Genomic DNA, 53,675 nt, shown 5'->3' on the forward strand with positions numbered 1-53,675 from the left:
CAGGGGGACAAGGGGCGAGCACGGCCCCGTTGGGTTGTCGCGAACAGAAGGACGGTCCGGCACAGCCGACGGGTCCGGCCGTGCGCGCGGAACCCTTTCCGCGTCTCGGCCATGCAGGACCCGGCGCCTGTAGAGTCGCGGGCAGAAGCACAGCAGGACGGGGACACAGCGGGGCGATCGAAAGGCTGACGTGGGAACTGTCGATCCGGCACACGGACACACGAGAGCAGCATCGGGGCAGGAGCCGGTCACGGCCGGTACCGGGCCCTACGGCACCGCGCCTGCCCCCCGGGCGGAACTGACCGCCACCGCCGCCTCCGGAGCCGTGGTGTGCGCCCTCACGGGCGACCTGGACCTCGACGGCCTGGAAAGCGTACGGCCGACCGTCGAAGCGGCCCTGCACACGGCGACCACGCTCCTGGTCCTCGACCTGGAGCAGCTCGGCTTCTGCGACTCCTCCGGACTGAACCTGCTGCTCGGCCTGCGCCTGCGGGCCCAGGAGGCGGGTGTCGCACTGAGGCTGGCAGCGCCCCCTGCACAACTGCAGCGGCTGCTGGAGCTGACCGGGGCCGTCGAGGTCCTCGCCGTCCGCGCGACCCTCGCCGACGCCCTCGCAGCGCCGTGAGGCACGCACCGTCCGGGCCGCCCCGGACGGGTTGCCCGGACGGGTTGCCCGGACGGGGCGTTCCTACGGCCACGACGGGTACAAGCGCACCAGGACACGACGAGCCCAGGACGGGGTGAGGCCGCAGTGCAGACCATCGGACAGGACACCGGTGAGCCCGCACCGGATGCCCGGGGGCCCGCCCTCCGCCAGCGCCGCCGGCTCGCCCTGCGCGGCACCCGCGGACAGGTGGCCCGGGGCCGGGAGTTCGCCCGCGAGGCGCTGACGGACTGGGGCTGGGACGGGCACGCCACCTTCGAGGACGCACTGCTCCTCGTGTCCGAACTCGTCACCAACGCCAACCTGCACGCCGACGGCTGCCACGAACTCCTGCTCAGCGCCGGTGACGTGTTCCGCGTCGAGGTGTACGACGGCGTCACCGAACTGCCGCAGCTGCTGCCCGCCCCGCGCCGCGGCACCCCGGGCGGCCACGGCCTGCACATCGTGCGCCGGCTGTCCGACCGCTGGGGCTCCGAGGCGCACGAGCACGGCAAGGTGGTCTGGGCCGAGATCGACGCCGAGCGGCTGCGCACCGGCGAGCCGCACGCCCTCTGAACTCCCGCCGCCGCGGGCGCATCAGGCCGCCGCCGCCGGGCACACGCGCCGTATGACACCTGTTCAGAGCACGGACGTGTCCGGGTACTTCGCGTTGCCGACCGGCAGTCCGGCCGGCCCGGCGTGGCTGCACCTGCTGGTCATGGCCGTCGCCGTCGCCGTACTCGTCCGCAGCCTGACCCGGCACCGCTGACCTGCGGGGCGGGCGCGGTCCGTTCCCCGGAGCGCCCTGCCCGGTCGCGTGCGTCCGGAAGTCCGATCAGACAAGGAGACACACTCATGGCCGGCATAGGCGGTTGCATCGCCCTGATCGTGGTGGGGGCCGTCCTCACCTTCGCGAGCGACTGGAAGATGGAGAGCGTCAACCTCGACGTCGTCGGCCTGATCATGATGGTCGCCGGCCTCCTGGGCCTCTCCGTGTACGCGAGCGTCCTGCGCAAGCGCCGCGTCTCGGCCCTCCCCGTGGTCGACGAGACCCGCCACCACACCTGAGCCACCCCCGGGCAGGCCGGCCGGGCCCCACCGGAACCGCCGGAACCGCCGGAACCGCCCCCGAGGTGGCCCCTCACCCCTCCACACCGGTGGACGTGTGGGAAGCGCCGACCGGCTTGGACTCGGGCGAGCCGCGCTGGCGCAGGTAGACGGAGAGGATGGCCATCGCCGCCACGGCCAGGAGTTCGGACTGCCAGTTCTGCAGCGTCCGGCTCCAGAAGTCCGCCGAGGCGACGTAACCGCCCCATCCGACGGGGTCCTGGAGCTCCCTCAACAGCTGCTCGTTGTACGCGGCCGTGCCCGAGACGGACTGCGCGAGCCACGACACGAGAAAGAGCGTTCCCATCACCAGGCCGAGCGAGCGCGAGTAGAGCCGCTGCCGCCAGTCCCGGGTACCGGCCCACCGCGGCGAGTCGTGCCGGGCGTGCCTGCCCACGCGCTGCTCGCGGTCCGACTCGGTACCGGTCTTGTGGACCTCTTTGGACTCCGGCGATCCGCGCTGCACGAGCCATACCGTGCCGAAGACGAAGAGGAAGAACTGCAGGAACTCCGACTGCCAGTTCTCGGTGACGTCCACGGCGAAGTCCGAGGAGGTCACGTATTCGCCGAAGTTGACCTGCTGGAGGCCCTCCACCGACAGCTGTTCGTTGAACTCCGCCTGCCCGGCCACGGCTTGTGCCGCCACGACGACGAGGAAGGCCGCACCGAAGGCCAGGGTGAGGCTGTTGTCGCGCCAGAACCCGCGGGGGCGGTGCCCTTCGTCCTCGCCGCTCACCGCTGCATCGCGCCGATCGCGATGAAGTAGCCGAGACCACCGACGACCACGACCAGGCAGGCCACGAAGAGGAACTTCACGGTCAACCTCCCTTCAGGGTGCAGTTGTACGGCTTGTCCTGCTGCGGGGTGCACCCGGCCGCCACGACCTTCCAGCCGCCGGTGAACTGCGACAGGAAGAGGGTCTGGCCGCCGGGCCGCACCATGGCCTGCCGTCCGTACACCCGGACGTCGGGCCGGCCCGGCGCGGTCACCGGCAGGTCCTGGCCGGCCAGCGCGGCGCGGCACTCCTGCTCCGCGTTCTGCTCCAGTTCCCGGCGGGACTCCGGGGCGAGCAGGGCGCACGCGGCCCGGTAGTCCCGCCCGGCGAGGGCCCGCTCGAAGCTCCCGGCGGCCTCGCGGGCTCCGTCCAGCCGGACGGCGGACGCGCCGCACCCGCACAGCAGGCCGGCCAGGCCCAGCGCGGCTGCGGCCCGCAGCACGATCGCATCCAACGGCACACACCCTCACCAGGCACGGGAAAGGAACCGAACCCACCCTGCCCCGCCCCCTGCCGTGCGGCCGGCGGCGACGCGGCCGGGCCCGGCGATACCGCCCGGCCGGACCATCCGCCGCGGGCGTCCGACGGGCAGGTCGGCGGCTCGCTCTCGTTCTAGGAGTCGGTTCCGGGGCGGTGCGGGTGCCCCTGGTCGGGGTCGTCGTCCGGGGTCTGCCAGGAGCCGCCGCGCGGGCGGGGACCGCCGGGGGCGGCGGACTGCTGCCGGCGGCGGGCGGTACGGCGGCTCCCCCACCAGAACGCCGCCGCGAGCAGGGCGGTGACGGCCACCCCGATCACGATCATCAGCAGCGAGGACGTGGCCTGGGCAGCGAGGTCGTGGGAAGTCATCATGGCGTCCGTCTGCCCGGGATCGGCCCGATCATGGGCGGGCGTCGTCCTGGATTCGGGCATGGAGGTGCTCGTCGTGCCAGCCGTCGGCGTGCAGGAGTGCGCTGCGCATCGTGCCTTCCAGGGCGAAGCCCGCCTTGACGGCGATCCGGCAGGAGGCGGGATTCGCCACGGAGTGGGTGATGCGCAGCCTGTGGAGTCCGAGGTCCTCGAAGGCCCACCGGCTGATCCTGACGGTGGCGTCGACCATGAGCCCCGCACCCCGGCCGGCGGGCAGCAGCCAGTACAGGATTTCCCCGCTGCCGCCGCGCAGGTCGAGGTCGGCCAGTCCGATCAGTCCGACGGCCGGGCCGCCGCGGGCGGGCGCTACGGCCCAGATCGCCGCCTCCTCGTCGTCCCAGCGGCGCCGCCAGCGGGCGATCTTCTGCCGTGCGCCGTCGACGGTCAGCTCTTCCGGACGGTTCCAGTGCCGGATGTCCGGGTCGAGGCACGACTGCGCCAGGGCCTCGGCATCGCTCTCCGCCCAGGGACGCAGGTGCGTGCCGCCGCCCGGGAGCGGGAGGACGGGCTGCCGGGCCCGGCTCATCGCGCCGGCGGGCACCACGGGAGGTATCGCGTTGTCGATCATCAATGCATCATGCCAACCCGGGTGGCGGCCTGCGAGCAGGACCCGGCCCGCCCGGCCCGCCCGGTCAGGTGCCGTCGGACGGGCCGGGTGCCGTCAGCCGGGCCAGGTGCCGGTGACGTGGCGCACGCCGGTCGCACCCGCGCGGTCGACGGCGGCCTTGACCGCCGCGAAGACCGCGCCCTGGATCGCAGCGGCGATCAGCACTTCGCGCCATGAGCGGTGCTCGTCCATCGCATTCGGTGCGTCGTCCTCGTGCCCGAGGACCTTCCACACCTTCTTGAAGGCCAGACCGGCGGCGAGACCCGAGGCGGCGCCCAGAGCGAGCCCGACGGGCCGGTAGGCCAGTTTCGCGGTGTTCACAGCGACTCCTTCCCCTCGACTCCACTGCTTCTGCCCACGGGGCCGGATGCTATGACACGCCGGAAACGGAAGGACCACGATGGGCACAGTGGTGGGGGCACGGTGGTGGGAGCACGGAGGCTCTTGCGCGATCCGCGGGCGGAATCCCGCAAGAGCCTCCGAAGGAGCGGTCCGCTAGATCTTGACGACGTTCTCCGCCTGGGGGCCCTTGGGGCCCTGCGTGACGTCGTACTCCACGGCGTCCTCCTCGAAGAGCTCTTTGAAGCCCGTGCCCGCGATCGCGGAGAAGTGGACGAACACGTCCGGGCCGCCGTCATCCTGTGCGATGAAGCCGAAGCCCTTCTCCGCGTTGAACCACTTCACCTTGCCTGTTGCCATCTTGCTCACCTTCGGGGTCGGAACAGCACGTACGCCGCAGAGTATGGCTCCCCGACCCCCCTCGCCCGCGCAACCGCTGCGCCGCGCCCCCGCGCGCTCCCCCACCGGGGTGGATCGCGCGGGTCCAGTGGGCGCAGTACGGCCTGTCCGCGCGCGGCGCGCGGCGGTCAGCCGATCCAGGCGCCGGTCATGCCCTGCACCGCCGATCCGTCCAGGTCGGCGAGCTTGGTGCCGGTGAAGGCACGGGCCCACTCCGACGTCTGGATGCGGAACGCCGGGCGCTCGGCGGTGAGCGCCTCCATGATGGAGGCGGCGGCCTCGGCCGGCGTCTGGGCCCCGTCGAGGAACTGGGACACGGTGCGGTCGATGTAGGCCTTGAGCGGCGCGGCGTAGCCACCCGCGGCGGCGATCTCACCCTCCAGGTCGAGGCCTATGTTGTTGACGAACTCGGTGGCGACGGCACCCGGTTCGACGACGCTGACGGCCACGCCGAGCCTGGCCGCGACCGGCGCGAGGCTCTCCATGTACCCCTCGACGGCGAACTTCGCCGCGCAGTAGGCCTCGTTGAAGGGCTGGCCGATGACGCCGCCGACGCTGGTGACGGTGATCAGACGGCCACCGGTGGCGCGCAGGTGCGGCAGGGCGGCCTTGGAGACGTGGAGCACTCCGAAGAAGTTGACCTCCATCACCTGGCGCACCTCGGCGACGGTCTCGTTCTCCAGCGTGCCCAGGTGTCCGGCGCCCGCGTTGTTGACGACCGCGTCGAGGCGGCCGTGGTCGGCGATCACTCCGTCGATCGCGGCCGCGACGGAGGCCTCGTCGGTGACGTCGAGCTGCCGGATGTCGAGCTCGACACCCGCGTCGACGGCGGCCTTGCGCAGCGCGTCGGCACGGCTGGGGTCACGCAGGGTGGCCACGGTGCGCCAGCCGGCCCGGGCGGCGGCGACGGCGGCCGCGAGGCCGATGCCGGAGGAGGTGCCGGTGATCAGAACAACCTTGGAAGACATGGTTCGGCCTTTCGGCAGGAAGGGGGGTCGGAAACGGCACCGATTAAGTGCGTGTACACACACTCTAGCAATTATGTGTGTGCGCACACAAGCCGGTAGGCTCGGATCATGACGAAGAGGAAGCTCACCCAGGCGGAGATGCCCGTCGCCGACCACGCCTTCTACGGCCTGGTCTGGGCAGGCACCGTCCTCACCGAACGCGTCGACCGGGCACTGACCAAGGCCCACGACCTGCCCGTTTCATGGTTCGAGGTCATGCTGTGGCTCGCCGCCAGCCCCGACCCGGTCCCGGCCTCCGTCCTCGGGAACAGCACCATGCTCAGCCGCAGCCAGGTCTCGCGCGTCGTGGACGCGCTCCAGGGCCGCGGTCTGGTGACCCGTACCCCCTCCGCGCGCGACGCCCGCTCCGTCGAGGTGTCGCTCACCGCCGAGGGCCACCGGCTCTTCGCCGAGGCGGACGCCACCCGCCGGGAGTGCCTGGCTCCGGTCTTCACCGACCTGCTCGACGGGCAGGACCTGGAGGCGCTCAGCGCCGTGTGGCACAAGCTCAAGGCCGACAAGGACCACCCCCGGTGAGGAGCGCGGGCCCCGGTCCGGCCGGCGCCGTCACGCGGACGGAGGTACGGCGCTTGCGGCGGCCGCGCCTGCGCGGTGGGCCGAGGGGCTGACGCCCCGGGTGCGCTTGAACGCCGCACTGAAGGCGAAACCGTCCGTGTACCCGACCTCGCGGGCCACGGCGGCGATGGTGGCCCCCGGCTCGCGCAGCCGGTCGGCGGCCAGGGCCATCCGCCAGTGGGTGAGGTAGGCCAGGGGCGGCCGGCCCACCTGCGCCGTGAAGCGGCGGGCGAACGCGGTACGGGAGAGCCCCGCCTCCGCGGCGAGCGGGGCGAGCAGGTCCTCGGCCGGGCCCCGCGCACGTTCGAGGACTACGTCAAGTCCGTGGCCGCACAAGGGATCTGGACGCCCTGAGCGCGGGCCCACGGGGGCGGGCGGACACGTGCGGCAGCCGATCGCCTAGGGTCGGCCGTGCAGGTGACGATCCATCACGGCGAGGAAGGCACGGCGCATGACGACCGAACAGAGGGACCGCGGGGACGGCTGGCACGGGGACCTGCTGGACCTCGACGCCTACCTCGGACGCCTCGGCCACACCGGGGAACGGGCACCGACCCTGGCCTGCCTGCGCGCGCTGCACCGCGCGCACACGACCTCGATCCCGTTCGAGAACGTCAGCGCCGTCCTCGGCATCCCGCTGCCCCTCGACGTCGAGTCCGTGCAGGACAAGCTCGTCCGGCGAGCGCGGGGCGGCTACTGCTACGAGCACGTGACCCTCTTCGCCGCGGCCCTCGAAAGGCTGGGCTTCCGCTTCACGGCGCTGAGCGGTCGCATCTCGCTCGGCGCGGACAAGATCCTGCCCGCGACGCACGCCCTGCTGGCCGTCACCGCCTCCGACGACGACCGGACGTGGCTGTGCGACGTCGGTTTCGGGGCCGGTCCGCTGGAGCCCGTCGAACTCGCCGACGGCGCCGCGGCGGAGGTGGACGGGTGGCGGTTCCGGATGGAACGGCGGGCGGACCCGGGCGGGTTCGACCAGTGGTCGCTGCACCAGTACGGGCCGGAGGGGTGGGTCGACCGCCACACGTTCACCCTGAACCCGCAGTACCGGATCGACTACGTGGTGGGCAGCCACTTCGTGGGCTCGCACCCGCGCTCGCCGTTCGTGACCCGGCTCTTCGCCCAGCGGTTCACCGGCGCCCTGCACCACCAGATCGACGGACTGACCTGGAGCACCACGCTCCCGGACGGCACCCGCACGGAGCAGAAGATCGAAGCGGACGACCTTCAACGCGTGCTGCGGGAGGAGTTCGGCATCGCGTTGGACGACGAGGTGGTCGCCCGCCTGACCTCCGGGTCCGACTCCCGCTGACCGCCGCAACGGCCGCGGCGTCGCAGGGAGAGCGCACGCTGCGACGCACCGGAGCCCGGCCGGGGCGCAGCTGCTCCCCGGCCGGGCTCCGTCTGCGGTGCGGAGCTACTCGCCGCGCCGGTCCTCCTCGCGCAGCAGGTCTTCCTCGCGGCGCCGCGTCATCTCCTCGGGGCTCTTCCCGCGGACGGGCGGGCCGGGCTTGGGGTGCACCGGATCCTGGCCGGGGGTCGGCCGGCTCTGCTCTTCTCGGCCCTTGCCGGGCTCCTGGCGCTTGTCCTTCATACCGCCCATGGCGGGGACTCCTCCGGGGTGCGGGGGTGGGGGGTTCCTCGCGACCACGCTGACACGGCAAGGGGCAACCTGCACCATTTCCCAGTGGCCGAAAACCGACGTTTGGAGGGCGCGTTCCGGAACAGGCGCGGCGTCACACCCACCACGAACCGAGGAGCAGACATGCCGAACATGTCGCGGCCGCGGCTGCCGGAGCACCAGGAGAGCCACTGGCGATGGCAGGCCGATGCAGCGTGCAGGGACCTCGGGTCGCAGCGCTTCTTCCACCCGGAAGGAGAGCGCGGCGAGGACCGCGCCGCCCGTGACGAGGCGGCCAAGCGGGTCTGCGCGCAGTGCCCGGTGCGTACGCAGTGCCTGCGCCACGCGTTGCGCGCGAAGGAGCCCTACGGCGTGTGGGGCGGCCTCACGGAGGAGGAGCGCGAGGCCCTCACCCCGTCCCTGCGGGCCACGGCCTGAACCGCCACCGGGACTCCGGCGGCGCTCCGCCCCGCTCACCCCCCTCCGGCCCTTCGCCCCCTTCGGCCCTTCGGCTCATCGGCCCTTCGGCTCATCGGCAGGGCCGCTTGGCCCAGCCCGGCCGTCCCCGGGATGCCGTGGGTCCGCGCATCGCGCACCGTGGACCCGTGCCCGATCACGCGCAAATCGTCGTCCACCCGCCCAGCCCGTCCGGCGGGCGGCGGGTCGTGGCGCACATCCACGGTGAGGACTCGGTGCTGGGCGTCGCGTTCCAGCCGAGCGACCTGGTGGAGTTCCTCCGGCGGGTCGGGGTCGAGGACCCCGAGGCCGCCATCGGCGGCGACGTCCCGCTGATCGACTGGCGCGGCGGCGGCGCCGCCACCTGGGCCGAGTCCCCGCCGTAGGGTCCCGCAGGCCGGAGTCCCGGGATCAGCCGGCGAGCGGGTACATCGACCCACGACGCCCCTCCGGCGAGGTCAGCCACTCCAGCTTCTGCGCGGTCTGCGTATCGGGCAGCGGGGTGTGGAGCACGATCGACAGGTCGGGGCGGGCCGGCACGCGCAGCTGCGTGGATTCGAAGAACAGCCCTCCGACGACCGGGTGGTCCATCTGCTTCTCGAGCTGCCCGCCCGGCTGGACGTCCCGCCGCTCCCACAGCTCGGCGAACTCCGCGCTCAGCCCGCGCGCCTCCTCGACCACGGCCCGGAACCCCTCGTCGTCGGGGTGGTCCGAGCAGGCCGCCCGGTACTGCGCCACCACTTGGCGGGCGACCGTCTCCCAGTGCGGGGAGCGGGCCCGGTAGAGGGGGTCGGTGAAGAAGGCGATCAGGCAGTTCTGCACGATCTCCGGGCGCATCCCGAACACGAGCGCGGCTGCGTCGTTGTACATCACGGTGTTCCAGTACGCGTCCATGATGTGCGCGGGGAACGGCATCCACGCCTCGATGAGCCGCTTCAGGCCGTCGCACATGCCCCGGTCGGCCGCGGCGACTTCGAGGGCGGGCGGATTGAGCCCGGCCAGGACGTACAGGTGCCGGCGCTCGGCGCTGGAGAGCTTCAGCACCCGGCCCACCGCGTCCAGGACCTGCGAAGACACCGTGATGTCGCGGCCCTGCTCCAGCCACTGGTACCACGAGACGCCGACTCCGGCGAGCACGGCGACCTCCTCGCGGCGCAGCCCGGGCGTGCGGCGGCGGGCGCCGCCGTCCGGCAGTCCGGCCTCCGCCGGCGAGACCCTGGCCCGCCTGCTCATCAGGAACTCGCGCAGTTCCGTCCGGCGGTGCCTGTCGATCGGCGTGGCCACAAAATCCCCCTGTCGGCTGCCTGGTGGTGCCAGCAACAGGATAAGTTCCCACTCTTCACGGGCATTCCCGGGCCGTGAAGGTGGTGGGCATGTCACTCGATACCCACACCACGACCACCGCGCCGCACCCGGCGGCTCCCGGGGACGGCCGGCTGTCCGGCCGGGCCGGGCTCGTCCTCTTCGTGCTCTGCGCCGCCCAGTTCATGGTGGCGCTGGACTTCTCCGTACTGAACGTGGCCCTGCCGGCACTCGGCAGGGACCTGGGGCTGAGCCAGTCGGCACTCCAGTGGGCGGTGACCGCGTTCGCGCTGCCGTCCGGCGGCTTCCTGCTCCTCTTCGGCCGGATCGCCGACCTGTACGGCCGCAAGAAGCTCTTCCTCACCGGCCTCGCGGTCTTCGGGGCGGCCTCCGTGCTCGCCACCCTCGCCTGGGACCCGGTGTCCTTCCTGACCGGTCGGGCCCTGCAGGGCCTGGGGGCGGCGGTCATCGTGCCGACCGGCATGTCCCTGCTGACCACGACCTTCCCCGAGGGCCCGCTGCGCGACAGGGCGCTCGGCATCTCCGGCACGCTGCTGTCCCTCGGCTTCACCATCGGCATGGTGCTCGGCGGTGTCATGACCGACACCCTGGGCTGGCGCTCCACGATGGGGCTGCTCGCGGTCGCTGCGGTCGTCGTCCTGCTCCTCGCACCGGGGCTGCTGCCCGAGTCGCGTACCCCGCAGCGGCCGCGCCTGGACGTGCCGGGTGCCGTCACCGTCACCGGCGGTCTGCTGGCGCTGATCTACGCGCTGTCGACGGCGGCCCAGCGCGGCTTCGGCGACATCGACGTCCGGGGCACGCTGGTGGCGGGCCTCGTCCTGCTCGTCGCGTTCGTGAGGGTGGAGTCGAAGGCCGTGTCCCCGCTGGTGTCGCTGCCGATGCTGAAGCGGCGCACGGTCGGCTGGGGCAATGCAGCCGGTCTGGTGACGTTCTCGATGATGTCGACGGTCGTGTTCGTGCTGACGCTCTACCTCCAGGAGACGCTGGGGCTGTCGTCGTTCCGGACGGGCCTGGTGTTCGGCGTGCAGGGCATCGCGTCCGTCGTGGCCGGTGCGTACGCCCCGAAGGTGATCGGCCGCTTCGGCGCCCGCCGTACCCTGGTCGGCTCGCTGCTGGGTCAGGGCGTGTTCGTCGCGGCGCTGCTCGGCGTGGGCACGGAGTCGGGCGCACTGCTGGCGACGGTCGCCGTGTCGCTGGCCAGCATGTGCCACCTCGGCGCGATCATCTCGTACGGGCTGGTCGTGACGAGCGGGGTGCCGGACTCGGAACAGGGACTGGCCACCGGCCTGGTCACCACCACCCAGCAGGTGGGCCTGACCGTCGGGATCCCGCTGCTCGGCGTCCTGGCCACCACGCAGGACTCGCTCTTCGACGGCGTACGGACGGTCCTGGCGGTCGACGTGGTGATCGTGATCGCGGCCGCCCTGCTGGTGGGCGTCTTCCTGGGGCGCAAGCGGGTGTAGGTGCCGGGGCGCGGGGGGTCGGTGGCGCGCGTCGTCGGCGGATTCGGCCGGTCGGCGTCGTCTACTGGGCGAGGCAGGACACTGCCGCGAGTCTCGACCGAGGGCAGGGCAGCAGTATGAGGAAGATCGTCGCAGAGCTCTTCGTTTCGCTCGACGGCGTCGTGGAGGCTCCCGACCAGTGGCACTTCCCGTACTTCAACGACGAGATGGGGACGGCCGTGGACGCCACCCTCGGCACGGTCGACACCCTGATCCTCGGCCGGAAGACGTACGACAGCTTCGCCGGGGCGTGGCCGGACCGCGAAGCGGCCGGCGGGGAGGACGCCCCGTTCGCCAAGTCTCTCGGCGATGCGCGGAAGGTGGTCGTGTCGAACCAGGAGCTGGAGTTCACCTGGCGGCACTCCGAGCTGCTCAGGGGCGATCTGGTCGAGGGGGTCAAGGCGCTGAAGAACGAGCCGGGCGCCACCGCCATCGGGATGAGCGGCTCGGTCTCCGTCGTACGGCAGTTGCTGGCCGCGGGCTTGGTGGACGACCTGCACCTGATGGTGCACCCGATCGCCGTCCGCAAGGGCATGCGGCTGTTCGAGGAGGGCGAGGCCCCGCTCCCGCTGAAGCTGCTCTCCGCCGAGACGTTCCGGACCGGTGTGCTGAACCTCCACTACGCACCGGCCGATTCCGTCGGCCAGGGGTCGTACGACGAGGCGAAGACCCACCTGCCGCAACACGAGCGGTAGCGGGCGGCGGTCCCGGGCCGCGCTGCCGCCCGTGCCCGAATGCCCGGGGAGATCTGCCCTTGCAGCGCTCGCCGGGGGTCTGCCGGGCCTGCGGACCAGTCGTGGGACACCGGCCGCGCAGGGGCCGGTCACCGTTTCGGCCCGGGCGGCAGTCGAGGTGCGACGGCCCGGGCGGGACCGCGTGCCAGGGGGAGAACACGCGGCCTCGTCCGGCCTCGGGCCCCTTGCCGGGGTGGGGCCCGTGAACCGCGTATGTCCCCCGTACCGGGCGGCAAACTCCCCTTCCCGGAGCGGCGGAGCGGCGGAGCGGCACGTGAGGGAGGAGCCGGGCCGGCAGCCGGACCGTTGTCGGTGGTGCGTGTCAGGGTGTCCCCATGCTTTCGATCACCGTGAACACCGAAAGCGGGGACCGGCACGTCCGCGCCACCGCAGCGGAACTGGCCGGGCTGGTGCGCCGCATCGGCGCCGGCGAGGACCGCTTCCTCGTCGTCACCCGCATACCGGAACTCCCCGATGTCTTCGTCCAGGTGTGGCACGAGAAGGGCGGCGGCTACGAGCTGGAGCACCGCGACGGCTCCCACGACCGGCACTTCTGCGTGACCCTCGACGGGCCCGGTCCGGTGATCGAGGCCATGACCGGCTGGGCACGCAGGCTGGACGGCTGGGACGCCGGACTGCAGTGGACCGCGATGGACTTCCCGGCGCCCGCGCCCGTCCCGCCGCTCGACCTCGACGACGAACAGCGCCGGCTGTTGGAGGACCGGCTCCGGGAACTGCTCGTCGGCGGCTACGCGGACCGGGCCGAGCTCGCCGAAGTCGCCGAGGACTACCTCGTCTCGGGAGACCACCGGCCGGTCTCCGGCGCGCAGGCTGAGGAGCTGGCCGATCGCATGTGGCGGGAGCGCGTCGAGGAGCAGGCCTCCTGGGAGGGCACCACCGACCCGGAGCGGCTGTCCCTGGTCTTCGAAGCGCTCGGCGCGGCGGGGATCACGGCGCGGGAGAACTTCACCTGCTGCCGCAGCTGCGGCCAGGCCGAGATCGGGGCGGAAGCCGCCCCGGACGCCCGCGGTTTCGTGTACTTCCACACCCAGTGCACCGACAGCGCCGCGGCAGGCCACGGGCTGACCCTGCTGTACGGCGGGTTCGACGACTCCGCGGAGACGACGACCGCCATCGGCGAAGAGGTCGCCGCCGCCCTCCGCGCCGCCGGACTCCAGGTCGACTGGAACGGCCGACCGGACCAGGCCCTCACGGTCACCCCGCTCGACTGGCGCAAGCGGCTCGTCGGCTGAGGCCGCAGCCCTCAGGCAGGCCCGGCGGGCCTGCCAGGCGCGGCCCGACCGTCGGCAGAGGCGGCCATGAGTCCGCTCCGGTAGGCGAGCACGACCGCCTGGGCCCGGTCCCGGGCACCGGCCTTGGCCAGGATCCGCTTCATGTGCGTCTTCACCGTGGACTCGGCCAGCACCAGCAGGCCGGCGATCTCGGCATTGCACAGGCCATCGGCGGCCAGGCACAGCACCTCGCGCTCCCGCGCCGTGAGAGCCGCCAGGCGGGTGCTCTCGTCGTGCGGCCCGGCGCGTGCGGACCAGGACAGCCGCGCCCATGACCGCGAGGGCGGGCGGGGTACGGGCGGGTGCCCGCCCTCGGCACCCGGGGCACTCCCGGGGGTGTCGGCGGGGCGGCGCCCGACGAGCTGGGCCACCAGGTCGCGGGTCACCGCCGGGTCGAGGAGCGCCTCGCCTGCGGCCACCGTGCGGACGGCATCGATGAGCCGCTCGGGCGAGGCCCGTTTGAGGAGGTAGCCCGCGGCTCCCGCATGCAGGGAACCCCACACGTACTCGTCGTGGTGGAAGGTCGTCAGGACGAGGACGCGCGGCGCGGACGGACCGGCGGCCGTGATCCGGCGGGTCGCCTCGACACCGTCGATGCCGGGCATCCGTACGTCCATGAGGATGACGTCGGGGTGCAGCTCCCGGCACAGGGCGACGGCCTCCAGGCCGTCGGCCGCCTGGCCCACCACCTCCAGACCGTCCTCGGTGCCGAGGACGAGCGCCACTCCGGCGCGCAGCAGCGCGTCGTCGTCGGCGACGACCACCCGGACGGTCACGGCAGCGGGAGCACCGCGCGCAGCCGGAATCCGCCCCCGTCACCTCCTCCGTGCTCCACCCGGCCGCCGAGCACCGCGGCCCGCTCCGCTATGCCGAGCAGGCCCCGGCCGGGTGTGTAGGGACCGGCCACGCCGAGCCCGTCGTCACGGACCTCTATCTCCAGGACTTCGGCGCGGCCCGCGCCGTGTGCCCGGCGTCCGACCGAGACGTCCGCGGAGGCGGCCCGGCCGTGCTTCAGTGCGTTGGTCAGGGCCTCCTGCACGATCCGGTACGCCGAGGTGTCGACGGTACGGGGCAGCGGGTGTGCGGCCGGCTCGATGCGGACGGCTACGCGGACTCCGGCGCGGCCCATCCGGTCGGTGAGCCGGGGCAGATCGGCAAGGCCGGGGCCGGACGCGGCACCGGATCCCGCCCTTCCCCCCGGCTCCGTCCCGGGGCCCGGTTCACCGACCCGGGACGGGTCCGCCAGAGGGTCCGCAACGGAGTCTGCGACGGGACCCGGGCCCGGCGCGGGGTCCGGCACGCCGTGCGGCGCGCCCCGGCGCAGCAGGCCGAGGACGTGGTCCAGTTCGTCGAGGGATTCCCGCCCGGCGTTTTCGAGGGTCTCCAGCAGGGCGCGGCTCTGCTGCGGGTCGCGGTCGAGCAGGCGGCGGGCCGCTCCGGCCTGCACGAGCATCACATTGACGGTGTGTCCGACCAGGTCGTGGAGCTCGCGCGCGATCCGTGCGCGCTCCTCAGCGGCGACCCGGTGCAGCAGCAGCAGCCGCGCCGCGTCGCGTTCGTCGTGGCGGCGCGCGGTGCCGTACCCGACCGCCCAGGCAAGCAGCCACAGGAACAGGACCCCGAGCGGGATGACCGGGTAGGTGCGGTCGAGTCCGGCGAAGTAGGCGGCCATGCCGAGCAGCACCAGCGGCGGGCCGAGCAGGGCGCGTCGCCGGGTCGCGTGCAGGCCCAGCGCGTACACGCCGAGCAGGTTCGCGTACGGAGTCGCCGGGCTGGCCAGGACGAACAGGGCCTCCGCCGACAGGGCCGCGGTCCCTGTGACGTAGGCGGCCAGCGGTGCACGGCGGCGCAGCGCGAGGGCGCCGGCGAGGGCGACGGCCAGGGCGAGGGCTTCCGGCAGCCTGCTGCCGATCTCGGCGCGCGCGCCCAGGCGTTCCACCAGCATCACGGCGAGGAAACCGACGGCCGGCAGGCCGTCGGCGGCCAGAGGCCGCAGGCGGCGCACGAGCGCGGCAGCGGCGGGGCCGCGGTCGGCTGGTCTCGGTGGGCTCATGGCTGCTCCGTGGGGGCGCGCGCACCGCGAACACGGTGCCAGGAAACGGACTTTAGCCAGCCGCCGCCCGCCGGCGCATCGCCCTGTGGGGGTATCCGGCCGAGTCCGCCTGCCGGGGTACGGGTACGACGCCGGGCACGGTTCTCCCCCGGGTGGCGTACGGCAGCGGGCCCTCTGGGGAGGACGCCCGCAGCGGGCTCCGCTTCCTAGCCTCACGGCATGAACACATCCGCCCCTGCCCGGGGTTCATCCCCAGCCGCCCGCACACCGAGGTCCGGCGGCGTGCTGCGCCGCGCCGGATGGCTCGCCATGACCGCCCTCGCCTTCCTCACCGCGCTGCTCGCCGCCCGCTACTTCACCCTCGACCCCCACACCTTCCTGCCCGAGCAACGGGCCGTCTACCTCGCACACCTCGCACCGCTGATCCTGCACATCGGCGGCGGAGTGCCCGCCATGGTGCTGGGCCCGTGGCAGTTCCTCCCCCGGCTGCGCCGCAGCCACCCGCGCCTGCACCGGCTGACGGGCCGTCTCTACCTGGTGAGCGTGCTCGCGACGGGCATCGGGGGGCTGCTCCTGGCGCCGCGCGCGCTGGCGGACCCGCTCGCCCCCGTCGGGTTCGCGGCCCTGGGGGTGTTGCTGCTCTGGTCCTCGGCCGCGGCGTACGTGTGGGCCGTGCGACGCCGTCCGGACCTGCACCGCGCCTGGATGATCCGTTCGTACGCCCTGATCCTCTCGGCCGTGACGATCAGGCTGTGGCTGGTGGCGGGGGACGCGGCCGGGTTCCCGTTCGGGCAGGTCTACGCGACCGGAGCATGGACGTCGTGGCTGATCAACCTGCTTGCGGCGGAATGGCTGATCGCGCGCGACCGTTCGCGGCCCCGCCGGGCATAGCCCTCCCGTCCGGGGGTCGATCCGGCCCGCCCGTGCCCGCGGGGCACCGTCGACAGTCCCGTCGTACCCGGCCACACTGGCCGGGGAGGTGGTGCTCATGACCGATGCGGCACACCAGGGGCCCGCAACCGAGGCCCACGACCGCGACGACCCGGGTGCCCGCACCGACGGGATGCGGGACGCGGTGCACGAGACCTACGGGCCGGCCGACCTGAGCTCGGTCCCCGTCTTCGCCGGCGGGTTCATCAACTTCGGCTACTGGCAGCCGTCCGACCTGGCCCGTCCGCTCACCGTCGCCGACCGCGTCCGCAGCCAGCAGGACCTGTACCGGCACGTGCTCGACAGCGCCGGGCCGGTCGACGGCAGCGAAGTGCTCGAAGTGGGCTGCGGACTCGGAGTCGGCTGCGCGCTCGCGCTGGAGGAGTACGGCCCGGCCCGGATCACCGGCATGGACATCCACCCGCGTCAGCTGGAGCGGGCCCGCCTCGCCAACACAGGCCTGCTGGAATCCGACCCGGACCGGCTGCGGCTGGTGCGGGGCGCGGCGGAGCGGATGCCCTTCGGCGAGGCGGAGTTCGACTGCGTGTACAGCGTGGAAGCCGCCCAGCACTTCGACGACCTGGCCGACTTCGCCGGGGAGGCGGCCCGCGTGCTGAGGCCCGGCGGCCGGGTCGTGGTGGCCAGCTTCTTCACCCCGGACCCGGCCCCCGCCCCGGCCCCGGCCCCCGCCCCGGACCCGGACCGGACCCCGGCGGCCGGCTCGTCCGGTGCCGCGGCCGCGGCCGCGGACCGGCTCGCCGCCCTGCTCGACACGTACGCCGACGGCCTGGACATCGCCCGCCCGCCCGGCGAGCTCGTCACCGCCTTCTCCCGCGCCGGGCTCACCGGGGCGCGGGCCGAGTCGATCGGCCCGTCCGTGTGGCCCGGCTGGGACCGCTGGCTGTCGACGCAGTGGGAGCCCGGCACCTGGCCGCGGAACTTCCTGCACGCCTACGAACAGGGCCTCCTGGACTACTACGTGATCACCGCGGCCCGCCCCCGGGAATGACCCGGCGCCAGACGAGGCGGAAGCCGGTGGGCTTCCCGCCGTGGGCGGCGGCTACGGCTTCACCGTCACCGTGGCGGTGAAGCCGCAGCACTCGAAGGTCTGCACCGGTGCGCCCGACGTCCCCTTGATCCGTACGCCGTGGAGCGTGGCGTTCGTGTCGACCGCCGACGCGATGACCGCGACGCCGTGGATCCCGCCTTCGATCCGGTCCTTGCGGGCCGTGAAGGTGCCGTCCCGGAGTGCCATGCCGACGTACGAGCTGTTGCGGATGTCGTTGTGGCCGATGCCGATCCCGCCGCCGGCGACGTAGATGCCGACCTGGTTGCCGACGATCCGGTTGTGCTGCAGGACGGTGCCGGGCGTGTCGGCGACGATGCCCGCGTGCTGGACCTCGTTGAAGAAGTCCGGGCCGCAGCCCGGGTCGGGCTCCCGGCAGGCGTTGTCGCTGATGGTGCTCCGGGTGACGCGTCCGACCGCGCCACCCACGAACTCGATCCCGTCGGTCGACAGCTGCCGGTGCCCGGTGACGGTGGTGCGCTCGATCGTCGCCGTCGACCCCTCGTTGAGGACGACCACTCCGGCGCCCTGGTAGCCCGTGATGCCGGTGTCGCGGATGGTTGCCGATCCCGTACCGCTCGGCAGGTCCCCGACGAAGACTGCGTTCGCACTGCGGAAGCAGGGCGCGACGGGCGTGTCGGTGATGTGGGTGACGGCGGCGTGTACGAGGTCGAGGTGCGCTCCGCCGAGCACGCGGATGCCGGAGCCGAGCGCGCCTTCGGCGCACGTGCCGGAGCCCGGGCCGCTGACGGCGAGCCTGGAGAGGGAGACGGATGCGCCGTTGTGGACCTCGACGATCGAGGTGCCGCCGTCACTGCCGACGGCCAGTGTCCGGGGCGCCTTGATCGTCGTCTTCCCGTGGCCGGCGCCGGTGATCGACACGTTCTTGCCGATCACCACCTGCTCGCGGTAGACACCGGGCCGGACGGTGATCCGGGCGCCGGGCCGGGCGGCGTCGACCGCCGCCTGGATCGTCGGACGGTCCCGGGGGACCACCAGGTCGCGTGACGGGCCGGCCGCCGCCGACGCGGCCGGAACCGCCGGCTCTGCCGACACTGCCGACACCGGCATCAGCTGCCAGGCGACCGCCGTGACGATGCACAGGCCCAGGCGCACGGCCGTCCCGATGGGTGGAGTTGCCATGGTGATTCCGCTCCCGTGTGGTCTTCGCCCCGCACCCGGGCTCCCTGGGCCTCCCCACCGGATGTCCCGGCCGCGCGCTCCACGCCGGCACGGAGTTCCGTACGGGACAGGTCCGGACGTCCGAGCGGAACGCGGACTCACCCTGACGGCCCATCACATCAGGTCCGGCCGGAGGGGCGGGGCCCGGGATCACCCGCGGCGGCGGCCCTGTATCTGCCAGGTGTGGTCCGGGAGGGCGTCCGCGAGGTCGGAGAAGAAGCGCTGGTCGCGCCAGGCTTCCAGGTTGCCGATGACGAAGAGGCGGCGTTTGGCACGGCTGACGGCGACGTTCAGCAGGTTGGGGCGGGACGCGGCCCAGGCGCGGGCGCCCGCGCTGCGCGGGTCCGTGCCCAGGACCAGGATCACGACGTCCGCCTCCTTGCCCTGCGTGGTGTGCACCGTACCCACGCGCTCGGTCGGCATCAGGTCGCGGCAGTGCCGCTTCGCCCCGTCGACGACGGCCCGGAACGGGCTGATGACGTACACGTCGCGGGCGAGGTCGATGCCGCCCTCGTCCCGCAGCCGCTCCAGCACGCGGCGCAGCGCCCGTCCCTCCTCCGGGATCCAGTGCCCGTCCGCGTCCGCCGAGACGACGTTCACCCAGCTGCTCGCCGGCCGGTACGGGTACGGGTCGCGGCCGGCGGTGCCCTGCACCATGAGGCCGTCGTAGGCGATGCGGTTGCTGATGCCGAACATCGGGTCGTCGCACCGCCGGTGCACCCGCAGCGGCGATCCCACCCAGGCCTCGTCGCCGCCGTCGGGCAGCTCGGCCGGGAGCAGCGTGCCGTACCGGTTGGAGCGGTCCGCGAGCTGCTGGACCGACGTGCGGCCGGGCGCCCACTCCTCCGCCGCGCCGAAGTCGTCGCGCAGCGCCCGCTGCGCGGTCCACGGCAGCACCACCACCGGCTCCAGTTGGAGGGGATCGCCGACGACGACAGTGCGCCGGGCCCGCCAGATGCCTCCGACGGCGAGCTGCGGCGCAGCCTGGCCGGCCTCGTCGATGAACAGCCAGCCCAGCGACTGCGCGCCGAGGCCGCCGAAGACCCGGTCCAGTGAGGCGAACGTCGTCGAGACCACCGGGACCAGCAGGAAGAGGCTCTGCCAGGCGGCCCGCAGGTGGGTCTCGGGCACGGTCCCGGGGACCGCGCCGGCCACCGCGTCCATGGCGGCCATCAGGTTCTGGTACATGGTGCGGGCCGTGCAGCGTACGAACGCCTGGTGGAGGTCGAGGGCGGCGAGGAAGAGCGCGCTGCGCGCACGGGTCAGTTCGGCGTCCGCCCACGGCGCGGACAGTTCGCGGACCGTGTCGTCGCCGGACCAGGCGTCGTCCGGCACGTGCCCGTCCCAGCGCGTACGGGCCGCCGCCACTTCGGCCTCCAGCCGCTCGGCGTGCGTACGGGCGGCCGCGTGCGCGTCCCCGGCCTTGCGCAGCTGTGCCTGCGCCTCGCCCGCCGCGTGCCGGACCCGGCCGATCTGCTGCTGGGCGTGGTCGCGCGTGGCGCGCGCGGCCGCCACCCGGTCGGCGAGGTCCGCCTCGGCCGCGTGCCATTCGCGGGCGGCGCGGCCCATGGTGAAGAGGCTGACCGTGAAGCCGGGGCGGCGGGCCAGGTGTGCCTCGTGGCCCTCTTCGGCCGCGGTCAGCGCCGCCAGGAGGGGGAGCAGGCCGGCCTCGGCGCCGGCCAGGCTGTGCTGCACGCGCTCCAGGCGCCGGGCCGCACCGTCCACCGCCCCCTGTGCCTCCTCCAGCGCCCGGTGGGCGTCCGCCCGCGCGGCGAAGGCCGCGGCGACGGCGACGCGCTCCTCGCGCAGCCGCTCCGCCTCGTCCCATGCGGTCTGGAAGCGCTGTTTCGCTTCGCGCCACACGCCGCTCTGCGAGGTGTCGCGCCATTCGCGCAGCAGGTGGGCGAGACCGCTGCCGCTCTCCAGCCAGGTCTCCCGGTTCCGGTCGGCCCCCGTGCCCCAGGTCCCGCCGGTGCCCCGGTCCGTACCCGTGCCCTGGCGGGGGAACCGGCCGGTCGCGGTGTCCCTGGACTGGGCGGGAACGACGGCGGGCCTCGGCGCCCCGGCGTCGGTCCGCCGGTACTTGCCGTGCCAGAAGCGGTTGACGAACTCGATCCGGTTGCGCCTGCTCCCCAGGCGCGCGGCGACCGCGCCCCACGCGGGGGCGCCCTTGAGGAGGCGGGTCGCCTGCTCGGCGTAGTAGTCCGCCTCCTCCCGCCACTCCCCGCCGAGGGCCGCACGGGCCGGGATCTCGGTGGAGATGTTCTCCACCGCACCGTTGTTGGCGGAGGCGACGACCATCTCGAAGCCGGTGAACTCCGGCCGCAGCGCCGTCACCTTGCGGGTGTAGTCCCCGGTCTTCCAGGTGTACGGAGGCTGGTCGGCGAAGGCCTGGGACGGCAGGCGCAGTCCGGACAGCCGGCGGGCCCGCTCGACGACGGCCGCGGCGAAGCAGTCGCGCAGCATGGTGGTCTTGCCGGTGCCGGGCGGGCCGTTGACGGCGAAGATCCCGCCGTCGGATCCCAGGGTCTCCTGGACGGCGTTGACGGCGAACTGCTGGCTCAGCGCGAGCGGGTGGGTCGCGGGGGCCGGCCAGCGGCCGGCGGGCGTACGGCCGGGGGCGACGCCGTCGAGGACGGTTTGCGGGTGTTCGCGCAGGTCGATGCGGCGGGCTTTGTCGAGGGCGGCGTCGGGGGTGAGGAATGCGGCCAGGCCGGGGCCGGGGTCGTGCCGGGCGAGCTCGCGCGCGATGCGTTCGAGGTCGGCGGCGACGAAGCTGTTGAGGAAGTCCTGCTGATCGGCTTCGTCGGCCCGGTCCGCCCGGACGGCGACGCTGCGGACGCGTACGTCGTGCGGGGCGAGGGCGTCCGCGACGCCCCAGGCTCGGGCGAGTTCACCGACGAGCTCCAGCAGGTCCTTCGCGTCGATCACGGGCGCGCCGGGGCCTTCGGCGCTCGTGTGCCGTTCCTCCGGCTCCCCCGGCTCCTTCGGCTCTTCCGGGGGGTCGGAGGAATCGAGGGCTTCAGAGGTGTGGGGGCCGTCAGGGCTGCCGGGTGCCGCGGAGGAGGAGTGGGCGGAGTCGGGGGTGGCGCCCAGTTCTGCGGCGCGGGCGGCCCAGGCCTCGCCCTCCTCCTCGAAGCCGTCGAGCCAGCCGCGCCGCCGGGGACCGGGCGACAGCGCCCGGCCGGTGGCCCAGGCGCAGGAGGAGAACACCGGCGAGTCCGCCAGCAGCAGCCCCTCGTCCGAGACCGTCAGGGCGAACAGCGCGCTCTCGCCGTCCATCCGTCCGTCGTGGTCCTCGCCGCTCTCCCCGAACACGCGCAGCAGGGTGTCCCGTACGGCAGTGAGCGGGTACGCCCCGCCGTAGACGACGTGCTGCCACACGTAGCCGGGCTCCAAGGGGACGGTGCGCAGCGGATGTCCGTCCTGCCAGGGCAGCGGCTGGTCCGGCTCCACGGCGAACACGCGCTCCTTCGGCGCGACGGCCGGGACCTTCTGCGGGCTGAACAGCTCGACCGCCCGCCAGTACCGGACGATCCCGGCCCTCCGCCCCCGCTCGCCACCCATGCCACTCCCCCGCTCCATGGTCCCCCGTCTTCGGCCCGTGCCCGCCACTGGTGATGGGTACCCAGTGATCAGTACCGAGCACCCTACGTGGGCACGCGGACCGGAGGGGCGCAGGCAATCCGCGCTCGGCAGAGTGCAGTTGACGCCGAAGAGTGAAGCGAACGAGGCACTGCGGGGCCGCGGCGGCCCGGAAGGAGGCGGCTCTGCGCGCTGATCCGGGAAGCAGCCGAACCGGGCCCCGGTGGGAATGAGGGGGCGGGGCGGCCGGATTCGAACCGGCGTCCTCCTCCATGCTGTGTAGGCGCACTACCTCTGTGCTACGACCCCGCCTTGGTGTGATCATATCCAGACCGGCGGGCCGTACCGCCACGGGTTTTCGACCGGCCCGCGGCCCCTCCGCGCCCTGGGGCGCGTCCGGCACCTGCCGCTCGGCAATCCGCTCGCGCGCACCGCTGCCGACGGCGATGATGCCGCTTGTCGCCGAGTAGCCGAGGAGCTTCGCCATGGACCGTCCGTACGCACACGCCTCCCTGGACGGGCTCGCCCTGGGCGACGCCTTCGGCGACAGGTGGTTCACCCTCTCCGGCGAGCCGGTCGAGGAGCAGTGGGCTGCGCGGGCGCTGCGGCCCGCGCCGTGGCCGTGGACGGACGATTCCGCCATGGCCTTCGTCCTGTTCGCCCACCTGGTGGCCAACGGCGAAGTCCGCCCAGGGGACTTGGCGCGGGAGTTCGCCGCCGAGTACGCGCGCGACCCGGGGCGCAAGTACGGCCCGTCCATGCACGGCGTGCTCCGGCGCATCGGCGAGGGCGAGGACTGGCGGGCCGTCACCACGGAACAGTTCGGCGGGCAGGGCTCCTACGGCAACGGCGCCGCGATGCGGGTCGCGCCGCTGGGGGCGTGGTTCCGGGACGACCTCGACGCGGCCGCCGAGCAGGCGGAGCTGTCCGCGCTCGCCACCCACGCCCATCCGGAGGCCGCCGCGGGAGCGGTGGCCGTCGCCGTCGCCGCGGCGCTGGCGGCTGCCGGCGCGGGGCAGGACGCACCCGGTCGCGGCGCCTTCCTGCGGGAGGTCGCCTCGTACGTGCCGGACAGCGACGTCCGCTCGGGTCTGCTGGTGGCCGCGGGCTTCACCGGGCGCACCTCGGTGCGCCACGCGGCTTCCGTACTGGGATCGGGGAAGCTGATCTCCGCTCCCGACACGGTGCCGTTCGCCCTGTGGTCGGCCGCAGGGCACCTGGACGACCTGACCGAGGCGCTGTGGCAGACAGTCGGAGGGTGGGGCGACCGCGACACGACCTGCGCGATGGCCGGAGGGGTCGTCGCGGCGCGCGTCGGCACGGGCGGCGTCCCTGCCGCCTGGCGGCACGCGCGCGAGGCCGTCCCCGCCCGGAGCGGCTGGGAGGCCCCGGCCGGCGCGCGTACGCAGTAGCGGCCGGGGCGCATGGCGGCGGGCCGGCGCGGAGTGAACGGCCGGGCCGGCGGGTGCGGACGTCGCCGCCCGCCCGTCCGGCCGAATCTCCCCGGCCGGTGATCACCTGACGTGGGCGGCGATGGCCCGCGCGCACTCCATGGACTCGGCGCGCGCCGTGTCCACCTCGACGTCGTAGGCGACGCCTTCGTGGACCACCTCCGCCTGCGATGCGGCCATCCCGTCGACCCGATCTCCTCGTGCGACCTCGCGGCCGGCGGCGACCGCGCCGTCGCACCGGACGCCGACCCACAGCACGTCGAGTCCGCCCAGGGCCTTCTGCCACCGCTGCTGGGATGCCGCGCCGCCGAGGAAGACTTCGTCGACGATCACTCCGGCGCCCGCGCGGGCCATCGCCGCCACTCCCTCGATCCACGCCGCCTCGAGGGTCCGGAAGCCGGGTCCGACGACGACCGCACCGTCGGGAGCGAAGTCGATCCCCGCACCGGATGCCCGCATGGCCGCGGGCATCGCATCGATCAGGTCGTCGACTCCGAAGGTCAGCCAGGGATCCGGCAGGACCGCCTGCAGACACCGGGCGATGGCGGACTTCCCCGAACTGGAGCCGCCATTGAGGATGATCATCCGAATCGTCATTGCGCCACCCTAGGAGGGGTTCCGCGTGCGCGCGCGGGGTTCTCGGGGTTCTCAGCTGCGACGGCGCCCGGCAGCCTGACGTTCGCCGGCCGGTGATCGCGGCACCGCCTTCCGTCCCGGCACTCGCACCAGGACGGCGGCCGCCCCCTCCCGGCCGCGTCGCGTGCGACGTTCGCGGCGAGCCGCACTCATCCGGACATTCCGGCGCCTGCCGCAAGCCGGACCTTTCGGCGATTCGCCCTGGAAAACCCTCCATTCGACAGCCGAGCGGCCTCGCGCGCTCGCGATCGGGAATCAGCACTTCCATTCCTTTTCGTCCCCTGCGAGCGGCCCGCCAGGGCCGGAGTCCACAGCGCGGCCGGCACGGAACGATCTCGGCCGAGCCCCGTAGCAACCGCCCTGACCTGCAGCAAAAGCCATGTGCAGAAGCCAAGCGACGGAATAGTTGCCCTCCGGATGGGGTGATCCATGTCACCGGCCCGGAGTTTGACATCAGCGGATGCGGAAGCGATTTTTGCTGTTGCGTCTTTGGCAACTAGTTGCAGAAGCCCGTTCCGGAGACGCTCTCGACATCAGGCACGTGCACGACCATCGCCGACACAGCCCCGCCACCGGTGGGGCCGGCCGCGCGCCGGCGGTCGGGAAAGGTGCCGCGCATCCAGACTTCGCAGCCAGGGGGACAGCTGCCACATGACCGATAAGAAACCGACCGGGCCGACGTCGGTGCGCCTGTTCGCACTCGACGGAATCCGGATAGCCGCGGCGCTCGCCGTGCTCTTCTACCACTACATCGGCCTGGGCGCCGCGTGGGGAGCAAAGAGCACCGCCGACATCTTTCCGGCCCTCCGGCCCTTCGCCCTGTACGGGTGGCTGGGTGTCGAGATCTTCTTCATCGTCAGCGGATTCGTCATCTGCATGAGCGTCTGGGGCCGCACGGTCGGCGACTTCGCCGTCTCCCGGATATCCCGGCTCTTCCCCGCGTACTGGGCGGGGGTGGCCCTGGCCGCCTTCACCCTCTGGCTCCTTCCCGAAGTGCAGGCACTCCGGCACATCAAGTACTGGAACGACGCCGCGGTCAATCTGACCATGCTCCAGGGCGGGCTGGGCGTCGGACATGTCGATCATGCGTACTGGACGCTGTTCGTCGAGCTCAAGTTCTACGCACTCTTCACGCTGGTCGTCCTCCGCGGTGTCACGTACCGCAATTGCATCCTGTTCTGCGGAATCTGGACACTGGCGGCCGTGGCCGCTCCGACGACCGACTTCCGGCTCCTGCATTTCTTCGCGATGCCGCAGTACGCGCCGTACTTCATTTCGGGCATTGCGTTCTATCTGATGCGCCGATACCGGCCCAGCATGCTGCTGTGGGGCATCGTCGGGGTGCAGTTCCTGCTCGCCCAGCACTACGTCCGCGGGCGCATGCAGACGAATCTCGGACGGAACCTCGCGGAGCAGCTGCCGACCTGGCCGGCCCGCGCCGTCATCGCCGTCGGCTTCCTCGCCATCGCCGCAGTCGCCCTCGGCCGGCTCGACCGCATCCAGTGGCGGTGGCTGAGCACCGCGGGAGCGATCACGTACCCGCTGTACCTGATCCACATGACGCTGGGCATCACCCTCATCCACCACTTCCGCGACCGGGTCCCCGCCACCGTGCTGGTCTCCTCCGTCACGGTCGGCATGCTGGCCGCCTCCTGGCTGATCCACCGGTACGTGGAACGCCCCCTGTCGAAGAGGCTCCGCTCGGGACTGCGCCGCGGCATCCAGGACATCCGCCTGCACACCCCGGCGCCGCCCACGAGCCCGCCGCCCGCATCCGGGGCCGCGCCCCCGGCCGTCCTGCCGGCGCCCCGGCGCGAGCCCGCAGTCGAGCACGAGCACCCGCCCGCCCGCGTCTGACCGGCCCGCCGCGCGGTGGCGAGTTGATGAACAACCTTTCAGGGAATGGCTGTTTTCCCTGGTGACTGCGTGTTCGGGCGTGTACGGTCTGTGTCAGCTGTCGTGGTTCGAAGTGCCTTCTGCCCGCATCTCCTTGGTGCGGGCAGTTCTGCTGTGCTGTGCCGTTGGACCAGGGCGATCACCTCCGTCTCCCGCACCCCGCGGAAGACGCAACTCGACTGGAAGGCATGAGACATGGCTACGGGAACTGTGAAGTGGTTCAACTCGGAGAAGGGCTTCGGCTTCATCGCCCAGGACGGTGGCGGCCCTGACGTCTTCGCGCACTACTCCGCGATCAACGCGAGCGGCTACCGCGAGCTCCAGGAGGGCCAGGCCGTGACGTTCGACATCACGCAGGGCCAGAAGGGCCCGCAGGCGGAGAACATCACCCCCGCCTGATCCTCCCGCTCGGTCCACCGCGTCCCGACGACGGCACAGCCCGCGCAGAAACGTTTCGCGCAGCGCCACGTCACGGACGCGCCGGTACGGGCGACCAGGGCCGTGCAGCACCCGCTGCACGGCCCTGACCCGTTTCACGGCACCCCTCGACAGCGGCGCACGCGGCACTCCCGCGGCATCCCGAGGCGCGAACGCCGTTTTGGATCGGTCGGTCCAATACGTGGTACCGTGCCGCCATGGCACGACCGCGGATGTTCGACGAGGAGCGCGCCCTCGAAGGGGCCATGCGCCTGTTCTGGGAGAAGGGGTACGAAGCCGCCTCGACCCAGGATCTCTGCGAGGCGACCGGACTGGGCCGCAGCAGCATCTACAACACCTTCACCAGCAAGCACGCCCTGTTCGTGCGGGCGCTGGCGCACTACCTCGACTCGACCGCGGACAGCCAGGCCGAGATCCTCGACGACGCGGCCCGGCCGCCGGCCGACCGGCTGCGGAGCCTGTTCGCCCTTGCCATCGAGGTCGAGGAGGCCAACCGCCTGAACGGGCTGGGCATCGGTTGCCTCGGGGTCAACAGCGTCGCCGCACTGGCGGGACGCGACCCCGAGGTCGCCGCGCTGCTCCAGCGCGACCTGGCGCGACGGCTCGCCGCGATGGGCGACGTCATCGCCGCCGGCCAGCACGCGGGCGAGATCTCCCGCGCACGGGACGCCGCCGCGTACGCCTCCTTCCTCAGCGCCGCCATCGCCGGCCTGCGCATCTCCGCCCAGAACGGCGCCGACCGCGCCACCCTCGAGGCGGTCGCCGCGACCTCGCTGGACGCCCTGACCCGCCGACCCGCTGACCCACTGACCCGCTGACCCGCTGCGCCACTGCGCCACTGCGCCACTGCGCCACTGAACGATCCACCGGCCGCAGGACCGTCCCAGGCTGCCCTGGACCGCCCTTGCGCACGCCCCGGTTTTGTACTGCACGATCCAAAATAAAGGATGTGACCTGCCCGTGCCCCGCGCCGTATACGTACTCGCCCTCGGCATCTTCGCCATGGTGACCAGCGAGTTCGTCGTCGCCGGCCTGATGCCGCAGATGGCGGACGGCCTCGATGTGACCCTCTCGCAGATCGGGTACCTCATCACCGTCTTCGCGCTCGCCATGGCAGTCGGCGGCCCGTTCCTGACCGTCGCCCTGATGCGGCTGCGCCCCAAGACCGCGCTGCTGATCCTGTTCGCGGCCTTCCTCGCCGGCAACGTCCTCGCGGCGACCGCGACGGGCTACGCCGCCATGCTGGCCGCCCGCATCGTCACTGGCGTGGCCTGCCAGGCGTTCTTCGGCGTCGCCATCTCGGTGTGCTCCGCGCTCAGCCGCGAGGAGTCCCGCGGCCGGACCATCGCCGTGGCGATGAACGGCCTCATGCTCGGCACCCTGCTCGGCCTGCCGATGGCCACGCTCATCGGCGGGAGGCTGGGCTGGCGGGCCGCCTTCTGGGCGATCACCGTGCTGACCCTGATCGCCGCCGCGGCCACGGTGTTCGGGGTGCCGCGCCTCGACGGGCCGGGCAGCACCGCGGGGACGTTCCGCGACGAGGTCCGGGTCTTCCGGAACCCCCGCCTGTGGCTGGTCCTGTCCACCAGCACCTTCGTCATCGGCGCGACCTTCGCCGCCTTCAGCTACTTCAATCCGATCCTCACGCAGGTCAGCGGCTTCGCCGAGGACACCGTCCCGGTCCTCCTCATCGCGTACGGAGCCGCCGCACTCGTCGGCAACACCATCGTGGGCCGGATCGCGGACCGGCGGACCGTCGGCGTGCAGGCCGTCGGACTCGGGCTCAACGCCCTGTTCCTGACGGGATTCGCCCTGCTGGCCGACGTGAGCGGTGCGGCCGCGGCCCTCATGATGGGCATCGGCCTGGTCGGCGTGACACTGAACCCCGCGATGACCTTGCGCGTCCAGCGCGCCGGAAACGCCGGACCGCTGGTCAACACCGTGCACTCCTCCTTCATCACCCTCGGCATCATCATCGGATCCTCCGTGGGCGGGGTGCTCCTCGAGCGCGTCGGCCTGCGCGCCCCTCTCTGGCTCGGAGCCGTGCTGGCCGTGCTGGGCCTCGTCTCGCTCCTGCCCGAGCTGGCCGGGCGCCGGCGCCGCTCCCCGGGGGACGGCCCGGCTGCGCGGTCTTCTCGCAAGCCGTTCGCACGCGGGGATTACCCGGCGAAGGCTCCGGCACGCGCCGCCGCGGAGGCGGCACGGGCCGCTCGGGCGGCGTCCGAGGCGCCCGGCGCCTCACCCGTCGTCAGGAGGCGGTAGTAGAGGGGGGCGGAGACGGCGCGGACCACTTCCTCCGCATCGGTCCCCGCGGGCAGTTCCCCGCGGTCCACGGCCTGCCGGACGCAGGGCGCCCATTCGGCCACGCGGATCTCGTAGAAGCGGTTGAGGGACTCCGCCGCCTTGGCGTCGGTGGTGGCCGCGGCGATCAGGGCCGTGAAGAGCGGGCCCTGGCGGGGGTCGGCGAGGACGCGCTGGACCAGCTCGGCGTTGGCGCGGAGGTCTCCGTCGAGGGAGCCCGTCTCGGCGCGGGGGACGGACTGCTCGGCCATGTCCGCGAGCAGGTCGGCGACCAGGCCGGCCGCGCTGCCCCAGCGGCGGTAGACCGTCGTCTTGCCGACGTCGGCCCGCCGGGCGACCTCGGCCAGGTCGAGCCGGTCGAATCCCGCTTCGGCCAGCATGTCGCCCGCCACCGCCAGGACCGCTTCCCGCACCCGCGCCGTCCGGCCTCCCGGCCGTACGGTCCCCGGCTCGGGATCCGGCTGCACAGCATCCATAACGGGACTCCAGTTCCATTAAAAGTCTCGGCCTGCTACCTTGAGGGCAGCTTAAAGGGTCACTGGTTCCATTAACACCCAGCGAAGGGTTCCGTCATGGACACGGACATGGAGTACAGGCAGCTCGGCGCATCCGGACTCAAGGTGCCCGCACTGAGCTTCGGCGCAGGGACCTTCGGCGGGCAGGGCCCGCTCTTCGGCGCCTGGGGCGACACGGACGCCCGGCAGGCGCGCAGGCTGGTCGACATCAGCCTGGATGCGGGCATCACCCTCTTCGACACCGCCGACGTGTACTCCGCGGGGGCGTCGGAGACCGTCCTCGGAGAGGCGGTCAGGGGACGGCGCGACCGGGTGCTGCTGTCGACCAAGGCCGGCCTGCCCGTGGGGGACGGGCCCGCCGACGCCGGCACCTCCCGCTCCCGCCTGATCAGGGCGACGGAGGACGCCCTGCGGCGGCTGGGCACCGACTACATCGACCTCTTCCAGCTGCACGCCTTCGACGCCGCGACCCCGGTCGAGGAGGTGCTCTCCGCGCTCGACCGGCTCGTCAGGGACGGCAAGATCCGCTACATCGGCGTCTCGAACTTCGCCGGCTGGCAGCTGATGAAGTCCCTGGCCGCCGCCGACCGTCACGGCTACCCCCGTTACGTGGCCCACCAGGTCTACTACTCGCTCGTCGGGCGCGACTACGAGTGGGACCTGATGCCCCTCGGGCAGGACCAGGGCGTCGGCGCGCTGGTGTGGAGCCCTCTCGGCTGGGGACGCCTGACCGGCAAGCTGCGCCGCGGCCACCCGCTGCCGCCGGGCAGCCGCCTGCACCGGACGGCGGACTACGGCCCGCCGGTGGAGGACGCGCACCTCTTCGACGTCGTGGACGCGCTCGACGACGTGGCGCAGGAGACCGGCCGTACGATCCCCCAGGTCGCGCTCAACTGGCTGCTCCGGCGCCCGACCGTGGCCTCGGTCATCATCGGCGCGCGCAACGAGCAGCAGCTGCGGGACAACCTCGGGGCGGTCGGCTGGTCCCTGACCCCCGAGCAGACGGCCCGGCTCGACGCCGCGAGCCACCGCCCGGCGCCGTACCCGCACTTCCCCTACGAACGCCAGGAAGGCTTCGCCCGCCTCAACCCGCCGCTGGTCGGCCGGTAATTTTGCCTGAACGGCTTTCAGCCAGAATCTTGCTGACTGGCCGAAAGCAGTGCAATGCTGAGCGCGCGGTGACCTTCTCCCCTCCCCCGCGGAGAGGTCCACGGCCCCGCCCGAGCGCCCCCGCAGGGCGGGGCCGACCGCGCCCGCCAGGGCGACACGCCGTCGGCAGCGCTTGCCCGGCAGCCCCGCGCACAGCATCGTGGCCCCTGCAGCCGTATCCCTCTGCTGACGCCGCCAGGAGGCGAGCATGCCGGTAGACCCCACGTTCCCCGACGGTGTTCACGCCGAGGCCGACCTGTCGGACATCGACTTCGACGCGGCGGCGGTCATCGAAGCCGACCACGCACGCATCGTCGACCTGGACGACGACGACTACCGCTGAACCCCGTCGCCCGAGCCGTGTGCCGTGGCGGAGCAGCGGGATGCCTGAGGGCTGTCCCGTAACCCCTGGCGGATCAGCGCACGGCGTCGGATGCGGCGCATCGCGAGGCGGAGGAGCATCCTCATTGTGGGCGTATTCGGATGTTCCGACAACGCAGCGAGGTGCCGTAGCCAGCGTCGTGCGCCCGCCGGGGGTTGCGGGACGGCCCTTAGACTTCCGGGCATGACATCGGTGGTGCTGGCGCTCTACGACGGGGCCATGCTGTTCGAGGCCGCCGCGGCCTGCGAGGTGTTCGGCGTGGACCGCGAACTGACCGACGGATGGTACGAATTCGGAGTCTGCGCCCCCCGGGACGCCCGGCTGGGCAGCTGGCTCCGGGTCGACACCGCCCACGGCTTCGAGGTCCTCGCGGACGCCGCCACCGTCATCGTCCCGGCCTGCGACGACGTCGAGGCCGACCCGCCTGCCGACCTCGTCGACGCCCTGCGCGCCGCCCACGACCGCGGCGCCCGGCTCGTGTCGCTGTGCACCGGAGCGTTCGTACTGGCCGCCGCGGGGGTGCTGGACGGCCGGCGCGCCACCACGCACTGGGAGCACACCGCCGCGCTCGCGGCCCGCTACCCCCGCGTCCGGGTCGACCCGGACGTCCTCTACATCGACGACCGGAACGTCCTTACGTCGGCGGGCAAGGCAGCCGGAATGGACCTGTGCCTGCACATCGTGACCGCCGACCACGGCGCCGCGGTCGCGAACGAACTGGCCCGCCGGCTGGTGGTCCCGGCCCGCCGGGCCGGCGGCCAGGCGCAGTTCGTCGCCGTACCGCCGGCCGCCGACACCGGTCATGCGTTCTCGGAGCTGCTGCACTGGATGAGCGGACGGCTGCACGAGCCGCTGACCGTACCGGAGCTGGCCCGCCAGGTGAACATGAGCACGCGGAACTTCACCCGCCGCTTCACCGCGGTCACCGGGACCACTCCCCTGCGCTGGCTCCACACCCAGCGCATCCACCGGGCCCAGGAGCTCCTCGAAACGACCGACGACGGCATCGAGCTCATCGCCACCCGCACCGGCATGGGCACCGCGGCCACCCTGCGCCGGCACTTCCACCGCACCCTCGGCGTGCCGCCGGACGTCTACCGGCGCACGTTCCGCAACCACCGCCCGCCCGCCGCGACGGCGAACTGACCCCGTCAGCCCGCCAGTCGGCGCCGCACCTACGCCGCCGTGTACGGGCGGTCGCGGCGGGCGTCGTGCAGGACCGACCCCCACCACAGCAGCCGGTCGAGCATCTGCTTCGCGGCGCCGTTCGGCCCGGCCGGCTCCAGCAGCCGGCCGTCCGGCCCGAACAGCTCGTAGAAGCGCGGGAACCTGGCCGCCGGATCCCGGCGGCGCACCCCCGGCCTGCGGCGCTCCGAACTGGCGACCCTGGCCGGGGTGAGCGTCGAGTACGTGACCCGGTTGGAGCAGGGGCGCGACCGCCACCCGTCGGTCCCGGTACTGTCCGCGCTCGCCGATGCGCTGCGCCTGACCACGAGCCAGCGCGTGCACCTCCACCGCCTCACCAAGGCGGCCGACGGAGGCTTCGCGTGCACCGCCGGCGAGCCCCCCGTCCGTACCGTACGGGCCACCGTCCAGGCCCTGTTGGACCGCCTCGACCCCGCCGCGGCCGTGGTGCTCAACCGGCTCGGCGACGTCATCGCGTACACGTCCGCGTACGGCCTGCTGATGGAGGGCAGCGGACTGCTGGACGGCGGCCGTCCCAGCCTGCCCCGGTACGTCTTCACCGACTCGCGGGCCCGGACGGCCTACCCCGACTGGGAGCGCATCGCGGACGAGCAGGTGGCCCGCCTCAAGGAGGGCCCGGGACGGTCGGACCGTCACATCGCAGCCCTCTTCGACGAGTTGAGCATCTCCGCGGGACAGGAGTTCACCGCGCGTCTGGCTGCCCTGCCCGGCCTTCCGCGCGCCCACGGCACCGGGCGGTTCGCGCACCCTGAAGCGGGCGAACTGCGCCTCGCGTACGAAACCCTCGACCTCCCCGCCGACGATGCACAGCAGCTCGTCGTCCACCTGCCCGCGGACCCGGCCACCGCCGCGGCCCTGGACCGCCTCACCGGCCGCCGGCCGGGCGCTCTCCGCGCCGTCTGACGCCGCCGGACGGCCGTGCGGCGCCTCGTGGCGTACGGGGCCGGGCTCGTCGGGACGTGCGGGCACGGGGCGGGGACCCGCGCGGCGGGCGCGCGGGTCCCCTTCAGCCGGTGCTCAGGTCAGGCGGGGGTGATGTTCTCCGCCTGCGGGCCCTTCTGGCCCTGGGTGACGTCGAAGGTCACGACCTGGCCCTCCTGGAGCTCGCGGAAGCCCGACGCATTGATCGCGGAGTAGTGCGCGAAGACGTCCGGACCGCCACCGTCCTGCGCGATGAAGCCGAAGCCCTTTTCGGCGTTGAACCACTTCACGGTTCCCGTAGCCATGATCATGCCTTCCAGTCGATGAACGCCTTCCGGATGCGGAAGACGGAGGTGATCGCCCTGGTCCCTGCGGCACAGCACAGCAAAACGCCCACACTCAAGGCGTGGGCAAGGGAAATCCGAACCACGACAGCTGGCACAGACGCTACACGTCCGCACACGCCGCCACCACGGGAATCGACCATGCGGGACACGCTGCGTGTCAGGGGCGCAGGGCAGCGCGTGCGCAGCGGTAGGCCGCGGCCGGGTCCGGATCGGCTCCGGGCGCGGGCCGCCAGAGTCCGTAGCGCTCGACGTAGGGGTACCAGCGGCCGTCGGTGCCGTGCCGTAGCTGGACGTGCGCGGCAGCGTCGGTGAGCCGGTTGCCGGCGCGTTCCAGGGGGGCGAGGGCCGCGGGGCGCAGGGGCTGGATCGCGGCTTCGGCGCGGGCGAGGGCGTCGGGGTCGCCTGGCAGCGGGTGGCGGTGGGTCAGGGCTCCGTGGACACCGCCGTGGAGGTGGGCGGTGGTGAGGTGGCGCATCTGGAGCGTGGTGAGGCCGAGGTGTTGCGCGGCGGTGTCCGCGTACGGGCGGCCGTGGTCGGTGGCGGTGAGGCGGGCGAGGTCCGATGCGGTGTCGGGCGGCAGGTCGGGCGGTGTGCCGTCGAGGCAGGCGGTGGCGCGGTGGGCCGCGTCGGTGACGAGCAGGCCGAGGTGCGTCAGCGCGGGGATGCCCTCGGGCGGCGGATCGGTGAGCGCGGCCAGGACGGGAGTGGCGTCGCGCGTGTCGAGCGTGACCGGCCCGGGGAGGGGGCCACGGGGGGCCGGCGGCGGCACGGGGAGACCTGCCTCCGGTGGTGCGGCCTGGATGGCCGGTGTGGCCCGGGGCGGGGGCAGTTGGCTGCCGGTTCCGGCCCGCAGGAAGGTCCGCAGGTGGTGGTGGGCGCGGCCGCGGAGGGTGAGGAGGCCGACGGGGGCGGTGCGGATGCGTTCGGTCAGCATCAGGCCGATCGCCGCGGTGTGGGGGCAGACGCGGGGGGCGGCCGGGCAGCCGCAGCCGAAGGAGATGTCCCCGGGTCCGGGCACGATCGGTACGCCGCCGGTGCGCGCGGGGTCGCTGAGGAGGTCGCTGATGTTGGACCGGCCGGCGGTGGCGGCGAGTTCGGGGTCGGCGGCGACGGCCCGGTAGACGCGGTCCCACTGTCCGTCGTCCAGTTCGGCCACGACCAGGCGGGGGCGCAGCACGCGCCCGGCTTCGGGGATCTTGGTGGAGGCGAAGCCCTGGTTGACGGCGAGCGCACCGGTCCTGCCTTCGGCGAGCAGGGCACGGGCCCGTGCGAGGGCCTGGGGGTCGCGGGCGGCGGCGGTGAAGGCGGCGTGGAAGGCGTGCGCCCAGCCCGCGGTGGTGTGCTGGTGGGCGGCGGGGACGGTCATCGGGTGCCTCCCAGGCGTACGAGGTCGGCGAGTTCGCGGTCGGTGAGCCGGGTCAGGGCGCGGTCGCCGGTGGCGAGGACGGCGTCCTGGAGGGCGCGTTTGTGGGCGAGGAGCTGGTCGATGCGGTCCTCGACGGTGTGCGCGGTGATCAGCTGGTGGACGGTGACGGTGCGGTGCTGCCCGATGCGGTGGGCGCGGTCGGTCGCCTGGTCCTCGACGGCGGCGTTCCAGCTCCGGTCGTAGTGGATGACGTGTCCGGCGCGGGTGAGGTTCAGGCCGGTTCCGGCGGCTTTGAGCGAGAGCACCAGGACGGGGTGGCGGCCGTGCTGGAAGTCGTCGACGATGCGCTGGCGGGCGCTGCCGGGGAGCCCGCCGTGGAGGAACGCCGGGCGGTGGCCCAGGTGGTCCAGGTGGGCGGACAGGAGGCGGCCCATGGCGACGTAGCTGGTGAAGACCAGGGCTGCTTCGTCACGGTCGCGGATCTGCGCGAGGAGTTCGGTGAGGGCCTGGAGCTTGCCGGACCGGGCGGCGAACGCCGTCGCGTCGCGGGCCGGGGGCGGGGATTCGCCCAGGTAGTGGGCGGGGTGGTTGGCGATCTGCTTGAGCCCGGTGAGCAGTTTGAAGACGAGCCCGTGGCGGGTGATGCCGGAGGCGGCCTGGACCGCGTCCATGGTCTCGCGGACCATGCCCTCGTACAGGGCGGTCTGTTCGGGGGTGAGACGGACGATCCGCTGGGAGTGGATCTTCGAGGGGAGTTCGGGGGCGATCCCCGGGTCGCTCTTGCGGCGGCGCAGGACGAACGGAGCCGTGAGGCGGGCGAGTTCCTGGGCGGCGGTGGAGCCGGTGTCGCGTTCGGCGTCCTTCGCGTAGCGGGCCCGGAAGGCGCTCAGCGGTCCGAACAGGCCGGGGTTCACCCAGTCGAGCAGGGCCCACAGCTCGCTGAGGTTGTTCTCGACCGGGGTGCCCGTGAGGGCGAGCCGGGAACGGGACGGCAGGGCGCGCAGCTGCCGGGCCGTCGCGGAGAGGTGGTTCTTCGCGTACTGGGCCTCGTCGGCGACGACCAGGTCCCAGGTCTGGCCGGCGAGCAGTTCGTGATCGCGCAGCAGGACGCCGTAGCTGGTGACGACGACGCAGGGGCCGGCGGCCTCCTCCAGGGTCCTGGCGGGCCCGTGGTAGCCGATGACGCGGAGGCCGGGGGCGAAGCGGGCCAGTTCGCGTTCCCAGTTGGTGACCAGGGAGGCCGGGCAGGCGACCAGGACCGGCCCGGCGCCCGCTGCGTGGCGGTGGAGGACGTAGGCGATGGCCGTGAGGGTCTTGCCGAGGCCCATGTCGTCGGCGAGGAGCGCGCCGAAGCCGAGGCCGGTGGTGTGGGCCAGCCAGGTCAGTGCCCGCTCCTGGTAGGCGCGCAGGCGGGCGTCGAGCCCTCGCGGTGCGGCCACGGGGTCGGGCTGGTGCTCGCCGCTGCGCAGGATCGTGACGAGGCCGGCGAGGCTTCCGGCCGGGCGGCACTCCACGCTCGCGCCGTCGACGCGGGCGCTGCCGGTCAGGGCCGCGGTGAGGGCTTCCGTGCCGGTCAGCGGTGCCAGGCGGCGGTTCCGGGCGCGCGATGCGGTGACGTGGTCGAGGAGGACCCACCGGCCGCGGATGCGGATCAGGGGGCGGGCGGCGTCGGTGAGGGCGTCCATCTCGGCGTCGGTGAGCTCGTCCCCGTCCAGGGCGAGCTGCCAGCGGAAGTCCAGGAGCGCGGTGAGGCTGAAGCGGGGCGCGCCGCCCGGGCCGGCGGCGGTGCCCGTCGCCCGCGGCGTGCCGACCACGGTCCGGGTGGTCAGCGCCGTGCGCAGGCCCTGGGGCCAGCGCACGGCGATTCCGCGCTCCTGCAGGGCGGTTTCGGCGGCGAGGAGGGAGCGGATGGCGGCGGAGTCCAGGGGGAGCCGGTCGGGGGCGGTCTGCCGGGCCAGGGTGTCCAGGGCCGGGCAGTCTGCGGCTGCCCGGCGCAGGGTCCGGCGTACGCGGGCGAGCAGGCGGTGCCGGTCCTCTCCCGCCGCGGGCGCGGCGGCCGACCGCACGTCGGCGCCCGACCACATGTCGGCGGCCGGGAGTTCCGGCGCCGGGGACGCGTCGGCGTCACCGGCGCCGGCTTCTGCGGGGTGGGGTGTGATCAGCAGGCGGGCGGTGAGGCGGCCGGCAGCGGCCTGGTCCTCGTCGGGTGCGGACACGTCGAGGATCAGCGGGGGCAGTGGTCCGCCGTCGGCCAGTTCCTCCACGGTGTCCAACCACGGCCGCAGCGAACGTTGTTGGTGTTCGGGCAGCGGAAGCGGCCGGGGGCCGGTGTAGGGGCCGGGACCGAACAGCGCTGCGGCCGGGGTCCGCAGGAGGGCGTCCGCGACGGCGTCGGTGAACTGCTCCACCGCTTCCCCGGCGTCGGACGTCCGCCCGCCGGCGACGACGCCGTGGGTGTGGCCGGGCAGTACCGCCGCGAGCTCCTCGACGGCCCGTACCGCGTCCGCGGGCAGCGGCCCCGCCCGCCACACCGGTCGCCCCTCCCGGTCGAGGGCCGGGTACACGAGGTGCGCCGCGACCAGCTGGAGGGCGATGCGGGCCGCGCGCTCCCACGCGGACACGGAAGGGTGCGCGCCGCGCACGGCCGCACCGCGGAGCAGGACCGGGACGGCCTCGCGTACCGGCAGCGACCAGCCTCCTGCCTCCACCGTGTCCGGGGCGGCGGGCGGGTACGTCCGGAGCCGGTGGCGTGCGGCGACCCCCGGGGCGGGCATGCCCCCTCCCGGCAGCGGGGTGCCGTCGGTGCGGTAGAGGAACAGGGCCGCCGGCAGGTCCCGGTGGGCGGGGACGAACGACACGGCGCAGCCGTCCGCCACGGCCCGCAGGGCCGCGTCCACGGCGGTCGGCCCTGCGGGCGGCGGTGCGGACGCGCCTGGGCACGCCGGGACGGCGGCGGGCGCAGGGACGGTGACCGGTGCCGGACGCGCTGTGGGCGCGGGCTTCTTCTGCTCCGGGACGCGGTACGGACCTCCGTCCGCGGCCGGGGCCCGGCCGGCCCTCGCCGCCTTGTCGATCCGCCCGAGCCGCTCGAGCAGGAGGCGGGCCGCCTCGCGGCGGGCGTCCTCGCGGTTCCGTCCCGAGGCCGTGGCCTGCGCGGTCTGCCCGCTGGCCCGGTGCTCGCAGGTGTACGAGCAGGTGACCTGCTTGCCGGGCCCCGCGGAGATGCGGGCGGTCGGCTTGCCGATGACCTCCAGCTGGAAGTTCTTGTTGAGGTACCGGACCGGGTCCTGGCCCTCCGACGGGAGCGCGACCGCGATCGTCCCCGAAGCCTTGTCCGTCACCGCCACGTCGGGCTCGGCCAGTTCGCACACGGCGGCCAGCAGGCTGAGCGCGGCGTAGTGCTGCGCGGCCCTGCGCGACTGTGCCGAGCGCGGCCGGCCTGCCGCGATGCGGCCGCCGGCGTCGAGGCGGGCGGTGGAGGTGCGCAGCCCGTGCCCGGCGTCCGGGCCGTCGTCGTAGTACAGCCGGGCGCCGCCGCCCGCCTGCTCCGCCCGCCACTGGAGGAGCGTGGCCGGTGTCGGCGGCATCCTGCCCGCCCGTTCCAGCGCCGCCTCCCGGATCCGGTGCCAGGCCGGACCCTGCGTGTCGAAGAGCAGCCGCTGCATGTCGCGGTGGCGCAGGCGTCCCCCCGCGGCCCGCCGCAGGGTCTCGGCCTCCAGCTCCGGCCCCGGCGGCGCGCCCTCGGCGATCCGGTCCGCCAGCAGCTCCTCGAAGGCCTCGGTCCCCATCCCGGGCAGCCGCAGCCGCCCGTCCCGGACCGGGCCCTCCACGGAATCCCCGGGATCCCCGGGGATTCCGGACTCCCCCGGGTCCGGGGTGCGGGCGCCGGCCAGGGCGGCGAGCAGCGCGAACTCGGCCTTCTGCCGGGCGGTTGCCGCCGTGTCCGCCACTTGCGCGGGTCCGCTCACCTGCAGGCCCGACGGGCCGATCCGCACGGCCGCGCGCTGCATCGCGCGGCCGCCGGCGGTGACCTGTTCGCAGGCGCATGCGGGCGGCGGCCAGACCTCCGCCTGGGTGTGCACCAGCAGGACGTCCCTGACCAGGTCGGGCCGGTCCTCGATGCCCCTGACGATCCGGTGGCGCAGCGGGGCCCACCCCGGCCCGTCGCCGCTCGACACGAGCAGCATCCGCAGATCGTGCGGGCCGAGGCGGCCGGTGTCCGCGCGCCGCACGGCTTCCTCGGAGAGCTCCGGGAGGAGCCGTCCGGAAACCACCGCCGATGTCAGCGCCGCGGTCCACTCGTCGGCGTCCAGCCGCGTGAACTCCCCGTCCACGGCAGGCATTCCACTGCCCAGCGCCACCCTCGCTCCTCACGCCTCGTCCGTACCGTCCCGCGTGCACAACGGGGTCCGGCACGCGTGCGTCACGCCCGGACCGCCGCCGAGGGCCCGGGAGTCCGCGGGCCGCGGCCTCAGTCGGTACGGGCTCCGCGATGGCGTTCCAGCGGGGTGGCGGCGGCGGAGTTGCTCACGCTGAAGGTGACGCTGCCGGGGCGGTAGCGGTCGTCGGTCCATTCGATGGGGCGGCCGCTCTGGTCGCAGGTGACGTGGCGCTGGCGCAGCAGCGGGCTGCCGCGGCGGACGCGGAGCAGCTCGGCGTCCCGGGTGCCGGCGGCCACGGCGTCGATGAGGTGCTCGCCGTACTGGGCGACGATGCCCGCGTCCCGGGCGATGCTGTCCATGATCGACACGCAGTCCTCGGGCAGCGCCTCCACCGCCGGTGCGGCCCAGTCGGCGTAGGCGGTGCGCTCCACCATCGCCGGCTCGCCGTCGAGGGAGCGTACCCGCAGGACGTGGAGTATCCCGGCGCCTTCGGGCAGGGCGAGGCGGCGGGCCTCCTCGGCGGTGGCCGGGCGCCGCTTCCGTACGAGGATGCGGCTGCCGGCTTCCAGGCCCATGCTCCGGGCCCACTGGGCGAAGCTGTTCAGTTCGGCGAAGCTGTGGCGCCGTTCCTGGCGGAGCACGATGCGGCGCGCGCCCTGGCGGGAGCCGATCAGGCCCTCCGAAGTCAGGAGCGCGACGGCCTGGCGGACCGTTCCCCGGGAGGCCGACCAGCGGGCCACGAGCTCGCTCTCCGAGGGGAGCTGCGCCCCCACGGGGTAGTCGCCTTCGAGTACCGCCCGCCGGATGGCGTCGGCGATCTCCAGATAGCGTGCCGTCCCCACGTGCCCGTCTCCCCGTCCGATTCCGTGCGCAGCCGGTCACCCTGGGTGCCGGCAGGCGATCACTGTAACCCGCTCCGGCGCGGTGGTGTGCGTGTGTCCAAAACGCGCCAACCCCACCGCGTTCAACTGGACTTCATCCGCGCCGGGTCTTCGTGCAGCGCTCCACGTCCGGTCATGTCCCGTTCATGTGCGCGTCGGTCGGCGCGGGCGAACTAAGGCTCGACTTGTTCAGACAAGTGAAACCCCTCTCGCTACCCCTCGCTCCAGGAGTCCCCTGTGCCCAGACCTTCCGGTCGCCGTGCCGCCGCCCTGCTCGGCGCCGCCGTACTCGCCTCCCTGACGGCCGCCTGCGGTGCCGCTCCCGAGCCCGCCGACACCGCGGCCGGTGCCGCCGGGGGCACGGCCGACGCGAAGACCGCGGCGTCCGCCGCCGCCTTCGGGGGCCTCGAGGGCCTCGTCGCCGCCGCCGAGAAGGAGGGCGAACTGAACGTGATCGCCCTGCCGGCGGACTGGGCGAACTACGGCGAGCTGATCAAGACGTTCGAGGCCAGGTACAAGGTCAGGGTCAAGAGCGAGAACCCGGACGCGTCCAGCGCCGACGAGATCGCCGCGGTGAAGTCCCGCAAGGGCCAGGACCGCGCCCCGGACGTCCTCGACCTCGGCATCGCCTTCGCCCGCAGCGGTGCCCAAGAGGGCCTGTTCGCCCCGTACAAGGTGGCGGCGTGGGACAAGATCCCGGCAGGCCAGAAGGACGCGGACGGCCGCTGGTACAACGACTACGGCGGCTACGTCTCGATCGGCTGCGACGCCAAGCGCATCCCGGTCTGCCCGCAGACCTTCGCCGACCTGCTCAAGCCCGAGTACAAGGGCAAGGTCGCCCTCAACGGCAACCCGACCAAGTCCGGTTCGGCGTTCGGGGGCGTGTACGCGGCGGCCCTCGCCAACAAGGGATCGTTCGCCGACATCCAGCCGGGCATCGACTTCTTCGGCAAGCTCAAGAAGAGCGGCAACTTCATCCCCGTCGAGTCCACCCCGGCCACCGTCGAGAAGGGCGAGACGCCCATCTCCATCGACTGGGACTACCTCAACGCCGGCTACGCCGACCAGTTCAAGGACAAGGGCGTCGACTGGAAGGTCGCGATCCCGGCCGACGGCGTCTACGCGCAGTTCTACTCGCAGGCCGTCAACAAGCACGCGCCGCACCCGGCGGCCGCCCGGCTGTGGATGGAGTTCCTGTACGGCACCGAGGGCCAGAACCTGTGGCTCAAGGGGTACGCCCGCCCGGTGCTGCTGCCCGCGATGACCGCCGACGGCACCGCAGACGCATCCTTCGTCGCCAAGCTCCCCAAGGTCGCGGGCACCCCGGCGTTCCCCGCCTCCGCCGAGCTCGACAAGGCCAAGGCCGTCCTCGCCGAGAAGTGGGACAAGGCCGTCTCCTGATGTCCGCCTCCCCCACCCCCCACCCGGGAACCGCCGCCGGCCCGCGCCGGCGGCGGGGCCCCCGCACCTGGCTCGCCGCGCTCCCGCTCCTCGCCTTCACCGGCGTGTGCTTCGGGATCCCGCTCGCGGCCCTGACCGCCGGCGCGGTCACCCGCCCCGACCCCGGCTCCGGTGCCACCGTCCTGACCGGCGAGCACCTGGCGCGCTCCCTCCAGGGCCCGTACCTCGGCTCGCTGATCGGCAGCGTCCAGCTGTCCGCCCTCACCGCGTCGGTCGGCGCCGTGCTCGGCGTCCTGATCGCGCAGGCCGTCGTCACGTCCCGTTCGCAGGCCCTGCGCAGCGCCACGCTGACCGCCTCGGGCGTGCTGGCCAACTTCGGCGGCGTACCCCTGGCGTTCGCGTTCATCGCCACCCTCGGCATCTCCGGCGTCGTCACCCAGCTCGCCGACCTCGGCAGCCTGGGCTGGAACCTCTACTCCTTCTCCGGCCTGGCCGTGGTCTACCTCTACTTCCTGATCCCGCTGATGGTCCTGGTCACCATCCCCGCACTCGACGGGCTGCGCCCGCAGTGGCGGGAGGCGGCGCAGAACGCCGGCGCCACCCCGTGGCAGTTCTGGCGCCACGTCGGCCTGCCCGTCCTCGCGCCCTCGCTGCTCGGCGGCTTCGTCCTCCTCTTCGGTACGGCGTTCGCCGCCCACGCCACCGCCGCGGCGCTGGTCGGCGGCTCGGTACCCCTGGTCACCCTGAAGATCGCGGACACCCTCTCCGGGAACGTCCTCGTCGGCCAGGAGAACGTCGCCCTGGCCCTCGGCCTCGACATGATCCTGATCGCCGGCCTGGTCATGGCGGTCCACCTGCCCCTCCAGCGACGGAGTGCACGATGGCTGCGATGACACCCACCCCGGCCCCCGCCGTCCGCGAGGGCTCGCCCGCCGGGGCCGGGATTCCGAGCGCGGAGCCCGCCGTGACGCGCGTACGGCGTCGGCGGCCGGGGGTCTGGCGGGGCCTCGTCCTCGCCCTGACGGGCGCGTACTTCGTGATCCCGCTCGTCGCCTCCTTCGTGTTCACCGTGCACGTCCCGGACCGGGGCGTCACCTTCGAGGCGTACACGGAGCTGCTGTCCGCCGACGGGTTCACCGAGAGCCTGGTGCTCTCGCTGGGCCTGGCCGCCGCGACCATCGTGCTGTCTCTCGTGCTCGCGGTGCCCGCGCTGGTGGCCGTACGGCTCGGCTCGCCCCGGCTGCGGCCCGTGATCGAGGTGACGTGCATGCTGCCGCTGGTCGTTCCGCCGATCGCCCTCGTCACCGGCATCAGCACGGTCCTGCGCTGGGGACCGGAACACCTGTCGCGCACCCCGCTGTACCAGACCTTCATCGCCGTCCAGAACGAGTCGTTCCCCGTCGTCCTGGTCCTGGCCTACGCCATCCTGGCGCTGCCCTTCGTCTACCGCTCGCTCGACGCCGGACTGCGGGCCGTCGACGTGCCGACCCTGGTCGAGGCCGCACGCAGCTGCGGCGCGTCCTGGACGTACACGGTCGTCCGGGTCCTGCTGCCGAACCTGCGCACCTCGCTCGCCGGAGCCGCCTTCCTCACCCTGGCCCTGGTGCTCGGCGAGTTCACCATCGCCTCGCTGCTCGGGTTCCAGCCCTTCGCGGTGTGGATCGTCTCGGTCTCCGGGGCGCAGGCCCGGATGTCGGTGGCCGTCTCCATCCTCAGTCTCGTCATCACCTGGGCGCTGCTGCTGGTCCTCTCCCGCACGGGAACGGCCTCGGCCGCAGCGGCGCCCTCCCGTAAGGAGTCCTGACCATGTCATCGGCAACCGCGGAGCGGACCCAGTCGCCCGCCGCCACCGGAGCGCGGGTCGAATTCCGCGCGCTGCGGCGGACGTTCGGCTCGACCGTCGCCCTCGACGGCCTCGACCTGACCGCCGAGCCCGGCGAACTGCTCGCCCTGCTGGGCCCGTCGGGCTGCGGCAAGACCACCGCACTGCGCATGGTCGCGGGCTTCGAGCAGCCCGACTCCGGCGAAGTCCTGGTCGACGGGCGGGACATCACCCGGGTGCCAGCCAACCGGCGCGACGCGGGGATGGTCTTCCAGTCGTACAGCCTCTTCCCCAACCTCACCGTCCGCGACAACGTGTCCTTCGGGATGCGGGTGCGCAAGGTGCCCGCCGCACGCCGCCAGGCGCGCGGCGCCGAACTGCTCGAACTCGTCGGACTTCCGCAGCACGGCGACCGCTACCCGCACCAGCTCTCCGGCGGGCAGCAGCAACGCGTCGCACTCGCCCGCGCCCTGGCGCTCGAACCCCGCGTCCTCCTGCTCGACGAGCCGCTGTCGGCCCTGGACGCGAAGGTCCGCACGAGCCTGCGCGAGGAGATCCGGCGACTGCAGCTCTCCCTGGGCATCACCACCGTCTTCGTCACGCACGACCAGGAGGAGGCGCTGTCGATGGCCGACCGGGTCGCCGTCCTCAACGCCGGACGGCTGGAGCAGTGCGCGGCGCCGGCCGAGCTGTACGCACGCCCCGCCACCGCCTTCGTCGCCGAGTTCGTCGGCACGATGAACCGGCTGCGGGGACGTCTGGCGGACGGCGGCCGCGTCGAGGTCGCCGGACGCACCCTGCCGGTGGACGGGGACGTCCCGGGCGGGCGGGAGGTCGACGTGCTGGTCCGCCCGGAGAACGTGTCGGTGACGGCCGACGCCGACGGCACGGCCACCGTCGTCTCGGCCTCCTTCTTCGGCGCCGTCACCCGGGTGCTGCTCGCGCTCGGGGACGGCGGCACCGTCAAGGCCGACCTGCCCTCGCGCGACGCGGGCGACCTGGCTCCCGGCGCCCGGGCGGCCATCGCGCTCGCGGACCGGCCGGTGCTCGTCGTGCCCAGGGCGAGCGCGTGAGCGGCCTGGCGGCCGTCCTGTTCGACATGGACGGCACCCTCGTGGACACCGAAGGGCTGTGGTGGCGGGTGACCGAGGAGGTGGCGGCGGGACTGGGCCACCGCCTCGCCGCGGCCGACGCGCCGGAGGTCGTCGGCCGGGCCGTCGGGGACACCGCCGCCCACCTCGTGCGCGTCTCCGGTACGGGCGATCCCGAGCGGGTCGCGGCCGCGCTCGGCGACGCGTTCTTCCGGCGCGTGGAGGCGGGGGCGCCGCTGCGGCCGGGCGCCCAACGGCTGCTGTCCGAACTGGAGCGGGAGCAGGTGCCGTTCGCCCTGGTCAGCGCCTCACCGCGGGCCGTGGTCGACTCGGTGACGCGCGGGGCGCTCGGTCACGTGCCGTTCGCCTTCACCCTCTCCGCCGACGACACGGAACGGACCAAGCCCCACCCCGACCCGTACCGGGCCGCGGCCGGACGCTTCGGGGTGCCGGCCGGGGCCTGCGTCGCCGTCGAGGACTCCCCGGACGGAGCCGCGTCGGCCGACGCGGCCGGCTGCGCGGTCCTCGTGGTGCCCTCGCTGCTGCCCGTGGCGGCCTCGCCCCGGCGGGTCTTCGCCGACAGCCTCGACGGCATCGGCCCGGCCGACCTGCGGCGCTGCCTGGACGCGGGCCGCGGGCAGGGCTGACGGCCCGGCCCGGCTGCCGTTGCCGCTGCCGGCGCCCCGGTCCGAAGTCGTAGGCCGGGCGCGGCGACGGCTGGTCCCCGGGACCGATACGCCCGCAGGGGGCGGCGCCTAGCGTGGCGGACATGAAGACCGACCACGCGCACGGCGCACTGGACGAAGGACTGGACCGGCTGCACGCCTCGGGCCCCGAGCGGCTGGGCAGGCTCACCAACCACGCCCCGATGGTCGTCGAGGCCCTCTCGGCCCACGGGCAGGCGGGCGCCGTGCACCGCTGGCTGGACCGCTACGCACGGAAGCTGGAGGAGTTCCCCGCGCCGTTCGAGGCCATCGACGACACCGGCTGGAATGCCGCGCTCGGGGATCCCCGGCGGGCCGCCGACTGGATCGCGTACTTCGGCCGGGCGACCGCCGAACGCCCGTGGCGGGACGTGCTGGCGCAGTGGTGGCCGCGGCTGCTCCCCGGGATGTACGGAGGGTCCACCCACCCGGTGATCCGGGTGGGTCACGCCGTACGCACGCTCCTCGACGGCGGCGAGAGCGCGCCCCGCGTCACGGAACTGGCGCACGGGCTGGGCTACTGGGCCGCCCGGCACCACCCCGTCGCCGGGATCACCCCGCTCGCCGCGGCGCCCGGGGCCGCCGAAGCGCTGGAGGCGGTCCCGCCCCTCGTCGACCCGCAGGGCGGCTTCCCGGCGCGGCTGGCATCGGTGGACCGGCTGCCGCACTGGCCGGCCGGCGTGAGCGGCCCCGAGGAGGCGGCGCGGCGGCTGGCGGAGCTGGTGCGCGCCGCGACACACCGCTACGCCACCCACGGCCACGGCGAGCCCGTCATGCTGGTCCACGCCGCGACTGCACCCAATGCCGTGCTGCGCACCCTCCCCGCGCTCCCCCGCGAACTGTGGGTACCGAGCCTCCGGGCAGCGTGGACGGCCTCCGCGGCGGTGACGGCGATGTACGCGCCGACGGCCCCCGTGCGGTACGCGCCGCCGCCCGGCAGCCTCGACCCGCAGGAGGTCTTCGCCCGCGCCCTGGCCCACGGCGACGAGCACGTGGTGAAATTCGCCGACACCGCGCTCGGCGTCGGCGACGGGCAGGCGCTCGCCGCTGCCCTGCGCGCGGTCGAACTCGGCGAGCCGCTCGTCTGATCCGCCCTCCTCCGCACGGCAGTGCCGCGTGACAGCGCCGCGGGCGGCCTCCGGACGGGGCCGGAGGAGGGGGCCCGCGGCGCTGCGGCAGCGTCGGCGCGCGGTCAGCGGCGGCCGTCGTACGGGCCGGGGCACTCCTTCCACGCGAAGTGGTAGACGGTGTTGAAGCTGCCGTCGGTGGAGTCCATCGTCATGAAGCTGTTGGTGTTGGTGGTGTCGGAGCCGCCGGCATCCACGCGGAGTTCGGTGTTGATGTTGAAGTTGCGCTTCTCACCACAGGGCGCGAAAGCGAGGGACTGGACCGGGGTGACGTCGGTCACCTGCCAGTTGCCCTCGAGCGGGCCCGGAACGTCGTGGCTGCGACGGGACGTGCTGGACATGCCCTGGAAGTAGTAGCCGGCCAGCTGGGTGCCGACGGCCTGGTCCTCGAGGCTGGCGAAGCCGCGGTAGTCGACCTTGGCGATGGCGTAGGTGTAGCCCTGGGGGACGTTCACCCGCAGGCCGATCTGGCAGTTCTTGCGGAAGTCCGTGGGCTGGGCGCCCCTGCCGACCTGGGCGAGGTACTCGCTGTAGGTGACGGTGAAGGCCGAGTTGTCCGGTGCGACGTCCACGGAGGCGGTGCCGGGGCGGCACCCGGAGCCGTTGACCGAGACGAGGTCGATGGTGATGTTGCCGGTGGGGCCCGGGAGGGCGTGGGGCGCGGCGATCCCGGGGGTGGGGGTCACGGCGGCGGCTGCGACGAGTGCGGCGGTCGCGCCACCGGTGAACAACGTTCTGAACACCGAGGTCCCTTCAGTTCGATGGGCTGCGCGGTGTGCTGACCGCGCTGCGGGTCACACGTACCGGCCGCACTACATCACCACCGAAGAAGCCGTTCCGGATCCCATGCCGGAGGACCGTCCTCGACCACCCGCTCGGCCCCTGGAGCGGGGCCCGCGCGACGGGAGTGGGGTCCTGAACCGTCGGACCGTCAGCGCGTCCGGCGGGGGCCGCCGCGATGCGGGCGCCGCCGGGCGACGGCTTCGGGGGCGGCGTCGGGCGAGGAGAAGCCGCCGGGCACGGCCACGCGGGCCGGGGCCGCGTCGCCTGCGACGGCCGGGGCCCCCTGGGCGGCCTGGGCGGGTGCCGGGGCGGCGGCCGACCGCTGGGCGCGGCCCAGGACGGAGGCGTTGGCGATCAGGGGTGCGCAGGCCTGGCAGATCTCGGCGAGGGTCCAGACCTGGCCGACGGCCGGGTTGTGGATGAGGACGAGCAGCGGGGCGCCGGTGCAGCCGGTCCTGGTGTTCTCGTGGTAGCCGCACTCGGTCGCGCGGCAGGCACAGGCGGCGTTGGGGCGGACCGTGGCGAGCCGGGCGTGTGCGCGGGCGTGCTCGGCGGCGAAGCGGCGCATGGCCGCGGTGTCCTTGGACCGCGGCGGCATGCGGCACGCCTCCGTGCTGCAGCTGACGGAGACGGTGTGGTCGCCGTGGCCGGTCAGGCGGACCGTCCAGGTCCGTCCCGAAACGCGGGATGCGGGAATCATGGTCAAAGGAGGGCCGTCCGTTCACATATGCGGTGAGATGTCACCTGCTCGACAGTGTCGCGTGCGGGGACGGTGAACTGTCACGCGGGCCCCGACACGGCGCCGACGGGGGGTCGGTGGCCGGGGCCCGGGGTGAACATCGCGTCGGTGAGAGGGGACACGTAGGCCGAACACGGCCTCTCAGCTCTTTTTCGCACGGACCCGGGCACCTGTCAACGACGTGTCGCCGCGCCGTACGGCCGGTTTGTGCCGGTGCCCGCCGCCCCGGCGCGCGACCGGGGTGGCACGAGCCTACGCTGATGATGTCGCCCGGGTCCTCGAACAGCGGGAGGACGTGCCGTGAATCCGAGCCGAACACGGCTGCGCAGGGCCTTGGTGGTCGCTGCCGCAGCAGGTGCGCTCGTCGCCCCGGTCGCGGCGGGTTCCGCTTATGCGGCGCCTGTCCCGAGCCCCTTCCTCGCCTCCGGCCCGGCCACCCCCTCGCCGGACTCCGGCACGGAATTCCCGCAGCTCACCCCCGCGGTCACCGCGGAACTGGACGCGGCCATCCGCGAGGCCATGCGCGAGACGCGGGTGCCGGGCGCGATCGTGGGGGTGTCGGCGCCCGGCAGGGGCAGCTACGTGAAGGCCTTCGGCGTGGCGGACAAGGCGACCGGCGCACCGATGGAGCCCGGCCTGCGCATGCGCATCGGGAGCGAGACCAAGACGTTCACGGTCACCGCCCTGCTCCGGCTGGTCGACCAGGGAAGGCTGGGCCTCGACGACACCATCGGCACCTATGTCACCGGTGTGCCGAACGGCGACCGCATCACCCTGCGCGACCTGGCCGGAATGCGCAGCGGGCTGTACAACTACAGCGAGGACGCGGACTTCAACAAGGCGCTCGATACCGAGCCCCAACTCACCTATACACCAGAGCAGTTGCTTGACTATTCCTTCAAACACCCGGTGCAGTTCGCACCGGGGGCCGAGTTCGAGTACTCCAACACCAACCTGATCCTGCTCGGTCTGGTGCTGGAGGAGGTGACCGGCCGTCCGGTCCACGAGGTCATCGCCCGGGAGGTCCTGGAGCCGGCCGGGCTGCGCCGCACCCTCTTCCCCACCGGGGCGGAGTTCCCCGACCCGCACGCGCACGGCTACACCGCCCAGTCGGCTTCGGGCGAGGTCGTGGACGCGACCGACTGGAACCCGTCCTGGGGGTGGGCCGCGGGCGCGATGATCTCCGACCTCCAGGACCTGCGCAGCTGGGCGCGGATCCTGGCCACGGGCACACTGCTGACGCCCGCCACCCAGGCCGAGCGCCTGAAGACCGCGCCGACGGGCATTCCGGGCGCTTCCTACGGGCTGGGCATCTTCGACGTCCAGGGGTGGATCGGCCACAACGGCTCCATCCCCGGCTACGAATCGCTGACGGTGTACCTGCCGCAGGCCGAGGCGACGATGGTCGTGCTCCTCAACACCGACGTACTGGTCGACGGCAAGGAGCCCACCACTCCCTTCGGCAGGGCGATCACGGAGGTCGTGACCCCCGGCCACGTCTACCCCGGCCACAAGCCGACCGCGTCCCCGAGCGGCTGACGGCCCGCGGCACCGGCGTCTCAGCGGTCCCGGCCGGGCCCGCGCGGGTCGAGCGGGGTGAGGACGCCGAGGCGGTCCTCCACGGCCAGGGCCGCCGCGAGGCACAGGTCCTCGCGGAAGGCGCGGCCGGCGATCTGGACTCCGCAGGGCAGGCCGTCGGCCACACCGGTCGGCACGGCCACCGCGGGCACGCCCACGAAGCTCGTCACGGTGCACAGCCGCATGGCCGACGCGACCCGGTCCCGGCCCGTCGCGTCGCGGGATTCCAGCCCCGGTTCGACCGGCGGCTCGGTGAACGACGGCCCGAGCAGCAGCGGGTACTCCTCGAGGAACCCGGCCCACGAGCGGCGGATGTTCAGCCACGTGCCCATGAGCTGAATCAGCTCGTCCGCGCTCGCCGGCGGAGTGCGTTCCATCGCCCTCGCGATGTAGCGGTCGCCGCCCTCGCCGAGCAGGGTGCGCACCACCGGCCAGGCCGGGGCGAATTCGGTGACGGTGATCCGGCCGTACGCTTCGAGGGCCTCGTCCAGCCGCGGCACGTCGGCCACTTCGCGCACGTCGTACCCGGCGTCGCGGAGCGCGTCGGCCGCGGCGTCGACGGCCGCACGCACCGTGGGGTGGACGCCGTGCCCGCCGGGGTCGGCGACGACCGCGACCTTCACCGGCCCGGGGAGCGCTGCGCCGTACGCGGGCACCGGTACGGCCCGCGGGTCGCGCGGGTCGGTCCCGGCGAGCACCTCGTACGCCAGCCTCAGGTCGTGCACGCTCCGGGCCAGCGGGCCGTCGGTGACCAGCATCTGCGAGGCCGGGCCGGGGTCGTCCGGGCCGAAGGCACGGTGGTCGGCGGGGAAGCGGCCCGTGGACGGCTTGAGCGCCGCCACCCCGCAGAACTGCGCCGGGATCCGCACGGACCCGCCGGAGTCGTTGCCGAGGCCGAGCGCCGCCATGCCGGTGGCGACGGCCACGGCGTCGCCACCGCTGGTGCCTCCGGGGGTCCGGCGGCTGTCCCAGGGGTTGACGGTGTCGCCGAACAGCTCGCTGCGCGTGTGCATCCCGGCCAGGATCAGGGTGGGGATGTTGCTGTGACCGATGGGGATGGCCCCGGCCGCGCGCAGCCGGGCCACCGGGGGTGCGTCGGCCGGTGCCACCAGGTCGCGGAAGCGCGGGGAGCCGAAGGTCGTCGGCACGCCCTCGACCGCGGTGCTCTCCTTCACGGTGAACGGCACACCGGCGAGCGGTCCCTGCTCCTCCCCCGCGGCGCGCCGGCGGTCCGTCCGTGCCGCGGCCTCGCGCGCACGCTCCGCCTGGAGCTGGGTGACCGCGTTCACCTGCGGGTTGACCTCTGCGATGCGTTCCAGGTGGCTCTCGACCAGTTCGGCGGCCGAAACCTCGCCGCTGCGCACGGCCGCCGCCTGCGCGCCGGCCGTCATCTTCCACAGGGCGTCGCTCACGACCCACCCGCCTTCCCGTCCACGTGTGCGTCGAGGCGCACACATCCGTTCCGATGCAGTTGCATCGGAACCGTACCCGGGAATCGATGCGAGCGCATCGCATAAAGTTGCGCGGGAGCGGAGTGCTGCGGAAGAGGAGGCGACGGGGCATGCCCAAACAGGTGGACCACGCAGGCCGGCGCCGGCTCATCGCCGAGGCCGTCTGCCGCCTCGCCGACGAACACGGCCTGGAGGGGGTGACCCTGCGCGACGTCGCCGCCCGCGCCCAGGTGTCGATGGGCGCCGTGCAGCGGTGCTTCCGCACCAAGGACGAGATGCTCGTCTTCGCCCTCGGGCACATCGGCGAACGGATCGCCGAGCGGGTCAGGGAACGCCTCCTGCGGAGCCCGGCCCAGTCGGCGGCCACCGCCCTCGGAAGCGCGGCGACCGAGCTCGCGCTCCTGGGGGAGGAGCACCGTGCGGAGGCCAGGGTGTGGCTCGCCTTCGTGGCGCAGGCCGCCGTCAGCGAGTCCCTCGCCGGGACCCTGCGGGCGAGCTACGCAGCCCTGCAGGAGGCGTTCGCCCGGCTGGTAGCGGAGGCCGCCGGGGCCACCGGCACCGCCGTCCCCCCCGAAGCACAGCGCGAGGCCCGCACCCTGATCGCCCTCGCCGACGGCCTCACCGCACACGTCCTCATCGGCCACCTCACCCCGCAGGAGGCCCAGGAGGTCCTGCACGCACACCTGGCGGGCCTCTGGGAGCGGCCCGTCCCGCGGGCCCACCCCACCGCGGCGGCGGCCCGGGACCGGCACGGAGCCCCCTGACCCCGCCCGGCGTCCGCTCCGGGCGGACGGACAGGCCCGGCCTCAGCCGCGGAGCGCCGGGAGCGCGGCGAGCCATTCGGTCAGCAGGCGGTTGGTCTCGTCGGGGCGCTCCTGCTGGATCCAGTGGCCGCAGCCTTCGAGGATCCGGGAGGAGAGCAGCCCGGGGAGCGTGGTGGGGTACGCCGTGATCGCGTCGGCCAGCCAGGCGGTGGCGGCGTCCCGGCTGCCGCCGATGAACAGGGACGGCTGGGCGAGCGGCGCGCCGTCGAAGGCGGCGAGGTCTTCCCAGTCCCGGTCCATGTTGCGGTAGCGCCCCAGGGCCCCGCTCATGCCGGTGCGCTCGAACTCCCCGGCGTAGACGTCGAGGTCGTGCTCGCCGAGCCAGGCGGGCATCCGGCCCGCGGGGAAGCGCTCGCGCAGGGTGCCGCCGCGGCCGACGAAGTGCGGGTCGGGGGCTCCGGCCCCGGGCATCGTGTCGCCCGACAGGGCGGCGTAGAAGCCCGCGAGCCAGCCGCGTACGTCCGGCTCGATCTCGGCTTCGGCGCGGCCGGGTTCCTGGAAGTAGGAGACGTAGAACTCCTCGTCGCCGCCGATCCGCGCGAAGACCTCGCTGGGCCGCGGGCCGCCGCGCGGTATGTAGGGGACGCTGAGCAGCCCCACCGCGCGGAAGACGTCCGGCCGGAGCAGTGCGGAGTTGGCGGCGACGGCCGACCCCCAGTCGTGGCCGACGATCACGGCGGTCCGTTCGCCCAGGGCCCGGACGACCGCCGCGCTGTCCTCGACGAGCTCGAGCATCCGGTAGGCGTCCGTGCCGGCGGGCCTGGAGGAGCGGCCGTAGCCGCGGACGTCGACGGCGACGGCGCGGTACCCGGCCGCGGCGAGCGCGGGCAGCTGGTGGCGCCACGAGTACCAGGACTCCGGGAAGCCGTGGACGAGCAGGACCAGGGGTCCGGCGCCCTGCTCCACGAGATGGATGCGGCCTGCGGGCGCGGGGACCAGTCGGTGGGTTAAGTCCGCGGCCTGCTGCGACATGGATCCTCCGGTGCTCTCGGTACGCCGTACGCCAGGGCTGGCGGCCCCATCATGCCCGGCCCGCCGGAAACACTTCACCACCGGTGGCCCAATATCTATTGCCGCGAATACAGAAATCGGGACGACGCGCGGTGAGGGTATCTCACACAACAGGCCGAGCGGAATTACTCACACCCGGTGCCGAGCCGTACCGTGCTACTGTCGATCTCAGTTGCAGTTGTGGTTCCCAAAAACTTCAAGTGCCTCCACCGGCCCAGCGTCGGCGGGAGCACTTCGGTATTTCCGGTCTCATTTTCCGGGCGGGGCAATCATCGCGGCGACACGGAGCCCGCACAGTGCGGACTCCGGGCACTGCCCCGAAGGAGATTTGACATGGCATCTGGCACCGTGAAGTGGTTCAACGCCGAAAAGGGCTTCGGCTTCATCGAGCAGGACGGCGGCGGCCCCGACGTCTTCGCCCACTACTCGAACATCGCCTCCCAGGGCTTCCGTGAGCTGCAGGAAGGCCAGAAGGTGAACTTCGACATCGCGCAGGGCCAGAAGGGCCCGACGGCGGAGAACATCGTCTCCGCCTGACGCTGACGCGCACAGTACGAGCTGGGGCCCGCACCTTGGGGTGCGGGCCCCAGCTCGTTGCATTTTTGCGGGGCCGGGCCATTTCTGCCGCACGCCGGCCGTCCGGTCCCCGCCGCGGGCACCCCGGTCCGGCACCCGTCCCGCAGGGGCATCCAGGCCGTTGATCCGGCCATCACACCGGAGCGCTCCGCCCCATCTTTTTGCGATGAGCCCGGCCGTTTCTTCCGCCGGACCGCTCAGCACTCGCTTTCACTTCGGCTCGTTCTCGCGATTCTCCCGGCTGTTCATCCGCTGCGGGAATTCCTTGATACGTGCCGCATCGAGGAAGGTTCCGTATGAACCGCACACGCACGAACGACCGCTTTTCCCGCACCCGTACGGGCGGCGGCTACGCAGGCGGCTCCGGTGGCTCCGGCAGCTCGGGCAGCTCGGGCCGGGGCAGCCGCTTCGGCTCGTCGGCCCCGAGCCGCTCCGGCGGCTCCGGCCGTCCGGCCGGTTCCGGCCGCCGGCCCGCACCCCTCCAGGGCGAGTTCGCCCTGCCGAAGACGATCACTCCCGCGCTGCCCGCCGTCGAGGCCTTCGCCGATCTCGACCTGCCCGAGCAGCTGCTCGCCGCGCTGGCCGCCGAGGGCG

General features: G+C 73.5%; 55 protein-coding genes, 1 tRNA gene and 2 pseudogenes. 32 read left to right on the plus strand and 26 right to left on the minus strand.

Annotation, left to right across the window (positions count from 1 at the left end):
• Nucleotides 1-190 precede the first annotated feature (190 nt).
• The 4 genes from ACZ7H1_RS34125 to ACZ7H1_RS34140 all read left to right on the plus strand — a co-directional run bounded on the left by ACZ7H1_RS34125 (nucleotide 191) and on the right by ACZ7H1_RS34140 (nucleotide 1,711).
• A complete protein-coding gene (locus ACZ7H1_RS34125; RefSeq protein WP_470792018.1) occupies nucleotides 191-625 on the plus strand; it encodes an STAS domain-containing protein in 435 nt (144 codons plus the stop codon).
• 126 nt (nucleotides 626-751) lie between these two features.
• The gene (locus tag ACZ7H1_RS34130; RefSeq protein WP_470792020.1) at nucleotides 752-1,219 is read left to right on the plus strand and encodes an ATP-binding protein; all 468 of its coding nucleotides are present in this window, start codon (nucleotides 752-754) and stop codon (nucleotides 1,217-1,219) included.
• Nucleotides 1,220-1,271: 52 nt separating this feature from the next.
• Nucleotides 1,272-1,412 (plus strand): hypothetical protein, encoded by a 141-nt coding sequence (locus ACZ7H1_RS34135; RefSeq protein ID WP_470792021.1) that lies wholly within the window; start codon nucleotides 1,272-1,274, stop codon nucleotides 1,410-1,412.
• 86 nt (nucleotides 1,413-1,498) lie between these two features.
• On the plus strand, nucleotides 1,499-1,711 hold the full coding sequence (locus ACZ7H1_RS34140; protein WP_470792023.1) for a hypothetical protein: 213 nt from the start codon (nucleotides 1,499-1,501) through the stop codon (nucleotides 1,709-1,711).
• Nucleotides 1,712-1,784: 73 nt separating this feature from the next.
• Here ACZ7H1_RS34140 and ACZ7H1_RS34145 read toward each other — a convergent pair whose 3' ends face one another.
• The 7 genes from ACZ7H1_RS34145 to ACZ7H1_RS34175 form a co-directional block, all read right to left on the minus strand.
• Nucleotides 1,785-2,486, minus strand: coding sequence for a DUF6766 family protein (locus ACZ7H1_RS34145; RefSeq protein ID WP_470792025.1), 702 nt, complete (start codon nucleotides 2,484-2,486; stop codon nucleotides 1,785-1,787).
• A gap of 82 nt (nucleotides 2,487-2,568) precedes the next feature.
• Nucleotides 2,569-2,979, minus strand: a complete 411-nt coding sequence (locus ACZ7H1_RS34150) for a hypothetical protein (protein ID WP_470792027.1) — start codon at nucleotides 2,977-2,979, stop codon at nucleotides 2,569-2,571.
• A gap of 158 nt (nucleotides 2,980-3,137) precedes the next feature.
• Nucleotides 3,138-3,374, minus strand: coding sequence for a DUF6479 family protein (locus tag ACZ7H1_RS34155; protein ID WP_470792029.1), 237 nt, complete (start codon nucleotides 3,372-3,374; stop codon nucleotides 3,138-3,140).
• Between the two features lie 28 nt (nucleotides 3,375-3,402).
• On the minus strand, nucleotides 3,403-3,999 hold the full coding sequence (locus ACZ7H1_RS34160; RefSeq protein ID WP_470792031.1) for a GNAT family N-acetyltransferase: 597 nt from the start codon (nucleotides 3,997-3,999) through the stop codon (nucleotides 3,403-3,405).
• 93 nt (nucleotides 4,000-4,092) lie between these two features.
• Nucleotides 4,093-4,359: a DUF4235 domain-containing protein gene (locus tag ACZ7H1_RS34165; RefSeq protein ID WP_470792032.1), complete on the minus strand. Its 267-nt coding sequence runs from the start codon at nucleotides 4,357-4,359 to the stop codon at nucleotides 4,093-4,095.
• Nucleotides 4,360-4,533: 174 nt separating this feature from the next.
• Nucleotides 4,534-4,737, minus strand: a complete 204-nt coding sequence (locus ACZ7H1_RS34170) for a cold-shock protein (protein WP_470792034.1) — start codon at nucleotides 4,735-4,737, stop codon at nucleotides 4,534-4,536.
• A gap of 167 nt (nucleotides 4,738-4,904) precedes the next feature.
• A complete protein-coding gene (locus tag ACZ7H1_RS34175; RefSeq protein ID WP_470792036.1) occupies nucleotides 4,905-5,744 on the minus strand; it encodes an SDR family oxidoreductase in 840 nt (279 codons plus the stop codon).
• Nucleotides 5,745-5,852: 108 nt separating this feature from the next.
• On the opposite strand from ACZ7H1_RS34175, the gene ACZ7H1_RS34180 reads away from it, so the two are divergent.
• On the plus strand, nucleotides 5,853-6,320 hold the full coding sequence (locus ACZ7H1_RS34180) for a MarR family winged helix-turn-helix transcriptional regulator (RefSeq protein ID WP_470792037.1): 468 nt from the start codon (nucleotides 5,853-5,855) through the stop codon (nucleotides 6,318-6,320).
• A 30-nt stretch (nucleotides 6,321-6,350) separates the two neighbouring features.
• Here the strand turns inward: ACZ7H1_RS34180 and ACZ7H1_RS34185 are convergent.
• Nucleotides 6,351-6,632: pseudogene (locus tag ACZ7H1_RS34185) on the minus strand (helix-turn-helix transcriptional regulator); the annotation flags it as partial.
• Nucleotides 6,633-6,810: 178 nt separating this feature from the next.
• Between ACZ7H1_RS34185 and ACZ7H1_RS34190 the strand changes: the two are divergent.
• On the plus strand, nucleotides 6,811-7,671 hold the full coding sequence (locus tag ACZ7H1_RS34190) for an arylamine N-acetyltransferase family protein (protein ID WP_470792039.1): 861 nt from the start codon (nucleotides 6,811-6,813) through the stop codon (nucleotides 7,669-7,671).
• A gap of 105 nt (nucleotides 7,672-7,776) precedes the next feature.
• Here ACZ7H1_RS34190 and ACZ7H1_RS34195 read toward each other — a convergent pair whose 3' ends face one another.
• Nucleotides 7,777-7,962, minus strand: a complete 186-nt coding sequence (locus ACZ7H1_RS34195) for a hypothetical protein (protein WP_470792040.1) — start codon at nucleotides 7,960-7,962, stop codon at nucleotides 7,777-7,779.
• A 162-nt stretch (nucleotides 7,963-8,124) separates the two neighbouring features.
• Between ACZ7H1_RS34195 and ACZ7H1_RS34200 the strand changes: the two genes are divergently transcribed.
• Both ACZ7H1_RS34200 and ACZ7H1_RS34205 read left to right on the plus strand, forming a co-directional pair.
• On the plus strand, nucleotides 8,125-8,418 hold the full coding sequence (locus ACZ7H1_RS34200) for a WhiB family transcriptional regulator (RefSeq protein ID WP_470792042.1): 294 nt from the start codon (nucleotides 8,125-8,127) through the stop codon (nucleotides 8,416-8,418).
• Between the two features lie 167 nt (nucleotides 8,419-8,585).
• Entirely contained in the window at nucleotides 8,586-8,822 is a 237-nt protein-coding gene (locus ACZ7H1_RS34205; protein ID WP_470792044.1) for a hypothetical protein, read from the plus strand.
• Nucleotides 8,823-8,847: 25 nt separating this feature from the next.
• Here ACZ7H1_RS34205 and ACZ7H1_RS34210 read toward each other — a convergent pair whose 3' ends face one another.
• Nucleotides 8,848-9,669, minus strand: a complete 822-nt coding sequence (locus tag ACZ7H1_RS34210) for a helix-turn-helix transcriptional regulator (RefSeq protein ID WP_470792096.1) — start codon at nucleotides 9,667-9,669, stop codon at nucleotides 8,848-8,850.
• Nucleotides 9,670-9,809: 140 nt separating this feature from the next.
• On the opposite strand from ACZ7H1_RS34210, the gene ACZ7H1_RS34215 reads away from it, so the two are divergent.
• The 3 genes from ACZ7H1_RS34215 to ACZ7H1_RS34225 all read left to right on the plus strand — a co-directional run bounded on the left by ACZ7H1_RS34215 (nucleotide 9,810) and on the right by ACZ7H1_RS34225 (nucleotide 13,248).
• On the plus strand, nucleotides 9,810-11,222 hold the full coding sequence (locus ACZ7H1_RS34215) for an MFS transporter (protein WP_470792046.1): 1,413 nt from the start codon (nucleotides 9,810-9,812) through the stop codon (nucleotides 11,220-11,222).
• 116 nt (nucleotides 11,223-11,338) lie between these two features.
• The gene (locus tag ACZ7H1_RS34220; RefSeq protein WP_470792047.1) at nucleotides 11,339-11,956 is read left to right on the plus strand and encodes a dihydrofolate reductase family protein; all 618 of its coding nucleotides are present in this window, start codon (nucleotides 11,339-11,341) and stop codon (nucleotides 11,954-11,956) included.
• A 374-nt stretch (nucleotides 11,957-12,330) separates the two neighbouring features.
• Nucleotides 12,331-13,248 (plus strand): DUF6891 domain-containing protein, encoded by a 918-nt coding sequence (locus ACZ7H1_RS34225; protein WP_470792048.1) that lies wholly within the window; start codon nucleotides 12,331-12,333, stop codon nucleotides 13,246-13,248.
• Nucleotides 13,249-13,259: 11 nt separating this feature from the next.
• Here ACZ7H1_RS34225 and ACZ7H1_RS34230 read toward each other — a convergent pair whose 3' ends face one another.
• Both ACZ7H1_RS34230 and ACZ7H1_RS34235 read right to left on the minus strand, forming a co-directional pair.
• Entirely contained in the window at nucleotides 13,260-14,063 is an 804-nt protein-coding gene (locus ACZ7H1_RS34230) for a response regulator (RefSeq protein ID WP_470792050.1), read from the minus strand.
• On the minus strand, nucleotides 14,060-15,340 hold the full coding sequence (locus ACZ7H1_RS34235) for a sensor histidine kinase (protein ID WP_470792051.1): 1,281 nt from the start codon (nucleotides 15,338-15,340) through the stop codon (nucleotides 14,060-14,062). The genes ACZ7H1_RS34230 and ACZ7H1_RS34235 overlap by 4 nt, the downstream gene beginning before the upstream one ends.
• Nucleotides 15,341-15,559: 219 nt before the next feature.
• Here ACZ7H1_RS34235 and ACZ7H1_RS34240 point away from each other — a divergent pair, with 219 nt between their 5' ends.
• Entirely contained in the window at nucleotides 15,560-16,231 is a 672-nt protein-coding gene (locus tag ACZ7H1_RS34240; protein WP_470792053.1) for a DUF2306 domain-containing protein, read from the plus strand.
• Between the two features lie 97 nt (nucleotides 16,232-16,328).
• Nucleotides 16,329-17,279, plus strand: a complete 951-nt coding sequence (locus tag ACZ7H1_RS34245) for a class I SAM-dependent methyltransferase (RefSeq protein WP_470792054.1) — start codon at nucleotides 16,329-16,331, stop codon at nucleotides 17,277-17,279.
• A gap of 51 nt (nucleotides 17,280-17,330) precedes the next feature.
• On the opposite strand, the gene ACZ7H1_RS34250 is transcribed toward ACZ7H1_RS34245, so the two are convergent.
• The 3 genes from ACZ7H1_RS34250 to ACZ7H1_RS34260 form a co-directional block, all read right to left on the minus strand.
• Nucleotides 17,331-18,479 carry a right-handed parallel beta-helix repeat-containing protein gene (locus ACZ7H1_RS34250; RefSeq protein WP_470792056.1) on the minus strand — a complete coding sequence of 383 codons (1,149 nt, stop codon included), beginning with the start codon at nucleotides 18,477-18,479 and terminating at the stop codon, nucleotides 17,331-17,333.
• Nucleotides 18,480-18,668: 189 nt separating this feature from the next.
• Nucleotides 18,669-22,085, minus strand: coding sequence for an AAA domain-containing protein (locus tag ACZ7H1_RS34255; RefSeq protein ID WP_470792057.1), 3,417 nt, complete (start codon nucleotides 22,083-22,085; stop codon nucleotides 18,669-18,671).
• A gap of 254 nt (nucleotides 22,086-22,339) precedes the next feature.
• A tRNA-Ala gene (locus ACZ7H1_RS34260) sits at nucleotides 22,340-22,414 on the minus strand.
• Nucleotides 22,415-22,588: 174 nt separating this feature from the next.
• Here ACZ7H1_RS34260 and ACZ7H1_RS34265 point away from each other — a divergent pair.
• A complete protein-coding gene (locus tag ACZ7H1_RS34265; RefSeq protein WP_470792059.1) occupies nucleotides 22,589-23,515 on the plus strand; it encodes an ADP-ribosylglycohydrolase family protein in 927 nt (308 codons plus the stop codon).
• A gap of 102 nt (nucleotides 23,516-23,617) precedes the next feature.
• Here the strand turns inward: ACZ7H1_RS34265 and cpt are convergent, their stop codons facing one another.
• A complete protein-coding gene (cpt, locus tag ACZ7H1_RS34270) occupies nucleotides 23,618-24,151 on the minus strand; it encodes a chloramphenicol phosphotransferase CPT (RefSeq protein ID WP_470792060.1) in 534 nt (177 codons plus the stop codon).
• A gap of 690 nt (nucleotides 24,152-24,841) precedes the next feature.
• Here cpt and ACZ7H1_RS34275 point away from each other — a divergent pair.
• From ACZ7H1_RS34275 to ACZ7H1_RS34290, 4 genes are all read left to right on the plus strand, one after another.
• Nucleotides 24,842-26,047, plus strand: a complete 1,206-nt coding sequence (locus ACZ7H1_RS34275) for an acyltransferase family protein (protein WP_470792062.1) — start codon at nucleotides 24,842-24,844, stop codon at nucleotides 26,045-26,047.
• 234 nt (nucleotides 26,048-26,281) lie between these two features.
• Nucleotides 26,282-26,485 carry a cold-shock protein gene (locus ACZ7H1_RS34280; RefSeq protein WP_030384970.1) on the plus strand — a complete coding sequence of 68 codons (204 nt, stop codon included), beginning with the start codon at nucleotides 26,282-26,284 and terminating at the stop codon, nucleotides 26,483-26,485.
• Between the two features lie 236 nt (nucleotides 26,486-26,721).
• Nucleotides 26,722-27,342: a TetR/AcrR family transcriptional regulator gene (locus ACZ7H1_RS34285; protein WP_470792064.1), complete on the plus strand. Its 621-nt coding sequence runs from the start codon at nucleotides 26,722-26,724 to the stop codon at nucleotides 27,340-27,342.
• Nucleotides 27,343-27,484: 142 nt separating this feature from the next.
• A complete protein-coding gene (locus tag ACZ7H1_RS34290) occupies nucleotides 27,485-28,786 on the plus strand; it encodes an MFS transporter (protein ID WP_470792065.1) in 1,302 nt (433 codons plus the stop codon).
• Here ACZ7H1_RS34290 and ACZ7H1_RS34295 read toward each other — a convergent pair.
• Nucleotides 28,684-29,301, minus strand: a complete 618-nt coding sequence (locus ACZ7H1_RS34295) for a TetR/AcrR family transcriptional regulator (protein ID WP_470792066.1) — start codon at nucleotides 29,299-29,301, stop codon at nucleotides 28,684-28,686. The genes ACZ7H1_RS34290 and ACZ7H1_RS34295 overlap by 103 nt on opposite strands.
• Before the next feature lie 108 nt (nucleotides 29,302-29,409).
• On the opposite strand from ACZ7H1_RS34295, the gene ACZ7H1_RS34300 reads away from it, so the two are divergent.
• From ACZ7H1_RS34300 to ACZ7H1_RS34310, 3 genes are all read left to right on the plus strand, one after another.
• Nucleotides 29,410-30,450, plus strand: a complete 1,041-nt coding sequence (locus ACZ7H1_RS34300; RefSeq protein ID WP_470792097.1) for an aldo/keto reductase — start codon at nucleotides 29,410-29,412, stop codon at nucleotides 30,448-30,450.
• 247 nt (nucleotides 30,451-30,697) lie between these two features.
• A complete protein-coding gene (locus ACZ7H1_RS34305) occupies nucleotides 30,698-30,832 on the plus strand; it encodes a hypothetical protein (RefSeq protein WP_470792067.1) in 135 nt (44 codons plus the stop codon).
• Nucleotides 30,833-31,054: 222 nt separating this feature from the next.
• Nucleotides 31,055-32,017, plus strand: a complete 963-nt coding sequence (locus ACZ7H1_RS34310; protein WP_470792069.1) for a helix-turn-helix domain-containing protein — start codon at nucleotides 31,055-31,057, stop codon at nucleotides 32,015-32,017.
• 29 nt (nucleotides 32,018-32,046) lie between these two features.
• Here ACZ7H1_RS34310 and ACZ7H1_RS34315 read toward each other — a convergent pair whose 3' ends face one another.
• The gene (locus ACZ7H1_RS34315) at nucleotides 32,047-32,226 is read right to left on the minus strand and encodes a hypothetical protein (protein ID WP_470792071.1); all 180 of its coding nucleotides are present in this window, start codon (nucleotides 32,224-32,226) and stop codon (nucleotides 32,047-32,049) included.
• Between the two features lie 7 nt (nucleotides 32,227-32,233).
• Here ACZ7H1_RS34315 and ACZ7H1_RS34320 point away from each other — a divergent pair, with 7 nt between their 5' ends.
• The gene (locus tag ACZ7H1_RS34320) at nucleotides 32,234-32,980 is read left to right on the plus strand and encodes a helix-turn-helix domain-containing protein (RefSeq protein ID WP_470792099.1); all 747 of its coding nucleotides are present in this window, start codon (nucleotides 32,234-32,236) and stop codon (nucleotides 32,978-32,980) included.
• Nucleotides 32,981-33,099: 119 nt separating this feature from the next.
• Here ACZ7H1_RS34320 and ACZ7H1_RS34325 read toward each other — a convergent pair whose 3' ends face one another.
• The 4 genes from ACZ7H1_RS34325 to ACZ7H1_RS34340 all read right to left on the minus strand — a co-directional run bounded on the left by ACZ7H1_RS34325 (nucleotide 33,100) and on the right by ACZ7H1_RS34340 (nucleotide 39,935).
• Nucleotides 33,100-33,303, minus strand: coding sequence for a cold-shock protein (locus ACZ7H1_RS34325; RefSeq protein WP_031142743.1), 204 nt, complete (start codon nucleotides 33,301-33,303; stop codon nucleotides 33,100-33,102).
• 199 nt (nucleotides 33,304-33,502) lie between these two features.
• Entirely contained in the window at nucleotides 33,503-34,711 is a 1,209-nt protein-coding gene (locus ACZ7H1_RS34330; protein ID WP_470792073.1) for a hypothetical protein, read from the minus strand.
• Nucleotides 34,708-39,072: a DEAD/DEAH box helicase gene (locus ACZ7H1_RS34335; protein ID WP_470792074.1), complete on the minus strand. Its 4,365-nt coding sequence runs from the start codon at nucleotides 39,070-39,072 to the stop codon at nucleotides 34,708-34,710. The genes ACZ7H1_RS34330 and ACZ7H1_RS34335 overlap by 4 nt, the downstream gene beginning before the upstream one ends.
• Before the next feature lie 110 nt (nucleotides 39,073-39,182).
• Nucleotides 39,183-39,935, minus strand: coding sequence for a GntR family transcriptional regulator (locus ACZ7H1_RS34340; protein WP_470792076.1), 753 nt, complete (start codon nucleotides 39,933-39,935; stop codon nucleotides 39,183-39,185).
• A 276-nt stretch (nucleotides 39,936-40,211) separates the two neighbouring features.
• Here ACZ7H1_RS34340 and ACZ7H1_RS34345 point away from each other — a divergent pair, with 276 nt between their 5' ends.
• The 6 genes from ACZ7H1_RS34345 to ACZ7H1_RS34370 all read left to right on the plus strand — a co-directional run bounded on the left by ACZ7H1_RS34345 (nucleotide 40,212) and on the right by ACZ7H1_RS34370 (nucleotide 46,080).
• On the plus strand, nucleotides 40,212-41,375 hold the full coding sequence (locus ACZ7H1_RS34345) for an ABC transporter substrate-binding protein (RefSeq protein ID WP_470792078.1): 1,164 nt from the start codon (nucleotides 40,212-40,214) through the stop codon (nucleotides 41,373-41,375).
• Entirely contained in the window at nucleotides 41,375-42,268 is an 894-nt protein-coding gene (locus ACZ7H1_RS34350; protein WP_470792080.1) for an ABC transporter permease, read from the plus strand. Before ACZ7H1_RS34345 ends, ACZ7H1_RS34350 begins: the two co-directional genes overlap by 1 nt.
• Complete coding sequence (locus ACZ7H1_RS34355; protein ID WP_470792081.1) at nucleotides 42,256-43,179, plus strand: ABC transporter permease; 924 nt, start codon at nucleotides 42,256-42,258, stop codon at nucleotides 43,177-43,179. The genes ACZ7H1_RS34350 and ACZ7H1_RS34355 overlap by 13 nt, the downstream gene beginning before the upstream one ends.
• Nucleotides 43,180-43,181: 2 nt before the next feature.
• Nucleotides 43,182-44,270, plus strand: a complete 1,089-nt coding sequence (locus ACZ7H1_RS34360; protein WP_470792083.1) for an ABC transporter ATP-binding protein — start codon at nucleotides 43,182-43,184, stop codon at nucleotides 44,268-44,270.
• The gene (locus ACZ7H1_RS34365; protein ID WP_470792084.1) at nucleotides 44,267-44,935 is read left to right on the plus strand and encodes an HAD family hydrolase; all 669 of its coding nucleotides are present in this window, start codon (nucleotides 44,267-44,269) and stop codon (nucleotides 44,933-44,935) included. Before ACZ7H1_RS34360 ends, ACZ7H1_RS34365 begins: the two co-directional genes overlap by 4 nt.
• 122 nt (nucleotides 44,936-45,057) lie before the next feature.
• Nucleotides 45,058-46,080 carry a questin oxidase family protein gene (locus tag ACZ7H1_RS34370; protein WP_470792085.1) on the plus strand — a complete coding sequence of 341 codons (1,023 nt, stop codon included), beginning with the start codon at nucleotides 45,058-45,060 and terminating at the stop codon, nucleotides 46,078-46,080.
• A 104-nt stretch (nucleotides 46,081-46,184) separates the two neighbouring features.
• Here the strand turns inward: ACZ7H1_RS34370 and ACZ7H1_RS34375 are convergent, their stop codons facing one another.
• Nucleotides 46,185-46,862, minus strand: a complete 678-nt coding sequence (locus tag ACZ7H1_RS34375) for a DUF4360 domain-containing protein (RefSeq protein ID WP_470792087.1) — start codon at nucleotides 46,860-46,862, stop codon at nucleotides 46,185-46,187.
• A gap of 188 nt (nucleotides 46,863-47,050) precedes the next feature.
• Complete coding sequence (locus ACZ7H1_RS34380; RefSeq protein WP_470792089.1) at nucleotides 47,051-47,602, minus strand: hypothetical protein; 552 nt, start codon at nucleotides 47,600-47,602, stop codon at nucleotides 47,051-47,053.
• Between the two features lie 339 nt (nucleotides 47,603-47,941).
• Between ACZ7H1_RS34380 and ACZ7H1_RS34385 the strand changes: the two genes are divergently transcribed.
• A complete protein-coding gene (locus ACZ7H1_RS34385) occupies nucleotides 47,942-49,180 on the plus strand; it encodes a serine hydrolase domain-containing protein (protein ID WP_470792091.1) in 1,239 nt (412 codons plus the stop codon).
• A gap of 20 nt (nucleotides 49,181-49,200) precedes the next feature.
• Here ACZ7H1_RS34385 and ACZ7H1_RS34390 read toward each other — a convergent pair whose 3' ends face one another.
• Nucleotides 49,201-50,610, minus strand: coding sequence for an amidase (locus tag ACZ7H1_RS34390; RefSeq protein ID WP_470792101.1), 1,410 nt, complete (start codon nucleotides 50,608-50,610; stop codon nucleotides 49,201-49,203).
• Between the two features lie 170 nt (nucleotides 50,611-50,780).
• On the opposite strand from ACZ7H1_RS34390, the gene ACZ7H1_RS34395 reads away from it, so the two are divergent.
• Nucleotides 50,781-51,434 carry a TetR/AcrR family transcriptional regulator gene (locus ACZ7H1_RS34395; protein WP_470792092.1) on the plus strand — a complete coding sequence of 218 codons (654 nt, stop codon included), beginning with the start codon at nucleotides 50,781-50,783 and terminating at the stop codon, nucleotides 51,432-51,434.
• Between the two features lie 42 nt (nucleotides 51,435-51,476).
• Here the strand turns inward: ACZ7H1_RS34395 and ACZ7H1_RS34400 are convergent, their stop codons facing one another.
• A complete protein-coding gene (locus ACZ7H1_RS34400; protein ID WP_470792094.1) occupies nucleotides 51,477-52,466 on the minus strand; it encodes an alpha/beta fold hydrolase in 990 nt (329 codons plus the stop codon).
• A gap of 372 nt (nucleotides 52,467-52,838) precedes the next feature.
• Here ACZ7H1_RS34400 and ACZ7H1_RS34405 point away from each other — a divergent pair, with 372 nt between their 5' ends.
• Nucleotides 52,839-53,042 carry a cold-shock protein gene (locus ACZ7H1_RS34405; RefSeq protein WP_030206327.1) on the plus strand — a complete coding sequence of 68 codons (204 nt, stop codon included), beginning with the start codon at nucleotides 52,839-52,841 and terminating at the stop codon, nucleotides 53,040-53,042.
• 335 nt (nucleotides 53,043-53,377) lie between these two features.
• A pseudogene (locus ACZ7H1_RS34410) lies at nucleotides 53,378-53,675 on the plus strand (DEAD/DEAH box helicase); the annotation flags it as partial.

This window comes from Streptomyces sp. NPDC037401 (assembly GCF_055602345.1).

What these genes read in the sequence shown, in the direction of transcription:
- ACZ7H1_RS34350 (WP_470792080.1), top strand. Translation starts at nt 41,375, where the DNA reads ATGTCCGCCTCCCCCACCCCCCACCCGGGAACCGCCGCCGGCCCGCGC.
- ACZ7H1_RS34380 (WP_470792089.1), bottom strand. Translation starts at nt 47,602, where the DNA reads ATGATTCCCGCATCCCGCGTTTCGGGACGGACCTGGACGGTCCGCCTG.
- ACZ7H1_RS34400 (WP_470792094.1), bottom strand. Translation starts at nt 52,466, where the DNA reads ATGTCGCAGCAGGCCGCGGACTTAACCCACCGACTGGTCCCCGCGCCC.
- ACZ7H1_RS34220 (WP_470792047.1), top strand. Translation starts at nt 11,339, where the DNA reads ATGAGGAAGATCGTCGCAGAGCTCTTCGTTTCGCTCGACGGCGTCGTG.
- ACZ7H1_RS34390 (WP_470792101.1), bottom strand. Translation starts at nt 50,610, where the DNA reads ATGACGGCCGGCGCGCAGGCGGCGGCCGTGCGCAGCGGCGAGGTTTCG.
- ACZ7H1_RS34195 (WP_470792040.1), bottom strand. Translation starts at nt 7,962, where the DNA reads ATGGGCGGTATGAAGGACAAGCGCCAGGAGCCCGGCAAGGGCCGAGAA.
- ACZ7H1_RS34135 (WP_470792021.1), top strand. Translation starts at nt 1,272, where the DNA reads ATGACACCTGTTCAGAGCACGGACGTGTCCGGGTACTTCGCGTTGCCG.
- ACZ7H1_RS34140 (WP_470792023.1), top strand. Translation starts at nt 1,499, where the DNA reads ATGGCCGGCATAGGCGGTTGCATCGCCCTGATCGTGGTGGGGGCCGTC.
- ACZ7H1_RS34405 (WP_030206327.1), top strand. Translation starts at nt 52,839, where the DNA reads ATGGCATCTGGCACCGTGAAGTGGTTCAACGCCGAAAAGGGCTTCGGC.
- ACZ7H1_RS34240 (WP_470792053.1), top strand. Translation starts at nt 15,560, where the DNA reads ATGAACACATCCGCCCCTGCCCGGGGTTCATCCCCAGCCGCCCGCACA.
- ACZ7H1_RS34210 (WP_470792096.1), bottom strand. Translation starts at nt 9,669, where the DNA reads ATGAGCAGGCGGGCCAGGGTCTCGCCGGCGGAGGCCGGACTGCCGGAC.
- ACZ7H1_RS34245 (WP_470792054.1), top strand. Translation starts at nt 16,329, where the DNA reads ATGACCGATGCGGCACACCAGGGGCCCGCAACCGAGGCCCACGACCGC.
- ACZ7H1_RS34360 (WP_470792083.1), top strand. Translation starts at nt 43,182, where the DNA reads ATGTCATCGGCAACCGCGGAGCGGACCCAGTCGCCCGCCGCCACCGGA.
- ACZ7H1_RS34175 (WP_470792036.1), bottom strand. Translation starts at nt 5,744, where the DNA reads ATGTCTTCCAAGGTTGTTCTGATCACCGGCACCTCCTCCGGCATCGGC.
- ACZ7H1_RS34250 (WP_470792056.1), bottom strand. Translation starts at nt 18,479, where the DNA reads ATGGCAACTCCACCCATCGGGACGGCCGTGCGCCTGGGCCTGTGCATC.
- ACZ7H1_RS34265 (WP_470792059.1), top strand. Translation starts at nt 22,589, where the DNA reads ATGGACCGTCCGTACGCACACGCCTCCCTGGACGGGCTCGCCCTGGGC.
- ACZ7H1_RS34295 (WP_470792066.1), bottom strand. Translation starts at nt 29,301, where the DNA reads ATGGATGCTGTGCAGCCGGATCCCGAGCCGGGGACCGTACGGCCGGGA.
- ACZ7H1_RS34170 (WP_470792034.1), bottom strand. Translation starts at nt 4,737, where the DNA reads ATGGCAACAGGCAAGGTGAAGTGGTTCAACGCGGAGAAGGGCTTCGGC.
- ACZ7H1_RS34305 (WP_470792067.1), top strand. Translation starts at nt 30,698, where the DNA reads ATGCCGGTAGACCCCACGTTCCCCGACGGTGTTCACGCCGAGGCCGAC.
- ACZ7H1_RS34370 (WP_470792085.1), top strand. Translation starts at nt 45,058, where the DNA reads ATGAAGACCGACCACGCGCACGGCGCACTGGACGAAGGACTGGACCGG.
- ACZ7H1_RS34395 (WP_470792092.1), top strand. Translation starts at nt 50,781, where the DNA reads ATGCCCAAACAGGTGGACCACGCAGGCCGGCGCCGGCTCATCGCCGAG.
- ACZ7H1_RS34325 (WP_031142743.1), bottom strand. Translation starts at nt 33,303, where the DNA reads ATGGCTACGGGAACCGTGAAGTGGTTCAACGCCGAAAAGGGCTTCGGC.
- ACZ7H1_RS34225 (WP_470792048.1), top strand. Translation starts at nt 12,331, where the DNA reads ATGCTTTCGATCACCGTGAACACCGAAAGCGGGGACCGGCACGTCCGC.
- ACZ7H1_RS34255 (WP_470792057.1), bottom strand. Translation starts at nt 22,085, where the DNA reads ATGGGTGGCGAGCGGGGGCGGAGGGCCGGGATCGTCCGGTACTGGCGG.
- ACZ7H1_RS34330 (WP_470792073.1), bottom strand. Translation starts at nt 34,711, where the DNA reads ATGACCGTCCCCGCCGCCCACCAGCACACCACCGCGGGCTGGGCGCAC.
- ACZ7H1_RS34280 (WP_030384970.1), top strand. Translation starts at nt 26,282, where the DNA reads ATGGCTACGGGAACTGTGAAGTGGTTCAACTCGGAGAAGGGCTTCGGC.
- ACZ7H1_RS34275 (WP_470792062.1), top strand. Translation starts at nt 24,842, where the DNA reads ATGACCGATAAGAAACCGACCGGGCCGACGTCGGTGCGCCTGTTCGCA.
- ACZ7H1_RS34180 (WP_470792037.1), top strand. Translation starts at nt 5,853, where the DNA reads ATGACGAAGAGGAAGCTCACCCAGGCGGAGATGCCCGTCGCCGACCAC.
- cpt (WP_470792060.1), bottom strand. Translation starts at nt 24,151, where the DNA reads ATGACGATTCGGATGATCATCCTCAATGGCGGCTCCAGTTCGGGGAAG.
- ACZ7H1_RS34160 (WP_470792031.1), bottom strand. Translation starts at nt 3,999, where the DNA reads ATGATCGACAACGCGATACCTCCCGTGGTGCCCGCCGGCGCGATGAGC.
- ACZ7H1_RS34310 (WP_470792069.1), top strand. Translation starts at nt 31,055, where the DNA reads ATGACATCGGTGGTGCTGGCGCTCTACGACGGGGCCATGCTGTTCGAG.
- ACZ7H1_RS34215 (WP_470792046.1), top strand. Translation starts at nt 9,810, where the DNA reads ATGTCACTCGATACCCACACCACGACCACCGCGCCGCACCCGGCGGCT.
- ACZ7H1_RS34200 (WP_470792042.1), top strand. Translation starts at nt 8,125, where the DNA reads ATGCCGAACATGTCGCGGCCGCGGCTGCCGGAGCACCAGGAGAGCCAC.
- ACZ7H1_RS34235 (WP_470792051.1), bottom strand. Translation starts at nt 15,340, where the DNA reads ATGAGCCCACCGAGACCAGCCGACCGCGGCCCCGCCGCTGCCGCGCTC.
- ACZ7H1_RS34285 (WP_470792064.1), top strand. Translation starts at nt 26,722, where the DNA reads ATGGCACGACCGCGGATGTTCGACGAGGAGCGCGCCCTCGAAGGGGCC.
- ACZ7H1_RS34155 (WP_470792029.1), bottom strand. Translation starts at nt 3,374, where the DNA reads ATGATGACTTCCCACGACCTCGCTGCCCAGGCCACGTCCTCGCTGCTG.
- ACZ7H1_RS34300 (WP_470792097.1), top strand. Translation starts at nt 29,410, where the DNA reads ATGGAGTACAGGCAGCTCGGCGCATCCGGACTCAAGGTGCCCGCACTG.
- ACZ7H1_RS34190 (WP_470792039.1), top strand. Translation starts at nt 6,811, where the DNA reads ATGACGACCGAACAGAGGGACCGCGGGGACGGCTGGCACGGGGACCTG.
- ACZ7H1_RS34355 (WP_470792081.1), top strand. Translation starts at nt 42,256, where the DNA reads ATGGCTGCGATGACACCCACCCCGGCCCCCGCCGTCCGCGAGGGCTCG.